The organism is Sorangium sp. So ce321, assembly GCF_051530195.1.
GTDB lineage: Bacteria > Myxococcota_A > Polyangia > Polyangiales > Polyangiaceae > Sorangium.
In genome coordinates this window covers 1,783,761-1,841,431 of the sequence record NZ_CP150329.1, presented here as the reverse complement: position 1 = coordinate 1,841,431, position 57,671 = coordinate 1,783,761, and the positions used below count along the sequence as shown (strand labels likewise).

Annotated in this window: 34 protein-coding genes (2 of these 34 cut by a window edge); 18 read left to right on the top strand and 16 right to left on the bottom strand. The window is 72.3% G+C overall.

The genetic code is table 11. The annotated features are described in order from the left end of the window. On the bottom strand, positions 1-1,058 hold the 5' portion of the coding sequence (gene ppk1, locus WME89_RS07190) for a polyphosphate kinase 1 (RefSeq protein ID WP_438008498.1). The gene continues 1,306 nt to the left of window position 1, outside the view; the window shows 1,058 of its 2,364 coding nt (coding positions 1-1,058); it begins with the start codon at positions 1,056-1,058; its stop codon lies beyond the left edge, outside the window. Between the two features lie 43 nt (positions 1,059-1,101). On the opposite strand from ppk1, the gene panC reads away from it, so the two are divergent. Together panC and tmk are read left to right on the top strand one after the other, a co-directional pair. After that, positions 1,102-1,992: a pantoate--beta-alanine ligase gene (gene panC / locus WME89_RS07185; RefSeq protein ID WP_438008497.1), complete on the top strand. Its 891-nt coding sequence runs from the start codon at positions 1,102-1,104 to the stop codon at positions 1,990-1,992. Beyond that, positions 1,993-2,700 carry a dTMP kinase gene (tmk, locus tag WME89_RS07180; protein ID WP_438008496.1) on the top strand — a complete coding sequence of 236 codons (708 nt, stop codon included), beginning with the start codon at positions 1,993-1,995 and terminating at the stop codon, positions 2,698-2,700. It begins immediately after the preceding gene. 115 nt (positions 2,701-2,815) lie between these two features. On the opposite strand, the gene WME89_RS07175 is transcribed toward tmk, so the two are convergent. Beyond that, on the bottom strand, positions 2,816-4,375 hold the full coding sequence (locus WME89_RS07175) for a hypothetical protein (RefSeq protein ID WP_438008495.1): 1,560 nt from the start codon (positions 4,373-4,375) through the stop codon (positions 2,816-2,818). A 478-nt stretch (positions 4,376-4,853) separates the two neighbouring features. Here WME89_RS07175 and WME89_RS07170 point away from each other — a divergent pair, with 478 nt between their 5' ends. Then, a complete protein-coding gene (locus WME89_RS07170; RefSeq protein WP_438008494.1) occupies positions 4,854-5,987 on the top strand; it encodes a vWA domain-containing protein in 1,134 nt (377 codons plus the stop codon). A 36-nt stretch (positions 5,988-6,023) separates the two neighbouring features. Here WME89_RS07170 and WME89_RS07165 read toward each other — a convergent pair whose 3' ends face one another. Further along, a complete protein-coding gene (locus WME89_RS07165; protein WP_438008493.1) occupies positions 6,024-7,196 on the bottom strand; it encodes a tetratricopeptide repeat protein in 1,173 nt (390 codons plus the stop codon). A 332-nt stretch (positions 7,197-7,528) separates the two neighbouring features. On the opposite strand from WME89_RS07165, the gene WME89_RS07160 reads away from it, so the two are divergent. Next, complete coding sequence (locus WME89_RS07160; protein ID WP_437624335.1) at positions 7,529-7,750, top strand: YdcH family protein; 222 nt, start codon at positions 7,529-7,531, stop codon at positions 7,748-7,750. Between the two features lie 374 nt (positions 7,751-8,124). Here the strand turns inward: WME89_RS07160 and WME89_RS07155 are convergent, their stop codons facing one another. Continuing rightward, positions 8,125-8,637: a hypothetical protein gene (locus WME89_RS07155; RefSeq protein ID WP_438008492.1), complete on the bottom strand. Its 513-nt coding sequence runs from the start codon at positions 8,635-8,637 to the stop codon at positions 8,125-8,127. 539 nt (positions 8,638-9,176) lie between these two features. Between WME89_RS07155 and WME89_RS07150 the strand changes: the two genes are divergently transcribed. From WME89_RS07150 to WME89_RS07140, 3 genes are all read left to right on the top strand, one after another. Further along, a complete protein-coding gene (locus WME89_RS07150; RefSeq protein WP_438008491.1) occupies positions 9,177-11,144 on the top strand; it encodes a serine/threonine protein kinase in 1,968 nt (655 codons plus the stop codon). A gap of 116 nt (positions 11,145-11,260) precedes the next feature. Continuing rightward, positions 11,261-12,700 carry an AAA family ATPase gene (locus WME89_RS07145; RefSeq protein WP_438008490.1) on the top strand — a complete coding sequence of 480 codons (1,440 nt, stop codon included), beginning with the start codon at positions 11,261-11,263 and terminating at the stop codon, positions 12,698-12,700. Next, positions 12,697-13,347: a hypothetical protein gene (locus WME89_RS07140; RefSeq protein ID WP_438008489.1), complete on the top strand. Its 651-nt coding sequence runs from the start codon at positions 12,697-12,699 to the stop codon at positions 13,345-13,347. The genes WME89_RS07145 and WME89_RS07140 overlap by 4 nt, the downstream gene beginning before the upstream one ends. 45 nt (positions 13,348-13,392) lie before the next feature. Here WME89_RS07140 and WME89_RS07135 read toward each other — a convergent pair whose 3' ends face one another. From WME89_RS07135 to WME89_RS07120, 4 genes are all read right to left on the bottom strand, one after another. Further along, positions 13,393-21,408, bottom strand: coding sequence for a beta-ketoacyl synthase N-terminal-like domain-containing protein (locus WME89_RS07135; protein WP_438008488.1), 8,016 nt, complete (start codon positions 21,406-21,408; stop codon positions 13,393-13,395). Between the two features lie 11 nt (positions 21,409-21,419). Further along, positions 21,420-29,210 carry an SDR family NAD(P)-dependent oxidoreductase gene (locus WME89_RS07130; protein WP_438008487.1) on the bottom strand — a complete coding sequence of 2,597 codons (7,791 nt, stop codon included), beginning with the start codon at positions 29,208-29,210 and terminating at the stop codon, positions 21,420-21,422. 27 nt (positions 29,211-29,237) lie between these two features. Continuing rightward, the gene (locus WME89_RS07125) at positions 29,238-30,887 is read right to left on the bottom strand and encodes a PfaD family polyunsaturated fatty acid/polyketide biosynthesis protein (protein WP_438008486.1); all 1,650 of its coding nucleotides are present in this window, start codon (positions 30,885-30,887) and stop codon (positions 29,238-29,240) included. A gap of 939 nt (positions 30,888-31,826) precedes the next feature. Continuing rightward, on the bottom strand, positions 31,827-32,627 hold the full coding sequence (locus WME89_RS07120; protein ID WP_438008485.1) for an SDR family NAD(P)-dependent oxidoreductase: 801 nt from the start codon (positions 32,625-32,627) through the stop codon (positions 31,827-31,829). Between the two features lie 445 nt (positions 32,628-33,072). Here WME89_RS07120 and WME89_RS07115 point away from each other — a divergent pair, with 445 nt between their 5' ends. Next, on the top strand, positions 33,073-35,556 hold the full coding sequence (locus WME89_RS07115) for an ATP-binding protein (RefSeq protein WP_438008484.1): 2,484 nt from the start codon (positions 33,073-33,075) through the stop codon (positions 35,554-35,556). 29 nt (positions 35,557-35,585) lie between these two features. Here WME89_RS07115 and WME89_RS07110 read toward each other — a convergent pair whose 3' ends face one another. Then, positions 35,586-36,020, bottom strand: coding sequence for a hypothetical protein (locus WME89_RS07110; protein WP_438008483.1), 435 nt, complete (start codon positions 36,018-36,020; stop codon positions 35,586-35,588). A gap of 507 nt (positions 36,021-36,527) precedes the next feature. On the opposite strand from WME89_RS07110, the gene WME89_RS07105 reads away from it, so the two are divergent. The 8 genes from WME89_RS07105 (at position 36,528) to WME89_RS07070 (ending at position 46,468) form a co-directional block, all read left to right on the top strand. After that, complete coding sequence (locus WME89_RS07105; protein ID WP_438008482.1) at positions 36,528-38,759, top strand: HAMP domain-containing protein; 2,232 nt, start codon at positions 36,528-36,530, stop codon at positions 38,757-38,759. A 4-nt stretch (positions 38,760-38,763) separates the two neighbouring features. Beyond that, positions 38,764-39,180, top strand: a complete 417-nt coding sequence (locus tag WME89_RS07100; RefSeq protein WP_438008481.1) for a response regulator — start codon at positions 38,764-38,766, stop codon at positions 39,178-39,180. After that, positions 39,177-39,752 (top strand): YfiR family protein, encoded by a 576-nt coding sequence (locus tag WME89_RS07095; RefSeq protein ID WP_438008480.1) that lies wholly within the window; start codon positions 39,177-39,179, stop codon positions 39,750-39,752. The genes WME89_RS07100 and WME89_RS07095 overlap by 4 nt, the downstream gene beginning before the upstream one ends. Before the next feature lies 1 nt (position 39,753). After that, a complete protein-coding gene (locus tag WME89_RS07090) occupies positions 39,754-42,165 on the top strand; it encodes a TonB-dependent receptor plug domain-containing protein (protein WP_438008479.1) in 2,412 nt (803 codons plus the stop codon). Next, entirely contained in the window at positions 42,162-42,554 is a 393-nt protein-coding gene (locus WME89_RS07085) for a hypothetical protein (RefSeq protein ID WP_438008478.1), read from the top strand. Before WME89_RS07090 ends, WME89_RS07085 begins: the two co-directional genes overlap by 4 nt. A 110-nt stretch (positions 42,555-42,664) precedes the next feature. Beyond that, a complete protein-coding gene (locus WME89_RS07080; protein WP_438008477.1) occupies positions 42,665-43,747 on the top strand; it encodes a substrate-binding domain-containing protein in 1,083 nt (360 codons plus the stop codon). A 275-nt stretch (positions 43,748-44,022) separates the two neighbouring features. Next, positions 44,023-45,273, top strand: coding sequence for a PAS domain-containing protein (locus WME89_RS07075; RefSeq protein WP_438008476.1), 1,251 nt, complete (start codon positions 44,023-44,025; stop codon positions 45,271-45,273). Positions 45,274-45,361: 88 nt separating this feature from the next. Next, a complete protein-coding gene (locus WME89_RS07070; protein WP_438008475.1) occupies positions 45,362-46,468 on the top strand; it encodes a substrate-binding domain-containing protein in 1,107 nt (368 codons plus the stop codon). Positions 46,469-46,612: 144 nt separating this feature from the next. On the opposite strand, the gene WME89_RS07065 is transcribed toward WME89_RS07070, so the two are convergent. Together WME89_RS07065 and WME89_RS07060 are read right to left on the bottom strand one after the other, a co-directional pair. Continuing rightward, complete coding sequence (locus WME89_RS07065) at positions 46,613-47,449, bottom strand: hypothetical protein (RefSeq protein ID WP_438008474.1); 837 nt, start codon at positions 47,447-47,449, stop codon at positions 46,613-46,615. A 298-nt stretch (positions 47,450-47,747) separates the two neighbouring features. Continuing rightward, entirely contained in the window at positions 47,748-48,710 is a 963-nt protein-coding gene (locus WME89_RS07060) for an STAS domain-containing protein (protein WP_438008473.1), read from the bottom strand. A gap of 545 nt (positions 48,711-49,255) precedes the next feature. On the opposite strand from WME89_RS07060, the gene WME89_RS07055 reads away from it, so the two are divergent. Beyond that, positions 49,256-50,404, top strand: coding sequence for a hypothetical protein (locus tag WME89_RS07055; RefSeq protein WP_438008472.1), 1,149 nt, complete (start codon positions 49,256-49,258; stop codon positions 50,402-50,404). 59 nt (positions 50,405-50,463) lie between these two features. Here WME89_RS07055 and WME89_RS07050 read toward each other — a convergent pair whose 3' ends face one another. Continuing rightward, positions 50,464-51,825: an MBL fold metallo-hydrolase gene (locus tag WME89_RS07050; protein ID WP_438008471.1), complete on the bottom strand. Its 1,362-nt coding sequence runs from the start codon at positions 51,823-51,825 to the stop codon at positions 50,464-50,466. A gap of 286 nt (positions 51,826-52,111) precedes the next feature. Then, a complete protein-coding gene (locus WME89_RS07045; protein ID WP_438008470.1) occupies positions 52,112-53,833 on the bottom strand; it encodes a hypothetical protein in 1,722 nt (573 codons plus the stop codon). A gap of 569 nt (positions 53,834-54,402) precedes the next feature. On the opposite strand from WME89_RS07045, the gene WME89_RS07040 reads away from it, so the two are divergent. Then, positions 54,403-56,298 (top strand): glycosyl hydrolase, encoded by a 1,896-nt coding sequence (locus tag WME89_RS07040; RefSeq protein WP_438008469.1) that lies wholly within the window; start codon positions 54,403-54,405, stop codon positions 56,296-56,298. A gap of 91 nt (positions 56,299-56,389) precedes the next feature. Here WME89_RS07040 and WME89_RS07035 read toward each other — a convergent pair whose 3' ends face one another. The 3 genes in view from WME89_RS07035 to WME89_RS07025 are tightly spaced (at most 40 nt apart) and all read right to left on the bottom strand, a layout consistent with a single transcriptional unit that may run on beyond the window. Beyond that, positions 56,390-56,767, bottom strand: a complete 378-nt coding sequence (locus WME89_RS07035) for a response regulator (protein WP_436625487.1) — start codon at positions 56,765-56,767, stop codon at positions 56,390-56,392. A 36-nt stretch (positions 56,768-56,803) separates the two neighbouring features. After that, entirely contained in the window at positions 56,804-57,340 is a 537-nt protein-coding gene (locus tag WME89_RS07030) for a chemotaxis protein CheX (protein WP_438008468.1), read from the bottom strand. 40 nt (positions 57,341-57,380) lie between these two features. Continuing rightward, positions 57,381-57,671, bottom strand: partial view of a nitrate- and nitrite sensing domain-containing protein gene (locus tag WME89_RS07025; RefSeq protein WP_438008467.1) — the end only. 2,541 nt of this gene lie beyond the right edge of the window; 291 of the gene's 2,832 nt are visible here — the last part of the coding sequence; its start codon lies beyond the right edge, outside the window; the stop codon is at positions 57,381-57,383.

The window sequence follows — 57,671 nt, the reverse complement described above, 5'->3', positions numbered from 1 at the left end:
ACCCGGTAGACAGCGAGCGACGAGTCGACCTTGAGCGCGCGGCAGAGCCGCTGGACCGAGGTGCCGGCGCCCTCGCCGATGCCGATTTCCAGGCGCACGGCGTTGCCGCGATCGCGCCGGCGGAGCTCGGCCTGGATCGTCTCCAGCAGGTCCTCGCCCTCCTCCTCGTCGATCTCGAGGTCCCAGTTCCGGGTGACGCGGAAGGGATACGTGCCGCGCAGCCGGCCGGAGGGGAAGAAATCCTTAACGTGCCGGGCGATCACGTCCTCGAGCAGGACGAAGGCGCGCGTCGCGCCCTCGACGCGGACCTTCATCAGCCGGCTCAGCATCGGCGGCACCTGGATGACCGCGAAGCCGGGCTCCTGCGCTTCATGCTCGCGGGAGAACATGATCCCAAGGTTGATCATCTTGTTGCGCAGGTGCGGGAAAGGGTGCCCCGGATCGATCGCGATCGGCGTCAGGATCGGGAAGATGTCGGTGCGGAACCGGTCGTCGAGCGCGCTGAGCTCGGTCGGATCGAGCTCGTCCGGCCGCACGATCACGATGCCGGCGCGGTGGAGCGCCGGGATCAGCTCCGAGTTCCAGATCTGGTAGGCGTCGTCGACGAGCGCGTGCACCCGCGCGCTGATCGCCACGAGCTGCTCGTGGGGCGTGAGCCCGTCCGGCGGGACCTCCGCGATCGTGCGCTGCGTCTGCGCCTGGAGGCCGGCGACGCGCACCATGAAGAACTCGTCGAGGTTGGAGAAGAAGATGCTCAGGAACTTGAGGCGCTCGAACAGCGGCACCTCGTACGCCCGCGCCTCCGACAGCACCCGCGCGTTGAACTCGAGCCACGAGAGCTCCCGGTTCAGGTAGTGCGCCGGGTCGCCCTCGATCGAGACCGGCCCCGAGGCGACCGGGATCGACACCGGGCCGCTCGCCGGGGCGGCGGTCCCTCCAGACCGCGCGCCGGCCGGGTCGCCCGAGCTCGCTCCGGGCCTGACGGCCTGAGCGGTGTCTACATCATAGCCGGAGTCCGGATCGCCGGACGCGTCCGTCGTGGAGGGAAGGTCAACCATGGTCGAAGCTCCGATTTTATCCCAGGTCTGGTAGGGTCCGCTCATGGAATTCTGGCGACAACCGGACGAGCTGAGGCTCGCTTGCGAGCGGGCGCGCTCGGCGGGACGCCGCGTCGGTCTCGTTCCGACGATGGGCGCGCTCCACGCAGGCCATCTCGCGTTGATCGCAGAGGCGCGGCGGAGAGCGGACTTCGTGGCAGTGACCATCTTCGTCAACCCGACGCAGTTCGGCGCGGGCGAGGATCTCGCGCGCTACCCGCGGACGCTCGAGCGCGACCGCGCCGCGTGCGCGGAGGCGGGCGCCTCCGGGGTGTTCGCGCCGGACGTCGCGGCGATGTACCCGCCCGGCGAGGAGACGCGCGTGCGCGTCGGCGCGACAGCGGCCCCGCTCTGCGGCGTCTACCGGCCCGTGCACTTCGAGGGCGTCGCCACCGTGGTCACCAAGCTGTTCGCGCTCGCCGGCCCGTGCGTCGCCGTCTTCGGCCGCAAGGACTACCAGCAGCTCCAGGTGATCCGGCGGCTCGCCGCCGATCTGTTCCTGCCGGTCGAGGTCGTCGGGTCGACGACGGTGCGCGAGCCCGACGGCCTGGCCATGTCGTCGCGGAACGCCTATCTCTCGCCCGAGCAGCGGAGCGCGGCGCGCGCCATCCCGCTCGCCCTCACCGACGCGTGCCGCGCCTTCGCCCGCGGCGAGCGGCGCCCCGCCGCGCTCCTCGAGCCCGCGCGCGCCCGGCTGTCGGCCGTGGCGACGAGCATCGATTACGTCGACCTCGCCGACCCTGAGTCGCTGGCGATCTGGAGCGGTGAAGCGACGGTCGGCGACCGGGCGCTGCTGGCGCTCGCCGTCCGCCTCGGGACCGCGCGCCTCATCGACAACGTCGTGCTCGGGGAAGACGCGCCGCCCATCGCGGGCGCCGGCGAGGAGGCCGCCTAGATGACGAAGACGACGAGCTCCGATCGGGAGGTCCCCGCGCCCTCCTCGCGCCCTCCGGCCGAGTCCCGGCGCGGCGTCTTCATCGTGTTCGAGGGCATCGACGGGGCCGGCACGAGCACGCAGGCCGAGCGCTACGCGGCGCACCTCAGGGCGGCGCGGCGCATGGTCCGCGTCACCCGCGAGCCGAGCAGCGGGCCCGTGGGCGCGCTCCTCCGGCTGATGCTGACCCACCGGGTCACGCTGCCCGGCGCCCGCCAGGCGGAGGTGATGGCGCTCCTCTTCTCCGCCGACCGCCTCGATCACCTCGGCGCCGAGGTCGAGCCGCTCCTCCGCGACGGGTACGTCGTGATCTCCGACCGCTACGATCTGTCGAGCCTCGCATACCAGTCCACGACGGCGGCCGACGGCGGCAAGGACCAGGGCGCGATGCTCGCGTGGATCCGCGAGCTCAACCGCCCGGCGCGGAGGCCCGACGTCACGGTGGTGATCGACGTGCCGCCGGAGATCGCCGAGCAGCGCCGCCGCGTCCGCGGGGGCGCGCAGGAGCTCTTCGAGCAGACCGAGCTCCAGGCGCGGCTCGCCGCGGCGTACCGGCGGGCGGAGGAGCTCGTGCCGGGCGACCGCGTCGTCCATGTCGACGGGGGTGGGTCGGTCGACGACGTCTCCCGCGCGATCGTCGCGGCGCTCGGGCCGTTCGTGGAGCCGTGAGCCTGGCGTCGAGGGTCGAGCCCAGGCGAGGCGCGCGGGCCTGACGCGCTCGTGGACGCGAGAGGCCTGGTGTCGCCGAGCGCGCTGGGCCCGCGCGCCTCGCGCTCGCGCCGCGCTACGGGCAAGCGGCGTTCGCGATCTCCACGTCGTCGATGTTCCAGCCAGACACCGTGTCGACGAAGGAGTCCCGCCCGATCACGTAGCCGAAGCGGATCCGCAGGCTCGCGTTCTTGTGGGGGGTCAGGTCGTAGCGGATCTTCGTCCAGCCCCCGTCGCGGACGCCGGGATAAGACCCCGACTCGAAGAGCACCTCCCACCGGACGCCGTCGTAGACCTCGACGCGATTCGTCATGTGCGGGGTCTCATCGCTGTTCAGGAAACGCCAGAACGTCAGGTACACGCCGCCCGCGACATCGGCGTCGATGACGGGGCTCGTGAGGTAGAAGTACGGGTGAACGCCGAGGGGGACGTTCCCTCCGATGATCACGCCGGCCACCCCGTTGTCCGAGGTGGCCGTGTGATCGAGCGCCGGATCCGCCTGCCCGTAGGTCTGCCCGAACGACGCGGTCGCCGCGCCGATCTGCCAGGTCGGACCGAGCTCCCACCCGGCCGCGTTGCTCTCGAACGTATCCCGGAAGTAGACCGTCGGCAGCGCCGCGGCGCTGCCGCCCTGGCAGACGCCGGCCCGGCAGGACTCCCCCACGGTGCACCAGTCGCTGTCGGCGCAGACGCCCCCGTCGGGGACCGAGCGCGCCGTGCACACCCCGGCGTCGCTGCAGACACCGCGAGTGCAGCCCACCGACTGTGAAGAGCACGACTCCCCGGGGGTAGGCATGGAAATACAGGCGCCGCTCTCGTCACAGACACCACGGTTGCACTCGTCGGTACCAGAGAGGCAGGCGCCGCCCGGCGCGATCGGCTCAGCATAGCAATTGCCAGAACCCGGGTCGCAGGCGCCATGGTTGCACCCGACGTCCATCGCGCTGCAGTCCCTGGGGACGCCGCCCTCACAGCGGCCGCTCTGGCAGGCCTTGCCGACCATGCACAGGTCGCCGGAGTCCGCGCACGGCGCCCCGTCGTTCCCTGGGACCGCCTCGCACGCACCCGTCGCCGGGTTGCACGCGCCGACATGACAGGAGTCCGGAACGTGGAAGAAGAAACAATCCCGCTGGGTCCCGACGCAGGCGCCGCCCATGCACGCCGCGTTCATGACGCAGCGGTCTTCCGTCGCGCACGGCGCCCCGTCCGGCCTCGGCTCCATCCCGCACCGGGGAGCGCCGCTCGCGTCGGCGCACGTGACGATGTGGCAGTCGTCCGGCGCGAGGCCGCAGTCCTCCGGCGCTCCGCCCTGACAGAGACCGTCCGCGCAGGTCTCGCCGACCGTACAAGAGTCCCTGTCGTCGCAGGGCTCCCCACCCGCGCTGGCGACGAGCTCGCACGCCCGCGTGGCCTCGTTGCACACGGCCGCCATGCACTGCGGGGTCGGGACGAGCGCGCAATCGATCTCGCACGGGGCGCCGGCCCCGCTCCCGCCGCCGCCGCCGCTCGAGACGGCCGGCGCGGCGGCGGCGCCGCCCTCCCCCGCCGCGCCAGAGCTCCCCGCGGACGTCGCGGTCGAACAGCCGAGTTCCGTCAGGGCGACAGCGGAGAGTAACCATGGAGTCCAACTAGTCATGTTCGCCTCTTTCCAGCAAGCGTGACGCACCTCGTGGGAATTACGCGTTCTTCGCGGCTGCGCAAGGAAACATCATGTTCCGGAGCGCGAGCACCCGGAACGTTCCGCAGGCGGCGGCGAACGGCGAGGGCCAGGCGAGGGCCGCGGACGAGCGCGCAAGCCTGCGCGAGGGCGCGAGCGCGGCGAGAACGCGACGACGTGAGCGCGGCGAGAACGCGACGACGTGAGCACGCGAGCGCGACGAGGAAGAGAACGAGAGAGCGACGACAGGCAAGAGACAAGAGAGCGGCGAGAGCAAAGACAGCGCGACGCCTGGAGGCCCAACAAACCGGAGAGCCCCTATCGCCACTCCATCGAGAGTTGCAGTATGCTGACGAGAGCGTCTGGAGCTCGGCTTCCCTCGACAGACAGACCACTTCGCGCGTGGAGCCCTCGCGATCGCGAGCCGCGTCGCATCAACTTCCAGAGGAGCAGAGAGATGTCCTTCCGACGTCAATTCGTGATTGCCCCTTTCCTCGCCGCCGCCGGGATCGCGGCTCAGGCCGGCGGCTGCGCGGCCACGGAGGAGAGGAGGCCGCCGGCGGTCGACCCGAGAGAGGAGCCCGCGAGCGGCGGAGGCGGCTCCTTCGCGCCGAGCAGCGCGACCGGGGACGCGCCGATCGGCGAAGGGGGGTTCGGCGCGCTCGGCGGGGGCGGCTTCGATGAGGGAGCCTCGTGCGCCCAGACGAGCGCGGAGGCCACGCTCCTGCCGCTCGACATGCTCATCCTCCTCGATCGCTCCGGCAGCATGCTCGGCTCGAAATGGAGCGGCGTCACGAGCGCGATCTCGACCTTCGTGAACGACTCCGCCTCCGCCGGGATGAACGTGGGGCTGACCTACTTCCCGATGGGCACGAACGGACAGAACGACTGCGACCACACCACCTATGACGAGCTCGCCGTCGCGATCGGCGAGCTGCCGCTGAACACGCCGGAGCTCTCCGCCTCCATCCAGCGCACCGCCCCGGGCGGCGGGACGCCCATGCGCCCGGCCCTCCAGGGGGTGCTCGCGAACGCGACCGCCTACAAGGATGCGAACCCGTCCCACAAGGTCATCGTCGTGCTCGCGACCGACGGCGATCCGTCCGGCTGCGCCAGCAACACCGTCGCGGATACCGCGGAGATCGCGCAGCGGGCGCTCAACTACAACGGCGTCCAGACCTACGTCATCGCGGTGGAAGGCTCGACGCTATCCAACCTGGACCAGATCGCCGCCGCCGGCGGGACGACGCGCGCGTTCGACGTCACCGCGGACGTCGCCGCGTTCTCGACGAAGATGGCCGAGATCCGCGCCTCCGCCCTGCCGTGCGAGCTCCTCATCCCCGAGCCGCCGGAGGGCGCGACCCTGGACAAGAGCCGGGTCGCGGTCAAGCTCGCGCCCGGGAGCTCCGGCGCGCTGGAGATCCCGAAGGCGGACAACGACGCCGACTGCGGCGCTGGGCCCGGGTGGTATTACGATGACGAGCAGCTCCCGACGAAGATCATCCTCTGCCCTGCGTCCTGCGCGGCGATCCAGGGCGAGGTCCACGCGGAGCTCAACGTGCTCTTCGGGTGCGAGCCGAAGCTGAACTGAGCCCCTCGCGGCGCGCCGCCATCGCCCGCGCGGGCCTCAGGGGCGCCTCGGCGCCTCGGTCTTCAGGGCGTCGAGCGCCGCCGAGAGCTCGGCCTCGGTGAACGGGAGCCGCGCGAGGGCCGCCTGCTCGTCGGCGAGCGCGAGCTCGATCTCGCGCTGCGCGTCGCGGGCCCGGAGCACCCACGCGGACGACTCGCCGGTGCGGTCCCCCATGCGGGCGGTGCCGGCGAGCATCTTCTGCCCCTTCTCCAGGAGCACCCGGTAGCGCAGGCGCATCGCCCCCTCGAAGAGCTGCTTCTTCCTCGGGGTGTCGGCGCTCCGGGGCGGCGGCACCTGCATCACGTCGCGGTGGAGCTCCTTGTAGAGCTGCCCGATGCGGTAGCCCGCCATCGCCGACCAGTGGGCGTCGAGGCTGCGCATCGCCTCGGTGTAGGCGCTCTGCGCGTCGAGCAGCCCCTGGCAGCGCCGCTCCAGCGCCTCGGCGAAGTCCGCGGGGACCGGCACGAAGGTGATCGCCTCGCTCCGGCGCCGACGCACCTCGCCGAGGGCGAAGCTCACCTGCGCGAGCTCGATCGGCGGCTTGCCCGACTCGCCCAGCCGGTGCGCCTCGATGAGATCCCGCGCGACGGCGACCTGACGCGCCGCTTCATCCACGAGGTCCTGCTCGACGAGGCCGAGGGCGAGCGCGCCGCGCGCCTCGATCGCCTCCAGCACGCTCAGGTCGCCGAGGCGGAGCAGGCGGCGCGACACCTCGACGAGCTCGGGCCACCGCTCGAGGGCCGCCGCCGCGCGCGCGAGGCGGAAGAGGGCGCCGCGCGCGACCGGGTGGTCCGGGAAGCGCCGCGCGACCTCGCGGTAGCGCTCGGCGGCGAGCGCGCGATCGCCGAGCGCCTCGTGCGCCAGCCCGGCGTTGAACAGGCTCGGCGGCGCGACCTCGCCGTCGGGCGCGAGGCGGGCGAGCCGCTCGAAGAGGGGGGCCGCCTCGCGCGCCTTGTCGGCCAGGAGCAGCGCGCGCGCCCGCTCGAACTCCGCCGCGAGCTCGGCGTCGGCGTAGGGGGACACGACGACCGGTGCGAGCTCGACCGGCCCCCGCGCCGAGGCCGGCTGCGGCGATCGCGCGCCGGCGGGCGCCGTGGCCCCGGATGTGCATCCGCCCAGGGCGACCGTGAGGGCCAGACAAGCGACCGGAAAGAGGCAGGATCTCGACATTGCTGGGGAAGGATAGCCCCGCGGTCGAGGTTGTTCCGCTGGTGCATGGACGGAGATCCCAGCCTGGCCGTCCGGAACGAAGGTGGATTGCTGTGCGTGTACGGCGATTCCTGTATCTGGCGGCAGTTTTGTGAAGTCTGAAGAGGCTCGCCCCCGACAAAATGTCTGCATCGTGCCGCCACGATGCGGTAATCTCGCATTCGTTCATCAGGCCGTTGTCTCGGCTCGTAGCTCGGCCAGCGGCGATCTCCTCTCCATCGACGACAGAGCGAGGGCTTCTGTTGTGGGCCCTCGAAAGCATCACGGCCCCGTGGGGCCCTGGAGGTGGGTACATGAAGCATCAAATCGTCTCTCCCCGCACGATGATGGCAGTCGGCACGGAGCAGCGGCTGAGCCTGGCCGAAGCGCATCATCGGGAGCTCGACTCGCGCCTCAGGCAGCTGGGTCGACGCGCTTTCTTGACCCCCGGGGAGCGGATGGAGGCGGCCCAGCTCAAGAAACGCAAGCTCGCAGCGAAGGACGAGATCGAATCCCTGCGCCGACGGCTGTCGTAGCGCACCCCAGCTGACCAGCGATCCCGAGCGCCGCGCACGGCGCCCACCCGTTCCTCTCCCCGATTTCCAGTACAGCCATCCGGCGCGCACACGCAGCGCGAAAGCTGCCAGCGCGAGGCGCTCGCGCGGCGGGCGGCCCGCAGCAAGAGGCTCGCTCCGCGAAGCTCGCTCGCAGCAAGAGGCTCGCTCCGCGAAGCTCGCTCGCAGCAAGAGGCTCGCTCCGCGAAGCTCGCTCGCAGCAAGAGGCTCGCTCCGCGAAGCTCGCTCGCAGCAAGAGGCTCGCTCCGCGAAGCCCGCTCGCGAGAGGGATGCTCGCGGCGCGCCGTGGCGTCGGTGCGCAGGTCGCGAGGACCGCGGGCGTCGGGGCGCGCAGGTCAGAGCGTGGGCGCCGGCGGCTCCGCCGCGTCCGCGGGCGCAGCGGGGGCGGCGGGCTGCGACGCTGCGTCGGGCGCGGCGTCGCTCTCCGGCAGCGTCTCGGCGCCGCCGTACACGTCGCGGTTGAGGTCCGCGAGCGTCTCGGTGAGGCGATTCTTCTGCTCGCTGCTGATGCCCCCGGGCGTCTGCTTCTCGATCGCCGCGGCGAGCCCGAGCCAGTGGCGCGCGTTGTCGCGGTAGCCCTTGCGCGGATCGGACACCCCGGTGCCCTGCGGCGCGAGGTCGGCCAGGCGGTAGTCCGTCATGCCCCTGAGGTAGGCGTACTGCGCCTGCTCTGGAAGCGAGAACGAGTCCGTGTCGTGCTCGAGCACGCGGAACAGCGCCAACGCCTGCTCGAACCGGTTCGCCTCGTAGTGGCTGCGAGCCCGATCGAGATCCTGCGTGTAGGTAGCGCACCCCGTAGCGAGGGCGAGAGAGGAGAGGAAGAGGACGCACGAGACCAGGCGGCGCATGCGCGGAGGGTATCTCCCGCGTCGCGGCGCGATCAAGCGGGAAGGCGGCGGTCCACGCGCGGCCCGCCGCGCTGGCGCACGCCGACGACCCCGCCCCATCGACGGCCTCGCCGCATCGACGGCCTCGCCGCATCGACGGCCCCGCCGCGCCGACGGCCTCCGCCGCGGCGCGGCGCCCCGTAAGCTGCCCGCCGCCACGCCTGAAGGCGGCACGCAGCGGCGCCGGGACGGCCATTGCGCCACGCTCCGGTGGGACGGCCATCGCGCAGCGCTCCGGCGGGGCGGCCATCGCGCAGCGCTCCGGCGGGGCGGCCATTGCGCAGCGCCACCGGAATGGCCGTCGCAGCCGGTCAAGCGCGAGGCGGCTCGGGCCCCGGGGGCCCGGAGGGCCGGCGTTGCCCCGCGCGGGCAGCGAGCGTAGCGTGCGCGGCGTTACAGGGAAGCGAGCGCGGCGCAGGCCGGGCCGCCCCGAAGCAGCGCGGAAGGCCGGCTCAGGCTCCGCATCGCGCGGCGCGCGTCGAGAGAAGAAGGAATTCGAGATGGAGCGTGGACCAGCAGAGCCATTGAAGGACGGCGAGAGCGCGCGGCCGCCCCATGAGGCGCTGCCGCGGCAATTCGGCAAGTACACGCTGATGCGCAGGCTCGCCGCGGGTGGAATGGCGGAGCTGTTCCTCGCCCTGCACCGGCCCTTCGCCGGCTTCGAGAAGCTCGTCGTCATCAAGCGGATCCTCCCCTCGATGAACAGCGACAAGGGCTTCATCGAGATGCTCCTGCACGAGGCCAGGATCGCCGCCACGCTCTCCCACCCCAACATCGTCCAGATCTTCGACGTCGGGCAGGTCGACGGGAAGTTCTTCATCGCGATGGAGCACGTCCACGGCGAGGACATCCGCTCGATCGTCCGGGCGATGAAGAAGAAGAACATCGCCGAGCTCCCCCTCGAGCACACGCTCTCCATCGTGACGGGCATGTGCGCCGGGCTCGCCTACGCCCACGAGAAGCGCGATCTCGACGGGGCGCTCCTCCAGATCGTGCACCGGGACATCTCGCCCCAGAACATCGTCGTCACCTTCACGGGCGACGTGAAGATCGTGGATTTCGGCGTCGCAAAGAGCTCGGTTCAGGGCCTCGAGGAGACGCGGGACGGGCAGGTGAAGGGCAAGCTCCCGTACATGGCGCCCGAGCAGGCGTCCGGCGACCAGGTCGACTGGAGGGCCGATATCTTCGCCGCCGGCGTGATCCTGTTCGAGCTGACGACCGGCAAGCGGCTCTTCAAGGGGGCGAACGACCGCGAGACGCTGGAGCTCATCTGCGAGCAGGACTATCCGCTCCCGAGCGAGGTGTGCCCGGGGTACTCCCCTGCCCTGGAGCGGATCGTGATGAAGGCCCTCGCGAAGGAGCGAGAGGCGCGGTACCAGAGCGCCCGCGCGATGCAGAGCGACCTCGAGAGGGTGATCCGGGAGGAGCAGATCCCGGCCTCGCAGGTGAGCCTCACGCACTGGATGCAGTCGCTGTTCGAGGAGAAGCTGAGCCAGCAGAGCGAGGCGCTCCTCGAATGGAAGCAGCTCGCCGACGGGGTCGCCGCGCAGCAGCGGGCGAGCTCGGTGGGAGACGGGACGCTCACGAACGGTACCGGCATGGCGAGGGGCAGCCTCGTCGCCGAGGCGCCCGCCCGGCGCGGCCTGCGGAGGCGCTGGGTCGCCGGCGCGGCGGTCGTGGCAGCGGGGGCTGGCGCCTTGATCGCCGTGAAGCTCCAGCCAGGGCAGGAGACGGCTCGCCAGGAGGAGATCGCCGCCGTGACCATGGCGCCCGAGCAGCGCGAGCCGGCGGCGGAGGCGAAGGGCTCGCTCGAGATCGCTTCGCAGCCGGCGGGGTGCGCGATCTGGATCGACGGCGATCTCCGGAGGGAGACGACGCCGGCCAGGCTCGAGAACCTGCCGCTCGATCGGGAGATCCGGGTGAAGATCACCCGGGAGGGGCTCGAGCCATACGGCGAGACGGTGACGCTCGACGCGGAGAGGCCCTCGCGGAGCGTGTCCGCAGCGATGAAGGCGGGCTCCGTGACCGTCGTGCTCAAGGTCGAGCCCGAGCCGGTCGTGTGGCTCGACGGCAAGCCATGGAGCGGCGATCCGGGCAGGCTCGACAACCTTTCCGCGGGCGAGGAGCACACGCTGGTCCTGGCCGCGACCGGGTACACGATGAGGACGGTGACGTTCGTGGCGGAGCCGGGCGAGACGAGGATCATCCGGGAGAAGCTCCGGAAGAGCGAGCCGGCGAGGGACCGGGCGGCGCCTGGCGGCGGGTCGGCCAGGGTGCGCGCCTCGGCGAAGGGCGGGGCGTGCCGCGTCATCGTCAACGGGGAGCCGGTCGGAGCGACGCCGGTCGAGGCGCCCGTGCGCCCGGGGACGGTCAGGGTCAGCTGCGTGCCGCAGCGCGGGCCGTCGCAATCGCGGGCGATCAAGGTGGCCGCCGGGGAGACGGCGAGGGTGTCGTTCAAGCTGGATTGAGGAGCGAGGGTCGGAAGGGAACGTCGCAGAGGAGCGACGAGATCGAGCCGGCGTAGACGGAAGCAGCGGAATCGACGGCGAGTCGCCGGCCAGCGCGGATATGGTACGGTCGAGCCATGATCACGCGGTTCGAGGTCGACGGCTTCAAGTCGCTGCGGGAGTTCGCGGTCGACCTGGAACCGCTGACGGTGTTCGTCGGGCCGAACGGCGCTGGCAAGTCGAACCTGCTCGAGGCGCTCGGTTTGCTCGGACGCCTGGCATCCATGTCGCTGGAGGAAGCGTTCAAGCTCGGACGGGGGCGGATTGCCGATCAGTTCAGCCGCACGGGAGGAGAGGCTGGAAGGACCATCCGGTTCGCCGTCGAGGTATCGCTGCGCGGGCCGTCCGAAGCGTTCGGAAACGGTGCGTCGCCGCTGCCCGACCGCTATCGCTACGAGCTTGTCATCGAGCGTCGAGCGCGCCCATCAGGGACCGAGGAGCTCGCAGTCGCCGACGAGCACCTGCGCGTGCTCTCCGACAGCAAGGACAGCAAAGATTCGGTCAGGCAGAAGACCATCTTTCAACAGGAAGAGCGAAACCCACGGGAGCGGCGTGTCTCGATCGCATCGGACGTAGAAGGTCGAGCGGAGAACAGCTTCAGGTGCCCGCACACGCATTCCGCACTTGGCTCACGGTTCGCAGACGCCGAGCGTTATCATCTACAGTTCGGGCTCGACGAAGAGACGCGCGCGCGAATGGCTAGACTGAGGGAGCTCATCGACACGCAGACCGATCATTTCCTGCTCAAACAAGCGCTCGACATCGAAAATCAAAGACCAGGAATCGACACGTCGAAGACGCGAGAAACGGGATGGAGCGCCGTCATCACCACACTCACCGACGCGCTCTCTCATTTTCGCCTCCTTCAGCTCGACGCCGCGCGCCTCCGTGAGCCGAGCGAGCGCATCGCGTCGGACGCGCTTGCGCCCGACGCCTCGAACCTGCCCACTATCCTGGCAGATCTACCTGGACCGACGCTCGGCGAGATCCGCGCCGATCTCGTCTCACTCGTCCCGGGGCTCGCCGGCTTCGATGTCGTGCCCGACGAGGACAGCTTCCGCATCGAGTTCAAGCTCTCCGGCGGCGAGCGCCTCCCCGCTCGCCTCGCCTCGGACGGCACGCTGCGCGCCCTGGCGTTGCTCACGGCGCTCCACGTCGAGCCCCGGCCATCCGTCATCGGCATCGAGGAGCCGGAGAACGGCATCTATCCGGGTCGCCTGCGTATGCTGCTCTCGCTGCTTCGCGAGATCGCGGCCCCGGACCACGAAGCGTCGCCTGGTTCCGCTCCGCAAGCCACGCAGCTGCTCCTCACCAGCCACTCGCCGATCGTCCTTGCCGCGTTCCGGGATACGCCAGAGCATCTACGCTTCATGGATCTAGTACGCCGCGACGGCCAGCTCGCGACGCGCGCGCGTGCCGTCGGTGAGCTGAAAGAGCCGGGCGATGGCGCGCGCATCGTGTCGCTGCGCGAGGTCGACGCGCTCCTCGACGCCGCGGCCGGCGAGGCCGCCGAATGACCAGGAGGCGTCTTTACCTTCGCGCCGGCCTCTACGCCGAAGGCCCGAGCGACTACGACTTCCTCTTGCCGCTCCTCGATCGCTTGCTGCCGTCGCTCGCGGCGGCGCTCTTTCCCGGCACATGCGAGATCGCAGAGAGCCTGGGGATCGATGCGCCGCCCCCGGCGCAAGGAGATCGTGCCGAGCGCATCGCGGCCGCCATCGCCGATCGTTGGGAGGAATGCACGCTGTTCGTCATCCACGCCGACGGCGCAGGGGATCCGGCATCGGCGCGGCGGAGCTGTGTTGACCCAGGCGTCGAGACCGCCCGGCGCGCGTCCCCGAACGCCATCACCGTCCCGTGCGTTCCAGTGCGCGACACCGAGGCCTGGATGCTGGTCGATGTCGAGGTCTTCCGGACCTTGCTCGGCAGCGGAACGCAGCCGGCGCTTCCCACCGAGCCAGAGCGCGAGGCCGATCCCAAGCTGACGCTGGGGCGGCTCTTGCGAGAAGGAGGAATGAAGCGGAAGCCCGAGCGCATCTATCGCTTGTTCGGCGAAGAGGTCAGCCTGGAGGCGCTGCGAACGCTGCCGGCATTCCGACGCTTCGAAGCGGAGCTGAGCGAGGCCATACAGAGCGCCGCTCGCTCGCTCAGCGCACCAGGGTGACGGCGCGCCAAGCAGCTGCCCTCCTCATAGGGACCGTCCATGGGCTCACCCGGTAAGCCGCCTCCCGATGAGCCGCGCCGCCAGCTCGCGCAGCCATTCCGCCCGCCGCGCGTCGGGCGGCATGAGCCGCCCCGTGCGCGCGGCCTCCAGGATCGCGGCCGTCTCGGGCGTCGGGTCGGCGCACTCCTGGAGCACGCGGAAGATCGTCGCGTCCTCGTGCGTGACGCCCGCCTCCGCCACCCAGGCGTCCACCGACGCCGCGAACGCAGGGTCCCCGGGGAACGGCTGCTCGACCGCGTTGCTCGGGCCGAGCCCGTTGATGCCGCCGATCACGAGGTCCTTGCGGTCCTTGTAGGTCAGGCCCGCGAGCTCCTCGGGCAGGAGCGGGCGCCCGATCCAGATGTCCTGCACGCCCATGCCGAGCGGGAACTCGAGCCGCCGCTCGAGCGGCTCCGGCGGCAGCGCGCCGGAGAAGCGCACCGGCACCACCGGGACGCCCACCGCCAGCGCCATGTCGATGAACGAGCCGCTCATCTTGCGCACCGGCGTGCGGCACTCGATCGACCGCGTGCCCTCGACGTGCACCATCACGCCCTTGCCCGCCCCCTGCATCTCGGCCCCGAGCTCCGCGATGATGCCCCCGAGCGACGCCTTGTCCTCGCGATCGAAGTACGTGATCACCTTCGGATCGCGCGCGCCCGGGTACGCGAAGCAGTGCGCGAGCAACGTGCCGAGCCACGTCGTCCGGTGCTCGGCCTTGGCCAGCGTGACCGTGGAGACCCCCGTGAGGCCCGACACCGCGATGCCAAACAGCAGCGACTCCACGCCGACCTGATGGTTGCCCAGGTAAAGCAGGCTCCGGCCCTTCACGGCGCCGAACGCCGCGGGGTCGACGACGTGCACCCGGCGGATGAACCGCTCGATCAGGCCGAAATACAGGTCCTCCGCGGGCCAGCGGCCGAGGCCCATGGTCGCGCCCCAGTAGCGGCGGACCGGCTCGAGGTCGATCGCGGGCGCGCCGGCTTCGCGGACCACGACCTCGGAGCCCTCGCGCGCCACCGCGAAAGGCCAGCGGGTCAGCGGCTGCGCCGAGGAGACCCCGGCGAGGGACACGGTCGACGGGTGCGCGCCCGCGCGCCGCGCGACGTGATCCTTCACGGCCGCCGCCTCGACGAGATCGCCCGACGCGGCATAGAGCTGCGCCACCGTGCCCGGCATCCAGTCCATCGTGCGCACGTCCGCGGGGCCGCAGCGCGCCTCGCCCGTCGCCGGGTCGACGCGCGAGACGGCGAGGTCGACCGGCGCGCGGTCGCGCAGGAACGCCCGGCGGATCCCGGGCGGCGCGCCGCCGATGGGCCCCTGCGGGAGCAGCACCTCGACCAGCCGGAGCTCGAGCCAGACGCGCTCTCCCGCCGCATCTCCGTCCCCGGCGGCGACCCCCGCCCCGACGACGCCGTCCGCCCCGGAGGTCCCGGCGTGCGCGATGGCCTGGATCCGGAACGAGACGAAGCGATCCTCGCGCCCCTCGTAACGCACCTCGACGCGCACCGGCCCCTCGGGCGTCGGGCCGAACACGCGGAGCGACGGGATGCGCGACGGGAACGCGATGTGCGCAGCAGGGCTCGCGGGATCCCACAGGAACAGCCGATCGTGCGGGATCGTGTGCGTCAGCGCGTCGAGCATGCCCTGGTGCAGCGTCCCGGGGGGCACCGTGCCCCTCCGGGGATCGAGCGTCGCCGACGAGCCGCGCGCGCCGAGCCGCAGCGCGGTCAGGTACTGGAACGCCGGGCCATGGAACAGCGTGCCGGCCGCGTAGGGATCGTCCGCCTCCGGGGCGTCGAGCGGCGGCTCCGGCGCCGGGGCGGGCGGGTACGCGCGAGCCACGCGCACGCGGCCGGTGCACACGGGCTCGAACCGCGACAGCGCCGGGTTCGATGCCTCGCGCCACGCGAGGAGCCGGACGTCGAGGACATCGCCCGCGCCGCTGGCCTCGGCCCGGATGCGCACCGGCCCAGGCACCGTCAGCCAGCGCTGCACCACCACGTCCTCCACGGCCACGACCACGCTGCCCGGACGCGCCCGCAAGGCAGCGCCGGCCAGCCGGTCGACCATGCTCATCCCGGGGAGCGCCGGGAGCGTCCAGGTGGGGCGATGGTCCGCCACCCACCCGTCCGGATCCAGCACCTCCTCGGCGTCCTCGGCCTGCGGCGACGGCAGCGCGGCCCGCCCCGCGGGCCCCTCGGGCCGGGAGCTCCGGTTCACGGCGCCCGGGAGCGACGCGAGGTGGCGCGCGCTCCCGCGTACGTCGAAGCCGACGTCGCGCCGCGGGCGCGGTGAGGGGCCGTCGACGATCCGCACCCCGAGCGTCGCGCCGTAGATGCGGAGGCCGTCGACCCACAGGTACGACTCGGCGATGACGTAGGGCCCGCGCTCGTCGCGGCCTACCTCGAGGATGTCGGTGTCGACCGTCACCCGGCGGCTGCCCGGCAGCACCTGGCCCCGGTACCGCCAGGCGTGCTCGTGCCCCGTCATCACCGGCTCGAACCGCGGGTCGCGGAGGCCCGCGTGGAGGTCATGATGCAGCATCCAGAACTGGATCGTCTGCAGCATCGCCTCGATGCCGAGCGAGCCGGGCTGGACCGGATCGCCGAGGAAATGCGCCTTGAAGAACCACTCCGACGCGTGCACGTCCCGCTGCGCGCGGAGGCGGCCGAGCCCCTTGCGGCCGCCGGCCTGCCACAGGCCGTCGATCCGGTCGATCATCAGCAGCGACGGCCGCGCGAGCCCGAGCTTGCCGCCGCAGTAGCGCGCGGGGCGCTCGCGCAGGTCGACCTCGAAGTCGGACGGCGCCTCGAGCGCGGCGAGCTCCTCGGGCTTCGCCGGGATCCCGATCTGCGTCGCGAGCGCGGCCTTCGGGAAGAAGCCGAACACCGTCTCGAGGTCGTACACCCGGGCGCCGGCGACGCTGCACTCGACCCGGAACGACAGGATGATCATGCCGCTCGAGCGCGAGATGTTCGTGAGCTGCGACGTCGTGCGCAGCGCGCCGCCGGCCGGCGCCGGCAGGACCTCGGCGCGCAGCGTGCCCTTGCCGTCGAGGTTGCGGAAGTAGAGCGCGGACTCGCTCGAGAGCGCGCAGCCGACGTAGCTCGCGAGCCAGCCGCACGTCTGGAGCGCGGCCTCGAGCACCACCGCGAACGGCATCGTGAGGCTCGCGTTCTCGTCGAAGTACCAGGCGTCCTCGGGGACGTCGTACTCGACCTCGACCTTCGCGCCGGCCTTCATCGCCGCCATGGGGCTCGAGACCGAGAGGACCCGGCTCATGAAGTGGTACGGCGGCCCCGGGAGCCGGGCGACGTGCTGGCCCTCGTCGAACCTGCGGTACAGCGGGCCGAACGCGTCCGACGGCCGGCCCCACGCGCACGAGAGCAGGCTCCGGTAGTCGAGCGGGAAGCCGCCGGCGCGCGAGGCGTCAGGAGCGGCGCCGTCCGGCGGCGGCGCGCCCAGCTCGGACCAGGGGACGAGCGCGACCGGCTTCGGCTCGACGTGGCCGTCGAGCAGCTCGGGGGAGCTCGTCAGCGGCCAGTCCGGCGAGAGGCGCAGGCCCACGCGGCGGGCGTGGAACGCCTTGAGGCCGTCGACCGTGCACAGGAAGTCGGCGTACACCGTCGGCCGCGGGCCGTCGTGCACCTCCTCGACGAACACCTCGTACGTGAGCAGCCGGCTCGACGGCACCACCTGGCCGCGGCAGCGGAGCAGGTAGGGGACCTCGGGCACGGGCTCGAAGCGGAAGCCGTCCCCGTCCACCGTGAAGCCCATCGCCGCCATGTAGAACGCGAGCGCCTGGAGGCAGCCCTCGAACATGAGCGTCCCCGGCATGCAGGGGTCGTCCTTGAAGTGGCCCTCGAAGAACCAGCCGTCCTTCGTGATCGGCAGCGTGGCCCGGAGGTAGCCGCGCTTCCACGGGCCCCCCGCCGGATCGAACACGTCGACGCGGTCGAAGAACAGCATCGGCGGCGCGCTGATCCGCGGCGTCCTGACGTGGGTGCGCAGGCGCTCGAAGCCGGGGCCGAACGCCGCCGCGCCGTCGCCGGCCGCGAACGCGAGGATGTCGGCGCGATCGAACGCGGGCTTCTGGCACGCGATCCGCGGGGGATCGAGGCGGGCGGCCGTGGCGTGCTCGGCGCTCTCCGCGTCCCAGAGGACGCCGCCGGAGCTCGCGAGCTCCTCGTCGGTGAAGAAGCCGGCCTGGCCCTTGCGCGTCTTGAGCCGGAGCTCGCCGTCGATCCGGCAGTCGTAGTGGAAGAAGAAAAGGCGGACGTCGCCGTGCTTCGCGTGCCCGTCGACGTGGATGTCGTAGACGAGCGTGTCGCCCGGGCGCGGCAGGCCGCCGTAGAAGGTGAGCTCGCAGCCGAGCAGCCGGTAGACGCGCTCGCCCCGGTTCTCGAAGTCCGCGCCGAGCCAGCTGATGAGCAGGAGGTCGGCCTGGCCGCTCTCGATCATGATGCCGGCCGGCATCGCGCCGTCGTGCAGGTACCAGGAGCCCCAGCGCACGTCGGTCTCGGTCCACATCGTGCCGAGCTTCATCGAGCCGGGCTCGGCGTCGATCCCGGTGACCCGATCGGCGAGCAGCAGCGGTGGCATGGGCATGCGCACCTGGCGGCGGTAGCCGTCCTGCTGGGCGAAGAGCGGGCCGAACACGTCGGAGATCCGGCCCGAGGCGAGCACCTCGAGCTGCTCGCGGCTGAACCGGGGGCCCCTCGGCGCGAGGGCGGCCGAGGCGGGGAGCTCGGGCCTGGCGGCGGGGCGCGGTGGGGGTTGCGGCGCGGCGGCGGGGCGCGACGGCTCGGCAGCGCGCGGCGAGGGCTGCGGCGACGTGGTGGGCCGCGCCGGCTCGACGGCCCGCGGCGAGGGCTGCGGCGACGTGGTGGACCGCGCTGGCTCGACGGCCCGCGGCGAGGGCTGCGGCGACGTGGTGGGCCGCGCCGGCTCGACGACGCGCGACAGCGGCTGCGGCGACGTGGTGGGCCGCGCCGGCTCGACGACGCGCGACAGCGGCTGCGGCGACGTGGTGGGCCGCGCCGGCTCGACGACGCGCGGCGCCTCGGCGCGGAGCGGCGCGACGTGAGAGACCTGCGCCGCGGGGGCCGACTGCACCGCCGCGACAGCGCCCGAGGACACCTGGACGAGCGTGTCCAGCGCGCGCTGCCGCACCTGCAAGAACCGGCGGTGGACCTGGGCCTGCTGCGCCACCCAGTCCCTGTGAATCTGCGCGAGCTGGACGGTGAACGCCGCCGCGCCGGCGATCACGTCGTCGGGAATGCCCGCGGCAGGCGACGCGACGACCGCCGGCGCGGCCCACAGCGGCTCGTCCGCGGCGCCTGCAACGACCGCCGGCGCGACCCACGGCGGCTCGTCCGCGACGCCCGCGACGCCCTCGACACCAGCGACGAGCGCCGCGGCGGCCCCCGGCGCGACGCGCAGCGGCTCGTCCACGACCAGCGCCGGAGCAGCGTCGGCGGCAGAGAAGCCCGTGGGCCCGGGGTAGAGCGGCGGCGAGTCGTCGAGGGCGGACGGCAGAGGCGGCGCAGGTTCCATGGAGTCTCCGGGAGATGAGCTGGAGGCCGCGCCGGGCACGACGATCGCCGGCGGGTGGGCGGGAAACGTGAGCTTCGGCCCGGCCAGAGGCCGCGGCGGCGGGAGGGGCGCAGCCGGACCGCCGGCGCCGATGCAGACCGACAGCGAGCCCCCGCCGAGGCCAGCGCAGCGGACCTCGGCCACGCGGACGTCGTCGGACCACGGCGTCCCGTCGGGCTTCCGGGCATGACGGCACGCGAGCACCGCGGCGGCGACGTGCAGCAGGCCGGAGGCGGCGTGCGCGTGGCCGAACCGCGGCGCGAGATCCGTGGCCGACAGCACGAGGCCCGGGTCGGCCGGCTCGTCCACGACGACGGCGAGCACCGGGTGCCGCTGGCGGACGGCGTCGTCGAGGCGCTCGAGCACGAGCACGACCGCCGCGTCGCCCGGGGGCAGGCGGACGCCGAGCGCCTCGAGCGCGGCCACGTGGGCGGGCTCGCACGAGAGGTCCACCGCGCCGACGATCGCCGCGTCCACGGCGCCCGCGCGCAGGGCGCTCCCCGCGATGCGCAGCGCCCACGGCCCGGAGAGCTCCTCGGCCGCGACGGTGAACGAAGGTCCGCCGACGTCGAGCTGGCTGTTCAGCCGGTTCGCCGGGATGTTCGGCATGTTCCCGACGACGCCCGCCGCCTGGAGCGCGGGGGTCACAGCGTCCTGCAGCGCGCCGACGTCGACGGACGGCCCGAGCCGCGCCGGCGCCGTCTCGGCGAGCCGCCAGCGCGCCATGTACCGGCACACCTCGGTGTCGGCGCCCATGCCGATGAGCACCGCGGTGCGATCGCGCGGCAGCGCCAGGCCCTCCGTGGCCTCGATCGCCGCCTCGAGCAGCAGCGTCTGCTGGGCGAGCGCCTGCTGCAGATCGCGCGGCGGGAACCGGATCTGATCCGCGGGCAGCGCCACCGTGGCGCGGCGGGGATCCGCGCCGCCGCCCGAGAGGAGCGCCTCGGCGAACGCGGGGACGCCGCCGAGCTCGCCGACGCACAGCCCCATCGCCACCACGGCGAGGTGGCCCGCCGGGGCAGGCTCCGCGGCAGCGACGTCCGACGCGCCGGGGCGGTGCGCGGCGCTGGCGGCGCGGGCCGGCCGCGCCGCGGGCTCGTACGCCTCGACGAGCAGGTGCGCGTTGTTCCCGCCGAACCCGAACGCGGACAGGCCCGCGAGCCGCCGCCCCTCCCAGGGCTCGGCCCGCTGCAGCACGCGGAACGGGCTCGCCGCCACCGCCTCGCACAGCGGCTCGGCGTGCAGCGTGGGCGGGCGGACCCCCGCCGCCATGGCGCCGAGCAGCTTGAGGAGCCCGGCCGCGCCGGCCGTCGTGACGAGGTGGCCGAGGTTCGACTTGAGCGAGCCGAGCGGGACCTCGCGGCGGCCGAAGACCTCGGTGAGCGTCGCGATCTCGGTCGCGTCGCCGAGGGGGGTGCCCGTCGCGTGGCACTCGAGCAGCGAGACCTCGCGGGGATCGAGGCCGGCCATGGCGTACGCGGACCGCATCGCGCGCAGCTGCCCCTCGACCGCCGGCGCGAGAAGGCCCCGGCCGCGGCCGTCGTTCGACAGGCCGACGCCGCGGATCACGCCGAGGATGGGCCTGCCCGCGGCCTCGGCGTCGGACAGGCGCTCGAGGGCCACGAACGCCGCGCCCTCCGCCGGGACCAGGCCGTCGGCCTCCGACGAGAACGGGCGGCTGCGCCCGGTGCGGCTCATGGCCGACAGCGCGCAGAACCCGATGTGCATGAAGAGATCGTCCGACCGGCACACGGCGCCGGCGAGCATCCGGTCGACCTCGCGGCGCTGCAGGCGCTCGCAGGCGAGCGCGATCGCGTAGAGCGACGACGCGCACGCGGCGTCGAGCGCGAACGCCCCGGCCCCGAGGCCGAGCACGTCGGCGAGCAGGTGGGCGGGCAGCCCCGACATGAACCGGTTGCGCGGATCGGGCCGCGGGACGCCGGCGAGATCGCCGAGCCACGCCGACTCGACCCACGCCGACATCGCCGACGAGGGGAACGAGAGGTTCCCGAGCACCGCGCCCGCGCGGTCGGACCGGCCCTCGTGGCCGGCCTCGCGCAGCGCCTCGCGGCCCGCGTAGAGCACCCACTGGAAGAGGGGGTCGAGCGCGAGCAGGGCCTCGGGCGGACCGCCGCGCCGCGGGAACGGGTCCCCGGCGAGCACGCGGCGGAAGCGCTCGTCGAACCCGGTGACGTAGCCGCCGCGGTCGCTCCACGCGCGGTCCTTCACGTCGCGCAGGTCGCGCAGGTCGCGCGGGCCGCGCGGCTCGCTGGCGAGCGCGCGCTCGCGCGAGAGCCGCCAGCGACCGTCAGGGGCGGCTGACACGAGATCCCTGCCGGCGAGCACGTTGTCCCAGAGGGCCGCGGGGTGGAGCGCGCCCGGCAGGACGCACCCGCGGCCGACGATGGCGATGGGCTCGAACACGGTTTCCTCGATCACGCCTGGCCGCGCGCCGCGTCGGGGCGGAGGACGTACTGCACGTCGCGCAGCTCGGCGACGAGCGTGCCCTCGTCGTCGACGAACGCGATGTCCGCCTTCGTGCGGTCGCGGCCCATGATCTGCCCGCGCACGACGGCGCGCAGCGGGCCGTCGGACGGGCCCTCGGCAAAGGTGTGCAGCGCGCCCACGGACATCGGGAGCGCCGCGCCGCCGAGCACGTGCTGCGTCCACAGCGTCGCGAGCTGCAGCCCGCCGTCGAGCGCCGCCGGGTCGGTCTTCCATGGCTGGGTCACCCAGCCTGCCTCGCGCAGGCCGACGACCGTCCCCGCGATCCCCTCGCGGCTCACGCCGTCGAGCTGCCGGATCACCTGGAAGTCGCGGCCGTGGAAGAGCGTGTGGCCGTCGTACAGGTCGTCGCCGCCGCTCCACGGGCCGAGCGACGGCGCGGCGGGGCCCCGCGGGGCCACGCGCTCGGCGAGCGGCTTCATCTCGATGGTCGCCGCGTAGTGCAGCGCCCCCTGGGGCCCGCGCAGCTCGGCCGCGAGCACCGAGCCCTGCCCGTTGGTCACCTCGCGGCAGTCGACGCGGAACACCTCGCCGCCCGACTCGTACGCCGCGAGCTTGATCCCGCGCAGGACCTTCACGTCGCGGAACTCGGTCACCACGAGATCCGGCCGGCACGCGCTCGCGGCGCGGGCGAACCACTCGAGCGCGATCACCACCGGCACGACGGGGACGCCGTTGATGGCGTGATCGGCGAGGTAGGGGTGCGTCGCGCGGTCCGCGCGGACGGCCAGCGCGACGCGCCGGCGGTGGTCAGGGTCGGCGAGGGTCTTCGGCTCCGCGCCGAGCACGACCTCGACCGCGCCGGAAGAGGCGGCGCCCGGCGCGCCCGCGCCGCTGTCGGCCGGGCCGTCGCACAGCTCGTCGATCAGCATCCTCGCGCCCGCTTCGAGCGGGATGAGCGGGACGCCCAGCTGCGCGAAGTGCGCCTCGAGCGCCGCGTTCACCATGCCGCCCTGCCAGGGGCCCCAGCCGAGCGACTTCACCCGGCAGCCGGGGCGGCGGGCGGCCTCCGCGGCGGCGACCTTGTTCAGGACCTCGTTCGCCATCGCGTAGTCGCACTGCCCCTTGTTGCCGCTGCGCGCGGCGATCGAGCTGAAGAGGACGATCGCCTTGAGCGGGTCGCTCGCTGTCGCGCCGAGCAGGGCCCGGAGGCCGTCGACCTTCGTGTTGAACACGCGGTCGAGCTGCTCGACCGTCTTCTCGGCGATGAGCTTGTCGGCGAGCACGCCCGCGCCGTGGACGACCGCGGTGATGGGGCCGAGGGCGCGCCGCACGCCGTCGAGCGCCGCGGCCACCGCGCGCGCGTCGTTCACGTCGGCCGAGACGTAGAGCGCCTCGCCGCCGGCCGCGCGGATCGCGTCGAGCGTCGCGCGGACCTCGCGGTTCGCGAGGATCTTCGCGACCTGCCGGCCGATGTCCGCCGGGGTCGCCTTCTGCCCCGCGGCGGCCGCCGCCTTGATCAGCGCCGCCTTGAGCGCGGCCTCGCCGTCGGCCCCACGGCACGCGGCCGGATCGTCCTCGAGCGCGGTGCGGCCGAGCAGCGCGAACCGCGCGCGGCTGGCCCTGGCGAGCGCGATCAGCGTCGCCGCGGTGACGCCGCGGGCGCCGCCGCTCGCGACGACGACGTCGGAGGGCCCGAGGGGGAGCGGCCCGGGCTGCGCGTCCTGTCGGACGCTGAGCAGCGTGGTGCGCCGGCCGTCGGCGTGCAGGCCGATCTCGAGCTCGACGCCGCCGGAGAGGAGCTCCGTCGCGATCGCCTCGGCGATCTCGCCGGCGGTCTGGCCGCCGCGCTCGACGTCGATCGCGCGGCAGGACGCCTCGGCCCACTCCAGCGCCGCGGTCTTCGCGAGGCCCGGCAGCCCGCCCGTCCAGGCGCGGTCGGAGCCGGCGAGGCCGAAGTCGCCGCCGGTGTCCTGGACCGTGACGAACAGCGCCGGCTTCGCCGCGATCGCCTGGGCGGCGAGGAACGCCTCGCGGTGGACGGCGAGCGCCTCGTCGACCGTGGCGAAGTCGCGCAGGCCGCCGAGGAACACGGCGCCGCGGGCGCCGCGGGGCACGGCGGGCGCGTACTCGGCCGCGATCCCGCGCGCCTCGAGGGCCGCGACGAGCGCGGGGCCGATCGCGTCGTGGCCGGTCACCACCACGGTGCCGGCGTCGAAGAGGCCGGGCATCGTGAGGCCAGCGGCGGGCGCCGCGACCTCGGCGAGCGTCCACCGGCCGAGGTGCGCGGAGGCCGCTTCCTCGGCGGGCTTCGCGGGGGCGGCGCTCGCGGCCGGACCGAGGTTCGCGCGGAGGTGGTCGACGACCTGGCCGAGCGTGCGCAGCTGCGCCAGCGCGGAGGCGTCCACCTCCGACAGGCCAGGCGTGCGGTCCCGGACCGCCGACAGGATCTCCACCCGCTTGATGCTGTCGATCCCGAGGTCGCTCTCCAGCTCCATCTGCAGCCCGAGCATCTCGGCCGGGTACCCCGTCGTCTCCGCCACCACCGCCATCACCACCCGCTCCACGTCCGCGGAGGCAGCCGGCGCCGCGGCGGAAGCCACGGCGGGAGCGGCCGGCGCCGCGGCGACCGCCGGCGCGGCGGCGACAGCGCTGGCAGCCGGCGCGGCGGCGGGCAGCGAGGCGCGGAGGTGGTCGACGACCTGGCCGAGCGTGCGCAGCTGCGCCAGCGCGGAGGCGTCCACCTCCGACAGCCCGGGCGTGCGGTCCCGGACCGCCGACAGGATCTCCACCCGCTTGATGCTGTCGATCCCGAGATCGCTCTCCAGCTCCATCTGCAGCCCGAGCATCTCGGCCGGATACCCCGTCGTCTCCGCCACCACCGCCATCACCACCCGCTCCACGTCGGATGCCGCGGGCGCCGCCACAGCGGCAGCGGCGGCGGGCGCGGCGATGGGCACCGTCGCGCCGGCGGCAGCCGGCCTGACGGCGGCTGCGGGCGCGCCGGCGGGCAGCGAGGCGCGGAGGTGGTCGACGACCTGACCGAGCGTGCGCAGCTGCGCCAGCGCGGAGGCGTCCACCTCCGACAGGCCAGGCGTGCGGTCCCGGACCGCCGACAGGATCTCCACCCGCTTGATGCTGTCGATCCCGAGGTCGCTCTCCAGCTCCATCTGCAGCCCGAGCATCTCGGCCGGGTACCCCGTCGTCTCCGCCACCACCGCCATCACCACCCGCTCCACGTCCGCGGACGCGGCCGGCGCCGCGGCGGGAGCGGCCGGCGCGGCGGCGGCAGCTGAGGCCGGCGACGCGACAGCGCTGGCAGCCGGCGCGCCGGCGGGCAGCGAGGCGCGGAGGTGGTCGACGACCTGGCCGAGCGTGCGCAGCTGCGCCAGCGCGGAGGCGTCCACCTCCGACAGGCCAGGCGTGCGGTCCCGGACCGCCGACAGGATCTCCACCCGCTTGATGCTGTCGATCCCGAGGTCGCTCTCCAGCTCCATCTGCAGCCCGAGCATCTCGGCCGGGTACCCCGTCGTCTCCGCCACCACCGCCATCACCACCCGCTCCACGTCCGCGGAGGCAGCCGGCGCCGCGGCGGAAGCCACGGCGGGAGCGGCCGGCGCCGCGGTGGGCGACGTGGCAGCGGCAGCTACGGCCGGCGACGCGACAGCGCTGGCGGCCGGCGCGCCGGCAGGCAGCGAGGCGCGGAGGTGGTCGACGACCTGGCCGAGCGTGCGCAGCTGCGCCAGCGCGGAGGCGTCCACCTCCGACAGCCCGGGCGTGCGGTCCCGGACCGAGGACAGGATCTCCACCCGCTTGATGCTGTCGATCCCGAGGTCGCTCTCCAGCTCCATCTGCAACCCGAGCATGGAGACGGGGTATCCCGTCTTGTCCGCGACCACGTCGAGGACCATCCGCTCGATATCGACCCCAGGCGCGGCGGCAGCCGCCGCCTGCGTTGCCGCGGCGGGCGCCGCGGCCGCTGCCTTCGCTGCCACGGCGGGCGCCGCGGCTACCCGCACCGGCGCCACCGCGGCGGGCGCAGGCGCCACCACGGCGGGCGCAGGCGCCGCGACCGCTGCCTTCGCCGCTGCCTCAGGCGCAGCGACCGCTGCCTTTGCTGTCACGGCATGCGCTGCAGGCGCCGTCGCGACCGCGGCATGGAGCGGTTCGCCCGCGCCATTGAGGCCGTCCAGGATCGCGCTGCCCCTGCTCCAGCCGGTGCGCGCCAGCGCGCCTGCGGGCCCCAGGGACGCCTCCGAGACCGGCCCTGCGTGCACCGGAGCGAGGAGCATGGGCGCAGGCCGTACCTCGGGCGCCGTCGTGGCGGCGACCGTGTACGGAGCACCTGTCGCGAGCGCCGCCAACCCGGCGAAGGAGGCCTCGGCCGCCTGCAGGAAGGCGATGTGGCTCTCGGCCATCGTGCGCTGGTAGACGCCGTGGGCTTCCGCCGTGGCGCGCTGCGCCTCCTGGTAGGCGGCCAGCCACGACGCGCTCGCCGCCGGCGCCCGCGCGCTCACCACCGGCTGCGACGCGCTCACCACCGGCGCCGCCGCGCTCACCACCGGCCGCGCCGCGCTCACTGCCGGCCGTGTCGCGTCCAATGCCGGCTGCGACGCGCTCACCATCGGCCGTGTCGCGTGCACTGCCGGCGGCGATGCGCTCACCACCGGCTGCACCCCACCGCTCACTGCCGGCGCCGCCGCGCTCACTGCCGGCCGCGCCGCGCTCACCACCGGCGCCGCCGCGCTCACCGCCGGCCGCGCCGCGCTCACTGCCGACCGCGCCGCGCTCACCACCGGCGCCGCCGCGCTCACCACCGGCGCCGCCGCGCTCCCCGCCGGCCGCGCCGCGCTCACCACCGGCCGCGCCGCGCTCACCACCGCCGCGCCCGCGGCCCTCGCCGCCTCCGGCGCCGGCTTCTGCGCCGGCCGCGCCGCGCTCGCCTTCGGCAGCTCCTTCGCGCCGCCCGGCGGCGGGTACGGCTTGCCGTAGTTGCTGCCGTTGATCGGCAGCGCCAGCTTCGGCTTCGGCAGCGCCCGCGGGTCCACGGGCGCCGCGAAGCCGTCCCACAGGACGCGCGCGTCGAGCGGGACCCCGGCCACCGCGAGCCGCGCCACGGCCTCGAACAGGCTCGTCACCCCGTGCTTGCCCTTCCGGTCGAGCGCCACGGCGCGGTGCGGCCGGCCGCTCAGGATGTCGCCGACCAGGTTCGTCAGCACCGACCCCGGCCCGACCTCGACGAACGTGCGCACCCCGGCCGCGTACATCCGCTCGATCTGCTCGACGAACCGCACCGGCTCGGCCAGCTGCCGCGCCAGCCTGTCGCGCGCCGCGTCCCCGCCGCCCGGGTACGGCTCGACCTCCGCGTTGCTGTACACCGGCGCGCCCGGCGCCTCCACCGCGATGCCCCCCAGGAACTCGCGGAACGGCGCGCTCGCCTCCGACACGAGCGGCGAGTGGAACGCCGCGGCCACGTCGAGGCGCCGCGCCTGGATCCCGAGGCCCCGGAGCCGCTCCTCTGCCGCCTCGATCGCCGCCACGGAGCCGGACAGCACCACCTGCTTCGGGCCGTTGTGGTTCGCGACCACCACGTCGCCGAGCTCGAGCGCCCGCACCTCGTCGATCGCCCGCGGGACCGCGATCATCGCCCCCCGCTCGGACGACGCCTCTCCCATCAGCTCGCCGCGCCGCCGCGCGACGCGCAGGAGGTCCGCCGCCGACAGCGCGCCGGCCGCGTGCAGCGCCGTGATCTCGCCGAAGCTGTGGCCCGCGAACGCGTCCGCCCGCACCCCGAGCGCCCCGAGCAGCGCGAGGTGCGCGAGGCTCGTCGCGCCGATCGCGGGCTGCGCCCACCGCGTCTCGCGGAGCCGCCCGTCCTGCGCCCTGCGGTCCTCGTCCGAGAACACCGGCCGCGGGAACACCACCTCCTGGAGCGGCGCGTCCCCGATCGTCACGCCCGCCGCCGCGTCCCACGCCGCGCGCGCCGCGTCGAACGTCATCAGCACGTCGGCGCCCATGGCCACGTACTGGCTCCCCTGCCCCGGGAACAGGAACGCCACCTGCCCCGGCGCCTCGCCGCTCGCGCAGTGCACGAGCGGCGCGGCGAGCGCCTGCTCGGGCTTCGCCCCGAGGTGCGCCGCGACCTGCTCGAGCTTCCTCGCGAGATCCGCCTCGTCGGTCGCGCAGAGCCCGAGCCGCGCGGGCCGCGACGCGTCGAACGAGAGCACCGACTCCCGCGCCAGGAAGCGCAGGGTCTCGGGCGTCTCCGCCGCCTTCGCGAGCGCCCGGGCGCGGTCCGCGAGCGCCGCCGGGGTGTCCGCCGACAGGAGGACGAGCTCCGCGGGCAACGCCCGCACCCGCCACGCCCTCGGCGCCGGGCCCGTGTACTCCTCCAGCGCCACGTGGAAGTTCGAGCCGCCGAACCCGAACGAGCTCACCGACGCCCGCCGCGGGTGATCCGACGCGCGGATCCACGGCCGCGCCTCGGTGTTCAGATAGAAAGGAGTCTTTTCTATCTCGAGCTTGGGGTTCGGCTTGTCGACCTTGATGGTCGGCGGGAGCACCTTGTGGTGCAGGGCCATGATCGCCTTGAACAGGCCCGCCGCGCCCGCCGCCGCCTTGGTGTGGCCGATCTGCGACTTCACGCTGCCGAGGGCGCACCACTGCCGATCGGCGCGCCCCGACTCGTCGAACATGGCGCGCAGCCCCTCGAACTCGGCCGCGTCGCCGGCCTTGGTCCCGGTGCCGTGGGCCTCCATCAGCTCCACTGTCTCGGGGCCGTACCCCGCGGCGGCGTAGGTCCGGCGCAGCGCCTTCGCCTGCCCTTCCGGCACCGGCGCATAGACGCTCTTGCTCCGGCCGTCCGAGGACGAGCCGATCCCGCGGATCACCGCGTACACCCGGTCTCCGTCGCGCTCGGCGTCATCGAGCCGCTTGAGCGCGACCATCCCGATGCCCTCGCCGAGCAGCGTCCCGTCGGCCTTGTCGGAGAACGGGCGGCAGTCGCCCGACCTCGACAGGGCCGGCGTCTTGCTGAAGCACATGTACATGAAGGCGTCGTTCATCGTGTCGCAGCCGCCCGCGATCACGAGGTCGGATTGTCCGAGCGCGAGCTCGTTGATCGCCATCGACATCGCGGACAGCGACGACGCGCACGCCGCGTCGGTCACGCAGTTCGTCCCGCCGAGGTCGAGCCGGTTCGCGATGCGCCCGGCGACCACGTTGCCGAGCAGCCCCGGGAAGCTCGACTCCTGCCATGGCACGTACTTCCCCGCGATCGTGTCGCAGGCGCGCTTCACCTCGTCCTCGGGATACCCGAGCTCGCGGAGCGCCCTCGACCAGACCGGCCGCTGGATCCGGCTCACCATCGAGGCGAGGAGCTCCTGCGCCGAGGTGACGCCGAGGATCACGCTCATCCGCTCGCGGTCCATCGACTCGAACTGCCCCTGCGCCGCGTCCTCCAGCACCCGCTTCGCCACGATCAGCGCGAGCAGCTGCGTCGTGTCCGTGGCCGGCACGATCGAGGGCGGCACGCCCCACTCCAGCGGATCGAACGGCACGTTCTTCAGGAAGGCGCCGCGCTTCGCGTAGGTCTTGTCGGGGGCGGACGGGTCGGGATCGTAGTAGTCCTCGATCAGCCAGTGCGTGTCCGGGACGTCCGTGATGAGGTCAGTTCCGGCCAGGATGTCGCGCCAGAAGCCGTGAGCGTCGAGCGAGCCGGGGAAGATGGCGCTCACGCCGACGACAGCGATGGACGGAATAGGCGAGGACGAGCGGTGCATGAAGGACCTCGGGAGATGATCAGGCGCTCAGGCGAGCGGGCGGGGAGTGAAGCAGAAGGCGGCGCTCGGCACGGGGACGCCGTACGTCCGGAGCTGCTGCGCGCGCGTGACGACGGCCGCGCCCTCGAGCAGGTTGCGCGCGACCTGGACCGCGGTGCGGCTCTGCGGGTCCTCGAGGAACGACCCCTTGACCCAGCGGTTGAAGGCGCCCATGGCCGGTCCACACCAGATCTGGTAATCGGCGCGGCGCTTCGGGTCCCCGGCGATCGCCCACTTGCTGGACATACCGAGGTACCACCGGAAGATGAGCGCCATCTTGTGCTTCGGGTCGCGCGCGGCGCGCTCGAGCTCGGCCGGGTCGCGCTCGGCGAAGAACCGCTCGCAGCCCGACCACACCTCGTCGCACGACATCTGGAACATCTCCCGCTCGACGCGCGCGCGCACATCCGCGGGCAGCGACTCGATCGCGTCGTGGGCGACGTAGAGGTCGTAGAGCCGCTGCGCGCGGACCCCGAACATCGTGCCGCGCTTGAGCACCTGGACCTGCACGCCGAGCTCGAACATGTCGGCGGCCGGCGTCATGACCACGTCCGGGAGGTCGGCCTGGGCGAGCATCTTCTTGCCCTCGTCGGACAGGCCCGACTCGATGCATGACTGGTTGATCGAGCCCGTGAGCACGTACGCGGCCCCGAGCGCGAACGCGGCCGCCACGGTGGACGGCGTGGACAGGCCGCCGGCGGCGCCGACGCGGATCGGGCGGCGATAGCCGTGCTTCGCCGCGAGCTCGTCGCGGACGCCGAGGATCACCGGGAACAGCGCGATGAGCGGCTGGTTGTCGGTGTGACCCCCGGAGTCCGCCTCGACGGTGATGTCCTCGGCGACGGGGAGGCTCCGCGCGAGCTCCGCCTCATCGCGGGTGAGCCACCCGTTGCGCACGCACGTGTCGAGGATCTCGGCGGGCGCCGGTGACAGGAACCGCGCGGCGACCTCCGGGCGCGAGATCTTCGCGAACAGGTGGTTTTGCCGGTCGATCCGGCCGTCGGGCAGGCGCCTGATGCCGCTGTAGGCGTACCGCACGACCATCGGGTTCAGGCCCATGTAGGCGGCGGCCTCGGCCCGGCGGACACCCTTCCTCAGGTAGAGCTCCACCGTGTCGCTCTCGAGCCGGGGCTGGTTTGGAGCGTGGATGAGGTTGCAGCCCCAGGTGGGGCCATCCGTGCCGAGCGCGGCGATGATCTCGTCGACGGCCTGCTCGATCCGGTGGAGCCCGAGGCCGGCGGCGCCGAAGAACCCCAGCATCCCGGCCTTCGCCATCGCGATCGTGAGCCGCGTCGTGTGGATACCGTTCGCCATGGCGCCGGCCGCGTAGGGGAAGCGCAGGCCGTGGACCTCGAGGAACGAGCGGTCGCCGAGCCACTCCGGGTACAGCGCGGGCAGAGTGCCCAGGAGCGGGAACGTGGGGACCCCGTTCACCTGATCTTCGCCGATGACCGCGCCGCCGCGCGAGACGCCGACGCGCCCCTCCGGCGTCTCGCGCACCACGTGCACCGGCTCGCGCACGCAGGAGACGGCCTCGTGCAGGTCGGTCGGGGTGAACGCGGGGAGCCACGGCCCGCTGCGCCAGATGCCGATCGGTTGAAGGCCGGCGCTGCGGAGGACCTGCGGATTCTCTATCATGCTGAGCTGCCTCCCAATGACAAGCTGGCGCTCTATAACACTCGTGGTGAACGCCCCGCGGTAATGGTTCGGTCACGGCGCCGCGAGCGCGGTCCGGGCGCGTTCGACCCCAGGATCAGGCCATGAGAGCGGCTTCCCAGGCGCCCACGGCCCTGCACCGCCGTGACGCGCTGCGCCTCCGTTTCAGATGTGCAACGCGCGCCGTGAGCCGACACGGGCGATGACACTTCATTTTTTCGATCCCAACGGATCCGTGGACAGCAGGCTTCCGAGTCGATTGCCGGGAGCCGGGCAGCACGGAAGCGCCTCGATCGAGGATGAAAGAGGATGGAAGTGTCAGGGTGCCAGGAACGCCAGAAGAGACCTATCTCTGCATCTCTTCTGCTCTCTTGTCTTTTGTCTCTTGGTGTCCTGACGGTCCATCTCCGCTCTCCCGGAGGCTCGCCCCGCACCATGATGGAGAAGAGATTGAACCACAGAGGCACAGAGGACACAGAGGACACAGAGGACACAGAGGACACAGAGGACACAGAGGACACAGAGGACACAGAGGAGAGATAGAGACAGTTTCTACTCTCTCCTCTGTGCCCTCTGTGCCTCTGTGGTTCAATCTCTCATGAAACCAGGGACGAGCCGGGCGACGATGGACTAGAGCGGTTTTCAGCCGGAATTGGTACACGGCCTTCCATCTTCCGTCTCTCATCTCTCGTCTTCCGTCTTCCGTCTTCCGTCTTCCGTGCTCGTCCTTCGTGCGCGTGCGCGATTCCGCCGGAGTCAGCGCGCACGCGCACGCGCACGCGCACGCGCACGCGCACGCGCACGCGCACGGGGAAGGCAGACGGAAGACGAGAGACGAGAGACGAGAGACGAGGGACGAGGGACGAGGGACGAGGGACGAGAGACGAGAGACGTCTGCATCAAACCCGCGCAAAAAGCGCTCTAGAGCGAATAACCGCCGTCGCTGACCACGAGCGCGCCCGTCATGGTGGCCGACGCGTCCGAGAGCAGGAAGGCGATGATCCCGGCGATCTCGTCGGCGGTCGCGTAGCGGCCGAGGGGAGTGGCCATCGCGGCCAGCTGGTCGAACGCGGCGCGCTCGCTGCCGGCCGACGTCACGAGCGACTGGAAGAAGGGCGTCTGCGTCCAGATCGGCGTCTCGACGCCGCCGGGCAAGATGCCGTTCACGCGGATCCGGTCGGGCGCGCCCTCCTTCGCCGCGACGCGGACCAGCTGCGCCGCGCCCGCCTTCGATGCCCCGTACGCGGCGATGCCCGGCTCGGCCTTGACCGCCGCGGCCGACGAGACCACCACGGCCGTCCCGCCGCGGCCCGTCTTCCTGAGGAGACGAAGGCCCGTCCGGAGCGTCAGAAAGACGCCGTCGAGGTTCACGGAGAGGACGCGCCGCCAGTCGTCGAACGACGTCTCCGCGATCGGCGCGCCGTGGGCGACGCCGGCGTTCGCGACGACATGGTCGAGCTTCCCGAAGCGGCGCTCGATCGCCCCCTCGAGCTCGGACCACGGGGCCTCGCTGCCCACGTCGCCGTCGCGCAGCAAGAGCTCCGGCCCGCGGAGCTCCTCGGCCAGGGCGTGGAGCGCGTCGCGGCTCCGGTCGATCAGGACCAGGCCGCCAACGCTCTGCGACAGCTTTCGCGCGGTCGCCGCGCCAATGCCCGATGCCGCTCCGGTGATGAGCGCGACGCGATCTGACGTGTGCTGGGCTGACGTGTGCAGGGCCGACATGTGCCGGGCGCCTACCACGGCAGGGCCAGCGCGTGAACGCGCGGCCTCCCGCGACAGGATCTCGCGGCCGCCCGGACCACCTGCCCCACGACGCCAGCCGCGCCCACGCAGGGCGGCGTCGTGGGCGCCGCGATCTCACCTCGGTCGCTCGGCGCGCGCGCGGCGACGGTCGCGCCGCGCGGTGATGAGGTTGTCTGCACCGCCGCGCCGGCCTGCTCGCGCGCTGGCGCCGCTGCCGGGCGTGCGCGGCAGCGGCGCTCCTGGGCTGCGAAGGTGTTTGAGGTCGCTCGCGCCCGTCCTATGCTTGACCGGCAATCGGATGACGCGACGCCTTTACCGACTCTCCGCCAAGGTCAGCAAGCTCGTCCCGACCAGTCGAAGACGGGCCAGACAGGCACGTACGCCCCGGACGGCGTTATCTGCCGAGGCTCGGGCCGGCGCCGCCATGGACCGCGGCGACCGGAGCCGGGCGGAGGTGCTCGAGCAGCAGCAAGCGGTGCTCAAGTACGTCATTGCCAACATCCCGCACGCCATCTTCTGGAAGGATCGCCAGGGCCGCTTCCTGGGAGGAAACCAGAACTTCCTCAACGACACGAACACGAAGGTCCTGGAGAACCTCGTCGGGAAGACCGACTTCGACGTGTGGGGCAGGCACGAGGACGCGGAGTTCTTCGTGAGGGTCGACCGGGAGGTCATGGAGGGCGGCACGCCGATGCTCGACATCGAGGAGCCGCTGCTCCGCCCGGACGGGCAGCAGCGCTTCCTGCTCACCAGCAAGGTGCCCATCCGCGACGAGCGCGGCGAGGTGGCGGGGCTGCTCGGGATCTACGTCGACATCACCGAGCGCAAGCAGATGGAGATCGAGCTCCAGAGGGCGAAGGAAGCCGCGGACGCGGCCGCGCGCGCCAAGGGAGAGTTCCTCACGGTGATGAGCCACGAGCTCCGGACGCCGCTCTCGCTCATCCTCGGCCCGATCGAGTCGCTCCTGTCGAGCCCGGACGAGCCGCTCTCGCCGCGGGCGCGGGCGTACCTCGAGCGCATCGAGCGCAGCGGGCGGCGGCTCCGCAGGCTCGTCGACGACGTCCTCGATTACCAGAAGATCGAGGCCGGCAAGATGCAGATCGACAGGGAAGCCGTCGACGTGGGAGCGCTCGTCACGGACATGGTGGAGGAGGCGCTGCCGGCGGCGGAGCGCGCCGGCATCCAGCTCTCGGTCCGGGTGGATCCAGCGCTGCGGACTGTCCCCCTCGACCGGCGCAAGTTCGAGAAGATCGCGCTCAACCTGCTGGGGAATGCGCTGAAGTTCACCCCGTCGGGCGGCCGGATCGCGGTCGGGCTGCAGGCGACGGACGGCCTCTTCGAGCTCTCCGTCGAGGACACCGGTCCAGGGATCCCGGCGGACCAGAGACACCTGCTCTTCCAGCACTTTCAGCAGCTCGACGCGTCGGCGACACGCAAGCACGAGGGGACCGGGATCGGGCTGGCGCTGGTCAAGGAGCTCACGGAGCTGATGGGGGGCACGCTCGGCGTGGTGAGCGAGCCTGGCGCCGGCTCCCGCTTCTTCGTGCGGCTCCCGCGCGCGCTGGACGGCGGCGGCCTGGCCGCGCAGCGGCCGCCCCGCGCGCCGGAGCCGCGCGAGGCGCGGCGGACGTCGCTGACGCCGCTCGATGCGCAGGGCTCGACGGTCAGCGCGGGCGACGGCGCGGCGGCCGCGCCGCGGGCTGGCGGCGACGGGCGCGCCGGCGGCCGGGCGACCGGGCCGAGCTCGAGCGTGCTCGTCGTGGAGGACAACCCGGACATGGGGGCTTACTTGCGGGACCTCCTGTCGGCCGAGCACGAGGTCGCGCTGGCGACGAACGGCCGGGAAGCGCTCGCGGCGGTCGGGGAGAGGCGGCCCGACGTCATCGTGTCGGACGTGATGATGCCGGACATGGACGGCTTCGAGCTGGTCGGCCGGCTGAAGGGCAATCCAGAGCTCCGGGACATCCCGATCCTGCTGCTGACCGCCCGGGCGAGCGTCGCGGAGGCCGCGGGGGGGCTCGAGGTCGGCGCCGACGATTACGTGAGCAAGCCGTTCGATCCGCGGGAGCTCAGGGCGCGGGTCCGCGCAGCCGAGCGGCTGCACCGCGCCTACCTGGAGCTCGCCGCGAAGAACCGGGAGCTCGCGGCGGCCCTGGAGCGGCTCTCCGAGACGCAGGAGGAGCTCCTCCAGGCGGGCAAGATGGCGGCGATAGGGACGCTCGTGGCGGGGCTGTCGCACGAGATGAACAACCCGGTGTCGGCCATCCTGATGAGCGTCCAGCTGCTCTTGCGGCGACACCGGCAGGGGCACGGCCTGCCCGACGAGGCCGCCATCCTGAAGGCGTTCGGCACGATCGAGCGGCAGGCGAACCGCTGCTCGGATCTCGTGAGGGCGCTGCTCGAGTACGCGCGCGGCAGGCCGATCGGCCGCGAGCCGTGCGACGTGCGCGAGGCGCTCCGCCGCGCGGTCGATCTCTCCGCGCCGCGGGCGCGCGAGCGCAGGGTCCATCTCGAGGTGAGCAACTCCGCCGCCACGCTGCCCGCGGTGCTCGCCAACGCGTCGCAGCTCGACTCCGCCTTGCTCAACGTGATCGGCAATGCGCTCGACGCCACCCCCCATGGCGGCGCCGTCGTCGTCGAGGCGCGCGCGCTCCCGCGCGGCGACGTCCACGGCGTGGAGATCGGCGTGCGCGACACCGGCTGCGGCATCCGCGCCGAGGACCTGAGCCGCATCTTCGAGCCGTTCTTCACGACGAAGCCGCCCGGGCAAGGCACCGGCCTCGGGCTGTCGCTGACGCACAGGTTCATCAAGGAGCACCATGGCGGCATCCGTGTCGAGAGCGAGCCCGGCGAGGGCACCACGGTGCGCATGTGGCTGCCCGCGATGGCGGCGGAGCGGGCGGGCTGAAGTAGCGTCCGATCCGGGTCGCCGGGCGCCTACTGCGGCGTGAGCGTGGCGTTCTGGTGAGCGGGAATCACCCCGTTGCAAGCCGCGCTCGCCGCGTCGAGGTCCACGTGGACAGGCGCGTAACCGGCGGCCGTCGCGTCGAACGTCCCCTTTCCCGGGCTGCCATCACCCCAGGTACACGAGATGTCCCCGTCGACGTTGCAGAGGCTGGATCCGTCGGCCTCCAGGTCGTCCAGGCGGATCGAGGCGTTGGTCCCAGCCCCGCTCAGGGTGATCACGAGATCGACCGGGATGTCTCCCTGCGGGAGCTCCAGACGAGCGGTGAAGGAGTAGGGCGCTGGCGGGCCAACGTCACCGCAGTCCGTGCCGCCGCACCCGCTGACGCAGGCGAGCGACGCGAGGGCCAGCAGCACCGGCAGCAGGTGGGTGGAAGGATGGCAGAGCAGCCGCAGGGCGTGGCGCATGGTCGGGGGATCGTCCTCTGTTGCTGGGTCTTCGCGCGGTGCGCTGTGCGCGGTCCGCTGCGCGCATTCACCATGTCTAACAGCACGCGCTGCGCGCTGTCACCCGCACACCGGGGCCCGCGCCGCGAGCCTGCTGGCCGTCGTCCCGCCCGGCGCCCGCTCGCCCCGGCTCGCCGCGCCCGGCCGTCACCTCGGTGATCCGGTCATCTTCTGTCCTGCTTCACCTCCACCAATGCTGAAATTTAACCATCAGAAGCGTGAGCGGCCAAACACGTGCAGCTGACATTCACTTTTACCGCGGATCAGGAAATTCATGTTGCAAAGCCGCAACGAGCTGCGTACCGTCGATATCAAAGGGGCATCTCCGCGCGCCTGTCCTCGCTCCCCAGGGGAGCCGCCGACGGCGCGCCTTGCCATGCCTCTTCCATTCATGGGGGTGCGGATGGCGTACGCTCTTGGATTCGACCGTTCCTTGCATTGGAGACGCTCCGCCGCGCCGAGCGCCTGATGCCGGGATCCGCTCCTGTCCTCCCACCCTCGGCGCCTCACCGGCGGCGCGCCGGCGTTCATCTGGGCATCGGCATCAAGCTCGCGGCGGCGACTGTCGTGGTCCTCACCAGCGTCACCATCCTGGTCGCCAATCAGGTGATCCAGAAGACTCGAGATGATCTCGTGTTGGCCAAGGCCAATGCCGCGTCGATGATGGCCGACCTGCTCGCGGGGGCCCTCACCGCGCCGCTCGACTTCGGCGATCGGGACGCGGCGCAGAGCGATCTCGACGAGCTCCGCTCGAACCGCGCGCTGATCGGCGCCATCGCGTGGGGCAGCGACGCCGCGCCCGCCGCCAAGGTCGGCCACCCGCCGGAGGGCCTTTCGGTCTTCACCACGCGCGGCGCCGAGAACCAGGTCCTCGAGCGCGAGATACGCGTCGCCCGCCCGGTCCTCCGCGACGACGGGCGGCGCCTCGGGACCGTCGTCGTCGTCTTCTCCCTCGAGCCCGAGAACGCGGCGTTCGCCGCGGCCCGCCGCGACATCCTCGAATACGCGGGGCTCATCGCCGCGATGACGGCCTTCCTGCTCCTCGCGTTCGCCCGGTGGCAGATCGTGCGCCCGCTCGCGAGGCTCGTCGACGCCGCGCGGCGCGTCGCCAAGGGGGAGCGCGCCGTCCGCGTGAACGTCGGCACGAGCGACGAGCTCGGCCGGCTGGCCGACGTCTTCAACGCGATGAGCGCCGCCATCCTCGAGCGCGAGGGGAAGCTGGAGATGGCCACGAAGAGCCTCCGCGAGCTCTTCGACAACATGCGAGAGGCCATCGTGGCGTTCGGCCCCGACGGCCGCCTCGGCAGCGAGGTGTCCAGGCAAGCCAGGCAGATCTTCGGCGAGCGCGCCGAGGCGGGGCACCACGTCGCGGAGCTCCTCTACCGCGGCGGGCCGCTCTGCGTCGAGAGCCAGGCGCTAAGGCAATGGGTCGACGTCGCGTTCGACGCGGAGCTCGACGTCTTCCCGGAGGTCGCCGAGCTCGCCCCGCGCGAGATCTGGTTCGAGCGAGCGCCGGGCGACCGCAGGTTCCTGCGGCTCGAGTTCTGCCCGGTCGTCTCCGGCCAGAAGATCGCGCGCATCATGCTGCTCGCGACCGACGAGACCGAGCTCCGGCGCCTCGAGGAGAGCGTCAAGACCAAGGACGAGGAGCACGCGCGCCAGATCGCCGCCATGCGCCGCCTCGTCGCCGGCGGCGGCCAGGTCTTCGTCCGCTTCATCGAGATCTCGCGCGAGCGCGTGGCCCGGTGCAGCGAGATCCTGCAGAGCGGCGGGCAGCTGAGCCCCGCGGACATCGACGAGCTCCTGCAGCTCTTGCACACCATGAAGGGCGAGGCCCGGTCGTTCGACCTCGAGCGCCTCGCCGACGAGATCATGACGCTCGAGGACGAGCTCTCCGTCGTCCAGGCGCGCGCGCGCTCCGAGGACCGGCTCTCCGTCGACGGGTGCTCGGTGTCCTGGCGGTCGCGGCTCAAGCGCGTCGCGGACGAGCTCACGCGCGCGCAGGAGACGTTCGTCGACGCCTCCCCCGTGGGCCGCGTCATCCTCGACCAGATCACGGTCCGCCGCACCGACGTCGCGCGCCTCGCCGAGCTGATCGGCGCGCGGGACGGAGAGGCCGCCGAGATCGTCCGCCGCCTCGGGGCCCGTCCGTTCGGCGAGGTGCTCGCGTCCCTCGTCGAGCGCGTCCCCCGCTGGGCCGAGAAAGAGGGGAAGCGCGCGCGCCTCGAGATCGACGGCCGCGAGGTCCCCCTCCCCTCCGACCTCGCCCGCGTGCTCCCGGGCGTGCTCATCCACCTCGTCCGGAACGCGATCGCGCACGGCATCGAGCGCCCCGACGCGCGTATCCGCACGGGCAAGCCCGAGCTCGGCATGATCCGCGCCATCTGCATCGAGGATCAGCCGCTGCCCACGATCGTCGTCGAGGACGACGGTCAGGGCATCGACCTCGACGCCCTCGCGACGAGCGCCGGCGTCGATCCGTCGGATCTGCGCCGGACGCGCGAGCTCCTGTTCACCCCCGGCGTGAGCACGAAGGGCGACGTCAGCGACCTGGCCGGCCGCGGCGTCGGCCTCGCCGCGGTCCGCGCCGACCTCCTCTCGGTCGGCTGGCTCATCGAGGTGGACGCGTCGCGCCGGATCGGGGCGGCGTTCGTGATCCGCCCCCGCACCCAGGCTGCCCCTCGCAGCAACGGAGGATGACGCGATGTCGCAAGGTGGACGCATCCTGGTGGTGGACGACAGCGAGATCGTGCTGATGCGGATCCGCGTCGAGCTGTCGAGCGCGGGCTACGACGTCGTCACGACGACGCAGCTCGTGGGCACGGCCCGCCACCTGCGCGGCTGCGATCTGGTCATCGTCGACTTCTTCATGCCGGGCCTCGACGGCGGCGCCGTCCTGCGCTCGCTCAAGGCCGCGCTGCCCGCGGGCGAGCGGCCGCCGCTCTTCTATCTCTACACGACGGACGCCGAGGCCGGCGCGCGGTACGCCGAGCTCGGCTTCGACGGCGTCTTCGGCAGGAAGGGCGATCTCCTCGCGCTCACCCCGCAGGTGCAGGCGGCGCTCCGGATACGCAAGCTCTCCGGCCTGTCGCGCGGGCGCGACAAGGAACGCAAGCCGTGACGCTCCTCCGGCGCTCCTTCCTGCTCGGCGTCGCCGCCGCCGCCGCGAGCGCGCCGCGCCGCGCCCGGGCGGAGCCCGCGAGCGCGCCCTTCCCCGTGCAGGCGGAGATCGTCACGCGCATCCTGCCCTACGACCGCGGCTTCCCGGAGAAGGCGAGGGCCCAGGTCGCCTTCCTGCTGCTCGCGAAGGCGGGCGACGCGGACTCGGCGAGCGCCGCGCAGCAGATGAAGAAGGCGCTGACCGACATCGGCAAGGTGCGCGACAAGCCGATCCGGGCCGAGAGCGCCGAGTACACGACGGCGCCCGAGCTCGCCGCGACGTGCCGCGCGCGCGAGATCAACGTCCTCTATGTCTCCTCCGGGCTCGCGAAGGAGGTCGCCGCGATCCGCGGCGCGCTCGCGGACAGCGGCGTCCTGACCGTCGCGGCCGTGGAGCCGTATGTGCCGCTGGGCGTCGTGCTCGGCATCGACGTGGCGAACGGCAAGCCGCGCATGAGCATCAACCTCGCGCAGGCCCGGTCCCAGCGCATCGATTTCCCGTCTTCCATCCTCAAATTGGCAAGGATCTATTGACGTGAGCTCGACCCGTCTGGCACTGCTCTCTGCCGCGTCGCTCGCGTGGCTGTCCTCCGCGGCGCGCGAGGCGCGCGCGGACGACGTCGGCTCGCTCCTCGAGATCCTGGAGGAGAACGTCGTCTCCGGCGCCTCGCGCGCCGCGGAGCGCGCGAGCGACGCGCCCGCCATGTCGTCGGTGATCACCGGCGCGCAGCTCAAGCTGTTCGGGCTGCGGCGCCTCGAGGACGCCCTCAACTTCCTCTCCAACGGCGCCTTCGCGCACAGCCGCATGTCGGTCCCGGAGGTCGGCGCGCGCGGGGTCGCGCTGACCCGCGACGCGAACAGCCACGTGCTCGTCGTGCTCGACGGGATGGTCGTGAACGAGCAGGGCGGCGGGGCCGTCTTCCTGCACGACATCCCGCTCGATGTCGTCGACCACATCGAGGTGATCCTGGGCCCTGGCTCGGTGCTCTACGGCGCGCAGGCCATGCTGGGGGTCATCAACGTCGTCACGAAGAAGGCCACGGATCACCCCGGACTCCACGCCTCCGTGATGCTCGGGGCGTCCCCGCCGCTCGACGAGTCGGGCGGCATCGAGGCCTCGACCGCCGACCGGGTCGGGCACGACAGCGCGCTTTCGCTGAGCTTCGGGCGCAGCTTCACGCTGCTCGGGGAGCCCGCGGGCGCTGTCGCGGCGCTCGAGGTCGACGATTTCGAAGGGCCCCACATCAGCTTTCCGAAGCAACGGCTGCCGAAGGGGCAAGACGGCGGGCCAGGCATGGATCTCGGCCCGCACGCCGAGCCCGGCACGTGGGGCGGCCCGGTGGAAGAGCAATGGTTCCGGCGCAAGGCAGGCGTCTACCTGCGCCTCGACGCCGGCGACCTGAGCGCCACCGCGCGGGCCACGCGCTCGTCGTGGGCGGCGCCGTACATGGACCTCTACGAGAACCGCGTCGGGGCCTATGACGACGCGCGCAACGACAACACGCAATCGCTCTTCCTGACCAGCCTGCGCTACCGCGCCCGCCTGAGCGAGCGGCTCGAGGGCGTGGCGCGCGGGTACTTCGGGTACAGCCGCGTCCTGCGCTCGCGCTACGTGATCGGGCACGACCCGATCGTGCCCGGCGTGCCGCTGCGCGTCCTCTCCCCCGAGCAATGCCCGCGCGGCCCCTCCGGTCCCTGCCGGAAAGAGTCGCTGTTCCTCTCCCGCTGGGTCGGGCTCGAGGTCCAGGGGCGGTACGACTGGCTGGGCGATGGATCCTTCTCGACGATGGTGGGCGTCGACGGGCGGCTGCGCACGTCCGCCTACGAGTTCGTCGCGTTCGACGACCTCACGGGCAAGAGCTATGGCTCCGACCCTGGGCTCACGCACTGGCACGGCGGCGGAAACAGCCGCAAGGACGAGGCGGCGCTGGGGGCCTATGTCCAGCAGACGCTCCACCCGCTCCGGCCCCTCTCGATCAACGCCGGGATCCGGGTGGACCTCGACTCGCGCATCCCGCTCGATTACGTCGCCAACGCGATCTCGCCGCGCGCCGCGCTGATCGTCACGCCGGACGAGCGCGTCTCGCTGAAGCTCATCTATTCGAGCGCCTTCCGCGCGCCCAGCTTCGTCGAGCTCTACACGGTGACCGGCCGGCTCCTGCCCAACCCGGACGGCCTCAAGCCGGAGAACGTCTCCTCGCTGGAGGCCGTCTCGTCGGTCCGCAGCGGCGCGCACGCCTTCACGATCGGCGGCTTCTACTCGGACTGGCGGGACGTCATCGAGCTGCAGATCGTGAAGCTCCAGGCGCCCAGCGTCTCGAAGTACAACAATGTCCCGGGCATCAAGAACTACGGCACGAACCTCGGATACGAGACGAGCTTCATCGACCGGAAGCTGCGCCTCGGCGTGAACTCCACGTTCGCGCTGACGCGCCGCCGCATGTCGGAGCAACAGGTCGCGAGGAACGCGCGGTTCGGCACCGGCGACGAGGTGCCCATCACCGTCGCGCCCCAGGTGTACGGCAACGCGCGCATCTCGTACGAGCTCCAGTCCGGCGCCGTGTCGCTGGCCGCCGCTTACATGGGTCGTCGGATCGCCGATCAGGCGTACTATGGGGGCGATCCGTCGAACATCGCCCCGCGCCCGGAGGTGCCGCCGCAGCTCGAGCTCCGGGCGGCGCTCACGGGCGAGCTCCCCGGGCTGAAGGGCGCCAGCTACACGCTCGGCGGTCAGTACGCATTCTCGTCCCACGAGCCCTATGTCGTCGGGCCCAACCAGGGGCTGCCGCGCTACCTCGTGGAGGACGGCCCGACCGCGGACTTCGCGCTGGCGAACCGGCTCACGATCTTCGCGGGGATCGAGCTTCATCTCGACGACGAGGCTGCGGGGGGGCCGGCGCCGGCGGCCGTGCCCTCCTCCGGCGCGGCGTTCGGAGCTTCACCGTGAAAAGCACACTCCTTCCCTCGCTCGTCGTTAGCTTGTCGGCCGTCTCCGGCCTCATGGCCTGGGGCTGCGTCGAGGTCGGCCACCCCGTCGAGGTGGGCTGCTTCATCGAGTACGACAACCCGAACTGCGACGAGTCGATCGGCGCGACGACCTCCTCTCACGCGAGCGGGAGCACGTCGACCGGCGGCGCGAGCAGCGGCGCCGGCGGCGCGAGCAGCGGCGCCGGCGGCGCGGACAGCGCTGGTGGGGCTGGCGGCGAGGCCGGCTCAGGCGGTCAGGGGGGCTCGGGTGGCGACGCCGGCTCAGGCGGTCAAGGCGGCTCAGGCGGTCAGGGCGGCGCCGGGGGAGCAGGAGGCGCCGCCGCCGCAGGTGGCGGCGACGGGGCATGAAGGTGGGCGGGCTGGCGCGGGGGCTCTCGCTGCGTCGCGATGGTTCGAGTCAACCTGGGATGAAGATAGGGGGGGAAAGCAATATGCGCGGTGGCGCTGTCTCTGGCTGCATGTTGGTGGCGTTCGGGATGCTCGGCTGCGGCGAGGAAGCCGGCACGGCGGGGGCTCCGGTGCGCATCGCCTACATCACGCACGCGGAGTGCAATCCGTTCTGCGACCTGTGCCGCGCGGGCGCGAGGCAGGCGCAGGAGGACCTGACGATCCGGAACGAGCGGCCGGTCGACGTGAGGATCATGGAGCCAAAGTGCCCAGATGCCACGGGGATGGATGCAGCGGACGAGGACACCTCGGATCCGTGCGTCTTCGCCCGGCCGCAGATGGCTGTGCTCCGGGAGGCCATCGACACGAAGGTGGACGCGATGGCCGTCGACGTCTTCGACCCGGCGTGCGAGACGTCGCTCATCGACGAGGCGGTCGACGCGGGCATCAAGGTCATCACGTATGGCGGCGACGCCCCGAACAGCAAGCGCCACGCTTACTACGGCATGGACAACAGGGCCGCCGCCGCGTTCCTCGTGGATGCGCTCGCGACGATCAACGGGCATACCGGCAAGATCGCCTTCCAGACGCGGTTCGAGGACGACGCCGGCGGCGGCTATGTCATCTCCCCCGCGGTGACCTTCATCGAGCGGGTCGCCGGGTTCACCGAGGCGCTGGCGAAGTACCCGGACATGACGAACGTCGCGACCCTCCCTTGTGTTGGCTACGACAACGACGACCCGTTCTGTGCGCGCCAGGCGGAGGAGGCCCTGGAGGAGACCCCGGACATCGCGGGCTTCTTCTTCTCTCTCAGCAAGATCCTCCGCGAGTCGAACCTCGCGGAGCACGCGCCGCTGCTCACCGCGAGAGCGAAGGAGAGGACCATCCACTCGGTCGCCTTCGACGCGCTCCCGGAGTACTTCGAGCCCATGCGCGCCGGGTATGTCGACGTGCTCCTCGGCCAGAAGCTGTACGGCTGGGGCTTCGATACAGTCCTGCTCGCCCACGACATGGTCACACTCAACCGGCCAGTGGACCCGTTCGTCAACGCTGGCTGGTACACCGTCTGCCCGAACAACCTGGACGAGTTCAAGCAGAAATACGAGGATCAGGACTACCGGACGCCCCTCTCGAAGTGCAGCTTGCTCCCATGAGCGGGCGCGCGGAGCTCGCGTGATTGTCTGCGCCCCCACCAGGAGCACGCAAAAGCGTTGACAGCCGTTTTGCGCTCACTTAATCGTAAAAATCAACCTGGATTGTATTCGTCATGTCCTGGTTGTGAAGGGGGATCGATGCACCATCGACGTGCTCCTGGCGGCGCTCTCCTGGCGACTGGCGTGCTCACCTGCCGGATGAATCGAGCCGAGGACGTCCAGGCACCTGTGTCGAGCTGCAGCTTGCTGCCGTGACCGGGCAAGGTGGTGTCGCGATGACGGGGACCAAGGTCAGCGAGGCGCACGAGGCGATCGGCGCGCGCGCCCAGCGCATGCTCGACGCGGTGCCGACGATCGTGTGTGTGCTGGACATCAAGGCAGCGCGGCTCACTGCCCACAACGCCGCGCTGGCTCGCGCGGTCGGGTGCACGGGCGAGGAGCTGTCGGCGCGGGGCCTCGAGGCGCTCTCGTCTCGAATCCATCCGGACGACCTCGCGGGCCTCGCCGCAAGCGCGGCGCGGCTCGCGTCGGCGCGGGACCTCGAGGTCATCGAAGGCGAGCTGCGGGCGCGAGGGCACGAGGAGGACGAGCGCGTCTTCGCGGCGCGCGCGGAGGTCTTCTCGCGGGGCGAGGACGGCTCCGCGCGCGAGGTGATCGTCTCCGCGGAGGACGTGACCGAGCGGAGGCGGGGCGAGCAGCGGCTCCGCACGAGCGAGACGCTGCTCGCCACGGTCTGCGAGCGCGCGCCGGTGCTCATCTATGCGAAGGACCGGGGCGGCGCGTACCTCGTGGCGAGCCGCTCGCTGGAGCAGCTCGTCGGCGTCGCGCCGGGCGGCATGCTTGGAATGACTGACAGGGACTTCTTTCCGCCGGAGGTCGCGTCCATCTACAAGGACGTCGATGATCACGTGCGCCAGAGCGGCGCGCCGTTCGAAGCCGAGGAGACCGCCCCGCACCCCGAGGGCGAGAAGACCTTTTACTCGGTGAAATTCCCTCTCCAGGGCGAGGGCATCCCGGCGGGCTCGGTCGCGGGGCTCTCCGTCGATATAACGCGCGTCAAGGCGGCGGAGCGCGAGCGCGAGGCGGCGCGGGACCAGCTCATCGCGGCGCAGCAGGACACGATCCGGGAGCTCGTGACGCCGCTGCTGCCGATCGCCGAGGGGGTGCTCGTCATGCCGCTCATCGGCCACTTCGACGGCCCGCGCGCGAGCCGCATCATCGAGACGCTGCTCCACGGCGTCGAGCGACACGCTGCCCGCATCGCGATCCTCGATATAACGGGCGTCAAGACCGTGGACGCGCACGTCGCGGAGATGCTGGTGCAGGCGGCGCGCGCGGCGGGGCTGCTCGGGGCGAAGGTCGTCCTCACCGGCATCCAGCCGGCGATCGCGCGGGCGATGATCGAGCTCGGCGTCGACCTGCGCGGCGTGGTCACGGCGGGGACCCTGCACGGCGGCATCGCGTATGCGGCCCCGGCCGGGCTGGGGCGAGGCGGCGAGCAACAGCGCCGCTCGCCCCGCGAATGAGGGCGACCTGCGCTTGGCGCGCACGGTCGCGCGCCGTGGTTCTCGTCACGATAGAACACGTCGATTCATGTGAAAGAGGAGGGGATTCATGCACCATCGCGCCATCTCTGCGGGCATCCTTCTGTCGACCGGGCTGCTCGCCTGCGGCGAGAGCGCCGTCACGACGGGGGCCCCGGTGACCATCGCTTACATCACGCACAACAAGTGCAATCGGTTCCACGATCTGGGCCGCGAGGGCGCAAGGCAGGCGCGGACGGAGCTGGCGACCACGAGCACGCGGCCGGTCGAGGTGCTGATCATCGATCCCGAATGTCCGGAGCTCACGCCGGACGGCGAGCCGACGGTTCCGGAGGACGCCTGCTATTTCTCCCGGCCGCAGATGACGGTGCTCCGGGAGGTCATCGACATGAAGGTCGACGCGATCTCCATCGATGTCTTCGACGGGGTCTGCGAGAACGATATGATCAACGAGGCGGTGGACGCCGGCATCAAGGTCGTCACGTACGGCGGCGACGCCCCGGCCAGCAAGCGCCACACGTACTACGGCATGGACAACAAGGCCGCTGCCGCGTACCTCATGGATGCCCTCGCGATCATCAACGGCAAGACCGGCAAGGTCGCCTTCCAGACGATGATGGAGGAGGACAACAAAGGGGGCTACACCCCCACCGCCGCGGGGACCTTCGTCGACCGGACCGCCGGCTTCACCGAGGCGCTGTCGAAGTATCCGGACATGAAGCGCGCCGTGACCCTCCCTTGCCTCTGCTGCGACTACAAGGACCCTTTCTGCACGAAGCAGGCCCAGGTGGCCCTGGAGGATGACCCGGAGATCACGGGGTTCTTCTTCTCCTACAGCAAGCTCCTCGGCGAGCCGAACCTCGCGGCCAACGCGCCGCTGCTCGCCGAGAGGGCGGAGGCGAGGACCATCCACTCGGTGGCCTTCGATACGCTGCCGGAGTACCTGGAGCCCATGCGCGCGGGATACGTGGACGTGCTCCTCGGCCAGAAGCTGTTCGGCTGGGGCTACGACACCGTCCTGCTCGCGTACGACCTGGCCACCACCGACAGGCAAGTGAGCGCGTTCACCGACGCTGGCTGGTACATCGTCTGTCCGAACAACCTGGACGAGTTCGAGCGCAACACCCAGGCGATGGATTACCGGACGCCCCTGTCGAAGTGCAGCCTGCTCCCCTGATCCGGGGGTGCCCGGCGCGGCAGGCCACGTTACGTGGCCCGCGTCGGGATCGCTGGCAGCGCCCGGGGATCGCCGCAGCGCCGCTGCCGCGCGGCCCGAGCTGCTGTATCGCGGGCCGGAGCGGCGCTGTCGCCCGCGGTGGGATCAGAGGCAGGTGCAGAGCGGATCCCCCGCGACGCACCCGCAGGGCGCCTTTTCGCCCGGCGCGACGCCGCGGCGCGGGGGCGCTGCCTTCGGGGCCGCCGCGGCGGGCTCGGCCGGCGCCCCCTCGAGACGAGGCGGCTCGTCGGCTGCGGGCGCCGGCGCTTCCGGGGACGCGGGTCGGTCGGCGATGCTCATCACCGTGCGGTCGCTGGCGCCAGGCTGAGGGACGCTCTGCGGCGGCATGAGGCCGATGCCGGGCCTGGGGCCCATGTCGGGCGCCACGGCCCGGGGCGGCGCCACGAGGCCGCCCATGACGACCCTCGACGAAGACGAAGCGGAAGCGAGCGCCATCCCCGCGGCGAGCAGGCCGCCTCCCACCGCCGCGGCGGTCATGTTGCGGATGCGGCGCCGGTTCACGCCGACGGGGCAGTCGGCCGTGAGCACCGTCCCGTCGGCGCGCTGGTAGAGCCGCACGCACAGGTCGCCGGCGGCCGCGCGGACCAGCCGCTCCGCCTCGTCGCGCGGCATCTCCGACAGGTTGTAGACGTTCTTCTCGCAGCGCTGGCAGAAGCGCACCCGATCGTCGCCGGCCATCTCGTCCCAGCTGGCGGTGCACGGGCTCGCGACGCGGAGGCTGTCGAGCAGCGGGAGGCCGCGGCGCGCCGTGATGCCGTCGAGCCGCTGGCGCACCGTCGAGAGCTCCCGCTCCAGGCGCTGCTGGGCCTGCTGGAGGGCCGAGAGCTCCCCCACCCTCTCCTCGATGGCCGCGAGCTCCTCGACGAGCTGGGCGTGGCGGGCTTTGAGGGCGTCGGCGTCGTCTCGGTAGGGGGTGGGCATGCGCCTTGGACGACGGGCGGCGGCAAAAGTTTTGCTCGAGCCCGTCCGGCGGCCTCCAGGGCCGCGATCCAAGCCACGTCGCAGCCCGGCGCTGGCGAGCCAGGGAGGTGCGACGCCGCGTCGTCCGCTGTCGGCCCTCGCGGCGGCTGCGCCCGTGATCGTAGAAAAAAGAAGGCGAATCGGCGATGCGCCGTCAAGACGACCAGCGCGGGATTCGCGGCCTTGACCTCTTTCGATTGGCCGCCTGCGGCGTTACAGGCTGTCGCCAGGAGGTTTGACGATGACCTGACGCACGGGACTAGCGTGGCTGCTGGATCGCGAACGCGATGCCGCTCTGGAGCGACCCCAGCGTGAGGATGCCGCGCAGATCCACGCCGAGCGCCACGAGGACCTGCGCGATCTCCGGGCGGATGCCGGTGAGGACCATCTGCGCGCCGAGCAGGCGCACGGCCCGCGCCGTCTGGATGAGCGCGTCGGCGACCTGCGTGTCCACGTTGGACACGCCCGTGATATCGAGGAGGACCACCCTCGCCTGTTCGGTGCTGACGCCCTGGAGCAGCCGCTCCAGGACGGCCGCAGCGCGGCCCGCGTCCATCGCGCCGATGAGCGGCATGAGGACGGCGCCGTCGCCGATCCGGAGCAGCGGGGTCGACAGCTCGCGCAGCGTGGCGGCCTGGACCCGGATCACCTCGTCCTTGAGGCGCACGCGCTCTTCCTCCTCGCGCTTGCGATCGGTCAGGTCCGCCGTCACGGTCGCCAGCGCCATCGGCTGCCCGGAGTCGGGGTCCTTGATCAGGAACGAGTTGTAGAGGACCGGTATCGGAGCGCCTGTCTTGAAGTGTCGGAACTTGAACTCCCCCACCCAGCGTCCGTGCTTCATTGTCTCGGGGAGGATGTGCTCCACGGCGTAGGTCAGGTCCTCCGGAAAGAAGAAGCTGCTGATCGTCACGCTCTTTAGCTCGTCTGCCTGCAGGCCGACGAGCTGCATCCCCGCCTCGTTGAGGTACTTCGCCTTTCCCTCCATCGAGGCGATGCCGATGAAGTCGGAGCTGTTCTCCGCCACGGCGGCGAGCAGCTTCCGCTCCTCCTCGACCCGGACGAGCCGCGCCTCGCGCTCGTACAGGCCCTGGAGCTCCCGCCTGTGCTCGGCCAGCTCCTCGTCGCGCCGGGCCAGCTCCTGCTCCAGCCGAAGGACGTCGTCGCGGAGCGCCCGCACCTCCCCGCTCACAACGCCCGTGTCGAGTCGGACATCCGTGCCCATGGCGCTTACACCTCGTGCTTTCGTGCTCGCGCAGCGCCGCGGGCTCGTCCTCTGCAGTGGACCATCGGTATCCCGCGATCGCCGCCCGGGCTGCCAGCGTGACGCGCCGTGCGCCCGGAGCTCGATGAGAGTATAGGCGATGTCTCGCCCGCCGATCTACGGAGAAAGCCGCGCCGACAGAGCCGCCTCGAGGCCCGCTGCTCGCCTGGGCACACCCCGTGTGGGCGCTCACCGGCGAGAGTCGCTCGTACAAGCTTTGATGAAGGCTGCGCTGTCCGTCGCCTCGGCGGACGTGCGACCTCTTCGCAGCTCACGCACGACATGCTCTCTCCTGTGCACGCCAGCCGAGCTCGCCGCACCCACGGAGTCGCGGAGGGAGCGGAGAGAGGTGAGCAGCCGCCGCTCGTCCCGCCAATCCGGCTCGCGCCGGCGCGCGCTGCGCGGTCCTCCCTGGACTGGCGCGCGCGGCGACGGGCTTCACCGTGCGCCGCGCGCCGCGCCTGCTCGACCGCCTGGACGACCTCGCGCTGTGGTAGCCTCGCCGCATGACCAGCGCGACCGTGACGCTGCTCGGCGCTGCCGAGACGTCGCGTCCACGGGCCTTCCGGGCCCGCGCCATCGAGTTCCTGCTGGTGGGCGGCGCGACGCTCGTGCTCTTCCCCCTCGCGTGGCTCCTGCGCCGGGCCGTCGGGCTCGATCCGGCGGAGCTCGCTGTCGGCTTCTTGACGTTCCACGCGGCGTCCTTGATCAACGACCCGCACTTCGCGGTGACGTACCTGCTCTTTTACAAGGACGCGCGGGGCCGCGCCCTCGGGGGCGCGCTCGCCCCCATGCAGCGCGCTCGCTACATCGCCGCCGGCGTCCTGGTCCCGCTCGCGCTCCTCGCGTGGGCGGCCGCGGCGCTGGCGACCGGCTCCGCGCGGACCATGGGCTTCATGATCCAGCTCATGTTCTTCCTGGTGGGCTGGCATTACGTGAAGCAGGGCTTCGGCATCCTGACGGTGCTCTCGGCGCGACGCGGCTTTCGCTTCAGCCCGGCCGAGCGCAGGGCCGTCCTCGGGCACTGCTTCGCCGGCTGGGCTCATGCATGGGCGAGCCCGGCCGACCCGGGCCGGGAGGTCGCCGAGAAGGGCGTGATCTACACGTCGCTCGCGCACCCGCCGGGGCTCGAGCTCGCCACCGGGATCGCCTTCGGGCTGAGCGCGCTCGCGCTGCTCTGGGCGCTCGCGCGCAGGTGGCGCGCGGAGCGGCGACTGCCGCCGATCGGGCCGCTGACCGGGTTCCTCATCACGATCTGGCTCTGGACCGTGTACTCGAGCCTCGACCGGCTCATGGTGTACATGATCCCGGCGCTGCACTCGGTCCAGTATCTGTATTTCGTCTGGCTCCTGAAGCGGAACGAGGCGCGCGAGGCCGAGGGCCCGCCTTCCTTCGGGAGGCCGACCGGCGCGCGCCTCGCGCTCCTGGCGGCGTCCGCGGTCGGCCTCGGCTGGGTCCTCTTCCGCGGCGCGCCCGAGCTCCTCGACGGAGCGCTGGTGCTGGGCGCGAGCGCCGGTGAAGCGACGGCCGACCTGGGCGACACACCGTACTTCGCCGCCATCTACGTGTTCGTGAACATCCACCATTACTTCATGGACAGCGTGATCTGGCGCCGTGAGAACCCGGACACCCGGTATCTGCTGCACCCGGGGTGAGCCAGGCAGCGCGAGCGCCCGCGGAGCGCGCGCACCGAGCGTCGCCCCCGCGGGCCGCCTCACGCCCTCCTCGTCACGGCCGCCCCCGCCGCGCGCACCGCGAGCCATACAACCCCCGCTGCGACGCCGAGCGCGGTGGCTGTGACAAGAGATACCCGGAGCAGCGCTGTTGCGTCCTTCTCCGGCCGGTGATCGGGCAGGTAGGGGCGGACGGCGCGCGGCAGCACCCACGCCTCGCTCCCGGGGCCCTCGCCGCCGATGGCGCGCACGGCGCGGGCGAGCACGCTGCCGGGGCGCGTGCGGCTCTGCAGCCACGGGATGAACCGGTGCATCGGCACGTGGCCGGGGGCCTGCCGCTCCATCCAGCTGACGGCGCGCTGGAGCTCGACGGCGGTCGCGCGCGCGCTGCCGTCGCCTTCGAGGCGATGCCACTCTCCGTGGGCGGGCAGGAGCCACGTGAAGCGGAGGTGGCCAGCCGCCGCCAGGGCGGCCAGGCGGCGCACGGATCGTGTCTGGCGCTCCCAGTCGTCCCAGCACTGGAGCCGGAACGCCGTGATTTGGCCGAGCCGGCGCGAGTACGCGAGGTGATCGCCCGTGAAAAGGAAGCGGCCCCGGTACAGGAGGCACATCGAGCCCGCCGTGTGGCCGGGCTGGGAGAGCACGGCCAGCTCGGCGCCGGCGAGCTCGGCGTCGTCGAGCGGCGCGCCCTCCAGGGTCATGGGCTCGGGGCGGTCGCGGAGCTGGATCTCCACGTCGCCGGTGGCCTCGCTGTGCTCGCTGCCGCGCAGGTTCACGTCCGCGGCGCCGAGGACGCGGCGGCAGCCAGGGAAGCGGGCCGCGAACTCGGCGTGGTGGCGGACGTGATCGCGGTGGGTGAGGAAGATCCACCGGACGCCGCCGTGCTCCTCGAGGAACCGGAAGACCGCCTCGCTCGCCTTGGGAAGATCGACGAGCACGCCGCCGCCGGGGCGCTCGATGAAGTACGCCGTGGCGCTGACGTTCTTGTCCGAGGGGTGGCCGAGCGCCCACACGTCGTCCTCGAGGCGGCGCGGCCAGGTGCGGAACGGAGGGCCGAGCGCGCCGGCAGGGCGGGCGCGATCGGCAGGCGGCCTGAGGCGCAATGCGTGGACCGGACAGGAGGCCACCGCCGCGCGCGCCGCCTCGAGATCGGCCTGGCTCCGCGGCTGGCGCAGGACGCCCGTGAACGCCCCCTCGTCATGGCAGCCCTCCAGCATGGGGAGGACGCGGCGCTCGACGTCGCCTCGCGCGGGCTCCGCGTGGGCCGGCGCTACCTCGGCCAGGAGCTCCGGCGCGAAGTTCCTGCAAACACCCGCGCCACAGCAGGCGCGCGTGACATGCAGTCGCCCCCAGTCTCCCTCGTCGATGCGCTCTCTGACGACGTGATTCGTTACGTTATCCATAGGGGCGCGCAAGCTATCACGCTGATCGCGAGCAGGCATGTGCGGTCGGCGAGTTATTCGGAGTTTGGTCGCGCCGCGGCTCTCGGGGTGACAGCGCGGGGAACAGCGCGCGCCGCCTCCCCGGTCCGGCGCGGCGGCGGAGCGTCGTCTCGACCCCAAAGAGCTATCGGAGAATACCTTACGCAGGGACGGACTCCTGCGTTTACCGGATGACGCTAAGGATTCGACTGGCGGCGTCCAGGGGGTTGTACGATGAGCCGGTGACGACGCCAGCGGGCTCCCGCCGTCAGGGCGTGAACATGCCCGTGTAGCTCTGTGCCTGGGCGAAGGTCGCTCCTCGGTACCTCGCGGGCGCCTCTCGCGTGTGCGTGCCCAGGTACGCGGTGACCTGCGCGCTGTAGTACCGCCCGCTCTCGAGCACGCCCGCCGGCACCTTGACCGTGGTCTCCGCCGTGTCGACGCCGAGCACGCTGGTGCGCTGGGTCAACACCTCACCGTCCGCGCTCTTGATGTCGTCCTGAAGGAAGATGACGACGTGATACCCGTCTGGCGCGCCGAGGTCCGGCGGCTCGAAGGTGATGGTCGGCGTCGCGCCGGTGCCCTCGATCACCGCGTCCGCGGGCAGGCTCTCGCCGTCGATCCGCAGGTCCCGCGGCAGGCCGAGCCGCGGCTCCACCGCCACGCCGTTCGCCTCCTCGGCGCTCACGACGACCGACACGAAGCCGCGCAGGACCTCCTGGCTCTCCTCGACGGGATGCGCCACCCGCGTGCTGAACGACACCCTCACGTCGAGCAGCTCCATGCCCCTCCCCGCGTACGGGTTCCCGTACGGGTACGTCGCCGCGTGGTCGCCGGGGTGGACCAGGCTCAGGGCGTCGTCGCAGCCGTCCGGGCAGAGCTGCGGATCGCACGTGCCGTCATGAGGGAAGCAGGTCGCGTCGACCGGCTCCCGGCCGCTCGCGACCTGCGCGTGAAACAACGTCGGCGTCCAGCCATAGAGGGGCACGCCGCTGCCGGGCTCCTGGTACAGCGCCACCGAGGTGCTCGCGTTCGAGAGGGCGGCCGGCGCGTGCGCCGTCACCTGCGCGGCGAACCGCGATATCCTGAGGTCGGCCGCGAAGCTCGACAGGGCGAGCGGCGCGAGCGAGCCGCCGAGGGCGATCGCCTCCCCGTCCCGCATGATCACCTCCCGGGTCGAGAACGACGCTTCCGCCGCCTGGTAGGTGAGCGAGGACCAGGGGTCGCGCGGGTCCGTCTCACCCGACGGCGGGGCCGCCTGGTGCTCCACGAGCTGGGTGACGTGCAGGACATCCCCCTGGGAGCCGTCGACCAGCGGCCGCTCGCCGTCGTGCGACGCCGGATAGACAGCGTCCCGCCAGTTGAACGCCCAGCCCGAGCAGGCCGTGTCCTTGTCGGCGGGCGCGCCTTCTGTCCCCTCTTCCGGGTAGAGCAGGGCGAACGCGTCGACATTGAAGCTGTAGAGCTCGATGCCGTCCTGGAGCGGCTGGACCAGCTCGCCCTCCTCGTCGCGGCTGGCCTGGTGCCAGGGCTTGAGCCCATCCGCCGTGAGCGCGACATCGACGTCCTGCGTCGCCTCGCCGCCGTCGGGCCGCCCCGCGAACGAGCGGCCGAGATCAAGCGTGCGCGCCGTCGCCTGCAGCATCGCGCGGCCCGTGGGCGCGCCCACGGCGCGCTCGTCCGGAGCGCTTGTCGTGACGAGCCAGTACTCCCCCTCGGGCACCTCCGGGATCTCCCAGCGCGAGCCATCCGCCGACAGCGCGCCAGGGAAGGTCTGCACCGCACCGTCGGCGGCGATCACCTGGGCCTCGACGGACTCGAACCCCGACATGTCCCGGCGCGCGGTGAGCTCGCCGCGCTCGGTGACGTACCGATCCGTCAGGTCGAGGACCACGCCCTCGAACGACGCTCCGCCGCTGTCCCCGTCAGGCGAGCTCGCGCCCTCCTCGCCACATCCCGACACGGCCGCGAGGACGGCCACCACCAGCATCGAAGTGCGATGAGCCCACGTGCGCATCGTCCCAGTAGACGAAAGCGGGTGGAAGCAGCGCAAGCAGAAAATTCCGTCCTGACGCGTTTTCAGCGATCCCGCTGGGGCGTGCGATCTGCGGCGGCAGCAGCAGCGCTGTGCGGTGCGGAGGGCGCGCATCGCACAGGACGCCCAATCCTGGCTTTGGTAGGACGGCCGAGGAGCGGGCGGCGGGGCCGCACGGCTCGTGTCCGCGTCGACGTGTGAAGCGCATCGCCAGCCCGGCCGCCAGGGCCGGGCGAACGGGGCGCGATCCCCGGGAAAACGCGCTTGAGTAAACCGGTTAACTTACTCTCGCGCCGGCGGCGGCCGTCCGGCGTGCGCTGCCCTGGTGGCCGCTCGACGCGCGCTCCAGGCGCACCAGCCTCCACGGCGGCCCTTGACGCCCCGGCCCATCGCGCCGATGAGCGATCGGGTGAAACCGGCGCGGAACTGGCGGCGCTTCACCCCAGGACGTGGCTGCCTTCACTGAACCGATTAACTCGGCTGTCCTCGCTTCCCCCACTGGCATCGCTCGCAGGGAAGGACTCATGAAAGTCATCCAGATCACCCCTCGGTTCTTCGCCGCGCTCCTCCTGTGCCTGACCGCCTCGTGCGGCTCATCGGACGACGGTACCCCGCCCGGTGACACGCCGCCCGGTGACACGCCGCCCGGCGACACGCCGCCCGGAGACACGCCCCCGGGAGACACGCCCCCGGGTGACACGCCGCCCGGCGACACGCCGCCCGGCGAGGAGCCGGACTTCCCGGACACGCCGCGGGGCAAGCTGCTCGAGGACCTCTGGACGTCTTCCCGGGCCGGCAAGTTCCGGTTCGGATACGAGAATGCCATCGTGTGGGGGCTCTACGACGCGGACGCGATGAAGCTCGTCTCGACCAACGACTGGTTCTCGAGCATCGCGGGCGCGGCCAGCCGCGGCGAGCGGGACTGGACGTCGGACGCCGGCGCCACCGTCGGAGAGGACCCCGGGCTGCTCGGCCTCTCGCTCGACGCCATGGTCTTCGATCCGGTCGCCTGGAACCGGCGCGACGTCACCGCGGACGCCGCCGTGTACACGCTGGAGCAGCCGGGCGGCATGGTGACCATCGACTGGCACACACCCCCGTGCAACTACGACATCACCACCTCCGACTTCGCGCCCGACATCGCGACGCCGCTCGCCACGATCACGGTCGATGGCCAGGAGATCCCGATCCACGCCCAGGGCGGCGGCACCCCGTTCTACGCCGAGACGTACTACGCGCGATCCCTCGCCTCCAGCGCGGACATCCCGGAGAACCTGAAGTGCATCTGCAAGATCGCCAATGACCTGCCGATCGCGGAGGGGACCTATTCCGGCATCTCGGCGCGCGACTGGCTCGTGGCCCACGCGAAGTACGTGGCCCAGTTCTTCCGCGAGCAGGGGCTCGACGGCAAGCCGATCGTCCTCAGGCCGTTCCACGAGCACACAGGCGCGTGGTTCTGGTGGGGTCAGCCGTACTGGAACTGCCAGGGGCTGCTCGGCGACGATCAGGCCGTCACCGGCCCCGACGCGTACCGCGCCGCGTACCGCGCCTTCGCCGAGGCGATCCGGAGCGAGCCCGGGATGGAGAACGTGATCTTCGCTTACTCGACCGACAAGCTGCGGAAGCTGAGCGACAGCTCGGTCACGCCCGCCGAGGCGAAGGTCAGAGATCCAGAGAGCCTGTCTCGCGACATGCTCCGGGCGCGCCTCGTCGAGGAGCTCTCCGACCTCGGGGCGGCCTACGAGAGCCCGCCCCAGCAGGCGATCGCCGCCCAGAGCGGCGAGCCGACCTCCGAGCTGCTGCAGGAGCACTACCTCGAGGCGTACCCCGGGGACGACCTCATCGACATCCTCGGGATCGACCTCTATTACGTGTACGAGCGGGCAGCGTCAGCGGCCGACCTCGAGGACATGAAGCGGATGGCCAGCGCCGTCGCGGACATCGGCGAGGCGAAGGGCAAGCCGCACGCGCTCACGGAGACGGGCACCTACCGGCTGCACCTCCTCCACCGGGTCAGCAAGCTCGCGGCGGGCGAGTCGCTCACGCTCTATCCTGCGGCCCACGTGAGCCGGTGGTACGAGACGCTGTTCGACCAGGGCCTGCAGGCGGAGTTCCTGGCCAACTACGGGCTCAGCGCGGCGTCCGATGTCGTGCTCTCCTCTGCCGAGGTCGCGGGCCTGTTCCCGGGCGCGGGCCAGGGTGCCGTCACCGAGGACTGGTACAACGAGCACCTCCTCGATCTCGCGAAGAGCGCCGGCGTCTCCTACGTGCTGACGTGGCAGACCTACTACGACGGCGCCGACTTCGACGACAAGGCCGTTTACTATTACGTCCCGTTCCCGGGCCACCCCGAGGCGGAGAACTTCCGTCGCTTCGCGGAGGACCCCGCGGTCTGCTTCGACGCGATGGCCTGCAAGTAGCTACCGCAGCAGCCGGGAGCGCGTGGGCTGCGCGCACGGCCGCGCGCACCGCGCGCGCAGCCCACGCGCCTCCCCGCCCGGCCGCACGGCGTCAGGGCTCGCCGGCGAGCTTCTTCACGGCGGCGAGCAAGAGGTCCGGCTTGAACGGCTTGATGATCCACCCCTTCGCGCCGGCCTTCCGGGCCTTCTCGATGAGCTCGGGCTGACCCTCGGTGGTGAGCATGAGGATCGGCACGCCGGACGCGAGGTTCTTGTCCCGCAGGCCCTGGACCATCTCGATGCCGTTCATCACCGGCATGTTCACGTCGGCGATGATCATGGCCAGCCCTTCCTTCTGGGCGGCGACCGTGGCGATCGCGTCCCGGCCGTTGTCCGCCTCCAGGATGCCGTAGCCCGCCCCTGACAGGAGGATGCCGACCTGCTGGCGCACCGTGCTCGAATCCTCGACGAGAAGAATCTTCTTGGGCATCTATCGTGTCTCCTTGGGCGCGTGCGGCCCCGCGGCTCAGAACAGCAGCACTTCGCCTTCGCGCTGCGGATCGGAAGGGCTCACCTCCTCGAGCTGCAGCGCCGTGTCCGGGGCGACGGCGTCGAACAGCACGGCGAGCCGGTCGGCCCCTGCGTCGAACAGGAGCCGCCGGAAGCCCTCGCCATGCTCCTCCCTGGCGCGCAGGTGCTCGCCGATCGCCGCGCTCGGCGTCGAGAGCACGATCACGAGCCCGAGCGGGCGCAGCCGGTTCTTCACCCGCCCGAGGAGCTGGTTGGCGAGCTCGCTCGCCCAGTCGCACACCATGTCCTCGTCGAGCGCGCGCTGCTCTCGCAGCGGGTGGCTGCGCTTGATGAGCGCCACCGGGGCGACGATGGTCAGGCTGCCGCGGAGGTGGTCCCCCGTGAAGCCGATGAAGGAGACCACCGCGTTGCCGGGCGTCGCCTCCGACGGCGCCTCCTCCAGCAGCCGGATCTCGACGCCGTTGTCGCGAAACAGGTGGACGCACGACGCCGCAAGCTCGCCATAGATGCGGAGCCAGCTCTCCGAGTTCATTCCGCTCTCCTCGCTCGATCGCTCTGCATGGTCGATGCGCTCACTGCGCCACCCGATCCGGTTGGCCCGCGCCCGGCGCGCCGCCCGCGCCGCCAGGCGGCAGGCTCGGGCTCGATCCGACGCGCGGCGCGCCGACGAGGAGCGAGCCTCGCCTGCTCGACGGCGGCAGCGACGCGGAGGACGGCGCGCCCGCGGGCGGGACGGCCACCTCGTTCAGCTCCCGGGGGAACCGGAACCGGAAGGTCGTCCCCTGGCCGAGCTCCGTCTCGGTCTCCACCCGGCCGGAGAGCCGGCGGCACTCGTACAGCGCGACGCCGAGGCCGACGCCGCG

What these genes read in the sequence shown, in the direction of transcription:
- WME89_RS07110 (WP_438008483.1), bottom strand. Translation starts at nt 36,020, where the DNA reads ATGCGCCACGCCCTGCGGCTGCTCTGCCATCCTTCCACCCACCTGCTG.
- WME89_RS07170 (WP_438008494.1), top strand. Translation starts at nt 4,854, where the DNA reads ATGTCCTTCCGACGTCAATTCGTGATTGCCCCTTTCCTCGCCGCCGCC.
- WME89_RS07055 (WP_438008472.1), top strand. Translation starts at nt 49,256, where the DNA reads ATGACCAGCGCGACCGTGACGCTGCTCGGCGCTGCCGAGACGTCGCGT.
- WME89_RS07120 (WP_438008485.1), bottom strand. Translation starts at nt 32,627, where the DNA reads ATGTCGGCCCTGCACACGTCAGCCCAGCACACGTCAGATCGCGTCGCG.
- panC (WP_438008497.1), top strand. Translation starts at nt 1,102, where the DNA reads ATGGAATTCTGGCGACAACCGGACGAGCTGAGGCTCGCTTGCGAGCGG.
- WME89_RS07145 (WP_438008490.1), top strand. Translation starts at nt 11,261, where the DNA reads ATGATCACGCGGTTCGAGGTCGACGGCTTCAAGTCGCTGCGGGAGTTC.
- WME89_RS07040 (WP_438008469.1), top strand. Translation starts at nt 54,403, where the DNA reads ATGAAAGTCATCCAGATCACCCCTCGGTTCTTCGCCGCGCTCCTCCTG.
- WME89_RS07070 (WP_438008475.1), top strand. Translation starts at nt 45,362, where the DNA reads ATGCACCATCGCGCCATCTCTGCGGGCATCCTTCTGTCGACCGGGCTG.
- WME89_RS07065 (WP_438008474.1), bottom strand. Translation starts at nt 47,449, where the DNA reads ATGCCCACCCCCTACCGAGACGACGCCGACGCCCTCAAAGCCCGCCAC.
- WME89_RS07160 (WP_437624335.1), top strand. Translation starts at nt 7,529, where the DNA reads ATGAAGCATCAAATCGTCTCTCCCCGCACGATGATGGCAGTCGGCACG.
- WME89_RS07080 (WP_438008477.1), top strand. Translation starts at nt 42,665, where the DNA reads ATGTTGGTGGCGTTCGGGATGCTCGGCTGCGGCGAGGAAGCCGGCACG.
- WME89_RS07045 (WP_438008470.1), bottom strand. Translation starts at nt 53,833, where the DNA reads ATGCTGGTGGTGGCCGTCCTCGCGGCCGTGTCGGGATGTGGCGAGGAG.
- WME89_RS07140 (WP_438008489.1), top strand. Translation starts at nt 12,697, where the DNA reads ATGACCAGGAGGCGTCTTTACCTTCGCGCCGGCCTCTACGCCGAAGGC.
- WME89_RS07175 (WP_438008495.1), bottom strand. Translation starts at nt 4,375, where the DNA reads ATGACTAGTTGGACTCCATGGTTACTCTCCGCTGTCGCCCTGACGGAA.
- WME89_RS07125 (WP_438008486.1), bottom strand. Translation starts at nt 30,887, where the DNA reads ATGATAGAGAATCCGCAGGTCCTCCGCAGCGCCGGCCTTCAACCGATC.
- tmk (WP_438008496.1), top strand. Translation starts at nt 1,993, where the DNA reads ATGACGAAGACGACGAGCTCCGATCGGGAGGTCCCCGCGCCCTCCTCG.
- WME89_RS07050 (WP_438008471.1), bottom strand. Translation starts at nt 51,825, where the DNA reads ATGGATAACGTAACGAATCACGTCGTCAGAGAGCGCATCGACGAGGGA.
- WME89_RS07105 (WP_438008482.1), top strand. Translation starts at nt 36,528, where the DNA reads ATGCCGGGATCCGCTCCTGTCCTCCCACCCTCGGCGCCTCACCGGCGG.
- WME89_RS07100 (WP_438008481.1), top strand. Translation starts at nt 38,764, where the DNA reads ATGTCGCAAGGTGGACGCATCCTGGTGGTGGACGACAGCGAGATCGTG.
- WME89_RS07115 (WP_438008484.1), top strand. Translation starts at nt 33,073, where the DNA reads ATGGACCGCGGCGACCGGAGCCGGGCGGAGGTGCTCGAGCAGCAGCAA.
- WME89_RS07130 (WP_438008487.1), bottom strand. Translation starts at nt 29,210, where the DNA reads ATGCACCGCTCGTCCTCGCCTATTCCGTCCATCGCTGTCGTCGGCGTG.
- WME89_RS07155 (WP_438008492.1), bottom strand. Translation starts at nt 8,637, where the DNA reads ATGCGCCGCCTGGTCTCGTGCGTCCTCTTCCTCTCCTCTCTCGCCCTC.
- WME89_RS07165 (WP_438008493.1), bottom strand. Translation starts at nt 7,196, where the DNA reads ATGTCGAGATCCTGCCTCTTTCCGGTCGCTTGTCTGGCCCTCACGGTC.
- WME89_RS07075 (WP_438008476.1), top strand. Translation starts at nt 44,023, where the DNA reads ATGACGGGGACCAAGGTCAGCGAGGCGCACGAGGCGATCGGCGCGCGC.
- WME89_RS07060 (WP_438008473.1), bottom strand. Translation starts at nt 48,710, where the DNA reads ATGGGCACGGATGTCCGACTCGACACGGGCGTTGTGAGCGGGGAGGTG.
- WME89_RS07030 (WP_438008468.1), bottom strand. Translation starts at nt 57,340, where the DNA reads ATGAACTCGGAGAGCTGGCTCCGCATCTATGGCGAGCTTGCGGCGTCG.
- WME89_RS07150 (WP_438008491.1), top strand. Translation starts at nt 9,177, where the DNA reads ATGGAGCGTGGACCAGCAGAGCCATTGAAGGACGGCGAGAGCGCGCGG.
- WME89_RS07035 (WP_436625487.1), bottom strand. Translation starts at nt 56,767, where the DNA reads ATGCCCAAGAAGATTCTTCTCGTCGAGGATTCGAGCACGGTGCGCCAG.